Consider the following 49790-nt stretch of genomic DNA (forward strand, 5'->3'; position numbering starts at 1 on the left):
AATATCTGGTAGTGCAATCCGAAAAAATGAAAATAATATATTAGGTTTGAAATTAGTTGTCCAACAAAAGGGCAGTATCATAAGGTCTGTAAAAAGTGCTCAGGCGTTTATTCATACAAGATTTGCCTCTAGCGGAGGGACGGAGGTATATTTGGGTGAGTGGCATACGCATCCGGAGGACCACCCTATACCATCTAGGATCGATATTACTGATTTTAAGAAGACAATTCAGATCAGCAAGATTAACTCCGAAACGACTTTAATGATAATAGTAGGGAAAAAGGAATTTTACATCGGAGTTTACAAGTATACAATTCTTATTCAACAATATTCTCGACCAATTCTGAATATCACGAAATGAAACAAACAAAGAATCGAACCATTGTAAATATTTTACTCTCGGCCTTAGTTCTATTTGTAATTGTCTTTTTCCTTTTTTACGGAAAGTATGATTTATTTCGATTCCCTTTTGATGCCGGTGTATGGGGGACTGCATCTGATTGGGCGATGATTTTCGTGACTGCTATAACAGCAGTTTTTATTTATAGAACATTTCAAGCACAAATCGAGGTTTTTCGATTGCAAGAGAGGATTACCAAGTATGAGAGTTTCAACTATACGGAAAAAATTAAACCCATATTTGAACTCATTATTACAAAGAGGGAAGTTGAGCAGGTGGGTAATAACATCGTTGTCAATTATGGTTTCAAGTTAACAAATACAACCTATCCTGCGGAGGGCGTGAAGATCACTGGAATTCTTTTCCCTTATCTTGATCCAGTTATGGAAGTTTTTTGGGAATTTGAGGATTTTACACGACACCCCCGTGATCCAATTGGGCCTATTGATAGAAAACTTGCAGCACTGCCTTTTAAAGATGGCAACTCAAATGAGCCACGTTTTTTTCTACATATTACGTTTAGTTTGAGTTACGAAGATAAAGATGGGAACGAGTATGGCCAAACCATCGAGGTCTATGATAACGAAACGGCTATTAAACGTATAACGCCCGGCCCAATTATCTGCAAATCTTAGTTAGGTATTTTGCTCGTAGATAGCTTTACAAAAGCTAAACCCGTATCTTTACCACCATGAATACCAAACTCCCTAAATTACCCGAGGAAAAACTCAAAGAAATCGAGGCCATCAAACAGGTCATTGTCGACTTCGTCGACCCTGATAAAATTATCCTGTACGGGAGCTACGCAAAGGGTAAGTATGTGGAACAGGTGTACATCCGTGATGGCATCAAGTATTTCTACATCAGCGACTACGATTTGATAGTGGTTACGGATAATACACAGGTAAAGGAATACGAGCTGGCCAATGAATTAGAGGCACGGATTAAAAGTCGTCCCGATATCAATTTTTTCATGTACGACATCAAATTCCTCAATCAGGAATTGAAGAACGGGAATTACTTTTTTGTACCCGTGTATTATGGTGGTGTCCTGCTATATGACAAGGGTGAGACAGCACTTGTGGAACCGGGACCGTTATCTATCGAACAAATCCGGAGGAACGCCCAAGCGTATTATGATTTTTGGATAGATAACAGTGTCGAATTTTTTGAGAGTGCCCAAGATAAATTGCAAAAATCAATAGAAGGCAAAACACGTAATGGTCTTACCCTTTGGTTCCTTTTCCAGACCATTGAATCACTGTATAGTACGATGCTACTCGTTTTTATGGGCATAAAACCTAAATTGCACAACCTGAACAAATACCGTAAATCTGTCAACGCACTTTCCGAGGAACTAAATGTTATTTTTCCTGATGTAAAGGATAGCCACGAACGGCGACTATTCGATTTGCTGAATCGGGCTTACATCGGCGGTAAATATAAAATGGATTTCGATGTATCGATTGCAGATTTGAAGGAGATCAATGAACGCCTCCGAAAAATGCTGGAAATTACCAAGCGCTTATGTTTAGAACGTATCGATAGTCTTAGGTAGTCTCATCATAATTGAAAGTAACCAATTCAGCCAACGTTACCTCCATTGCATCTGCCAAAGCCTTTAACGTAACTAATGAAGGAGAAGATAAGCCCTTTTCCATTTTATGGATATGACTGTGATCCACGCCGGAAAGTTGATCCAGCCGCCTAAGACTTATTTTTTTGCCTGACCTTACCTTTTTACCCTCTCTGATATCCTTCAAATGCTGGCCAAAGGCGATAGAAAATTTCCCTTCGTCGAACTCCATCAGCCAAAAGAGTATAAAAACATGAAAAAATTTGTAGTATAATTTGAATACAAAATATTCTTTATTATATTTGCCCATTACAATTATTGCTTGAATACTTACCTCATTCTTGAGCCCTAAAAAACACTGAAAATGAGGAAATATGAAAGCATCTTTAGTGTCACAAAGCATAAGTGCAGGCTCCCTTTTATCAAGCGGAGGCGGTTTTTTAGGACTCAGCAATGAGAGAAAGGGACCTGCATCTTATATTATTATAAACTTTCCTTTCTTTGTATCCATTTACAACGGGAGTCCCGTCTATGTACCTAATAGACTAACTGCCTATGAACTGTTATTCCCATTAAAACCCAAGAACCCAATTTAAAATATTTAAATCGCTGCCGAAGCACGCCGTCGGCGTTAGTAGTTTTCAAAATATTTCGCCTAACCATATCCATGCACAAATGAAGCAAAAATTACGCTTAGGGAATAGCTATGTCCAAATAATTCATAAATTTAGATACCTAAAAATACAATATTTCAGCCTACTGGCAGTCTCAACGATCATGTGTTTGGAAGCCCACGCACAGCCGGAGCGAAGCGAAGTCCCGACCACGGTCGGGAGCCCTGCTCACCGCTCCGCTGTGTCGTCGGGCAATGATTCCTTTACAGAGATAATCACCGCCAATGCAAAATCCCAATATGGCATACTGGGCATACACGAGGTAGGAGGGAAGATCTACCTGGAGATTCCCGACTCACTCCTTGGCCGCGATATCCTGACGATAAACCGCATAGCCAACGGATGGGCAGGCGATAAACCCTTCGACCCGTTCCTCAATTTCATCGGTTACAGTGGTGATCTCGCTAATGAAAGCCTGTTCCGGTTTGCCAGGGAATCCGATGATGCCATCGTCATATATCCGCTCGATTATTCAAGCAGGGTACAGGCAGATGATGGCACGTTGCGGTTGTCTGCCAATGCCGATGTTCTGCCCGTCCTCCACAGCTTTCCGGTACTGTGCCGCAACAGATCAGACGATGGATCACTGGTGGATGCCACGGAATTCTTGTCGGGGGACAATACCATTATGACCTTTTCCGGTTCGCTGCGTCGTAAATTTAAGGTAGGAGCCATGCAGCCGCAACATTCGGTGGTTTCGGAGCTAGAGGTAACCGATGGCCAGCTGATCACCAGCAGCATCAAAACCTATAGCTACAACAGCGAAACGGTACGGTTGGGCATGCATTCGGTCTGGTTTCTGTTGCCCGTCATTCCCTATGAAATTCGGCAGCCGGACCATCGGGTAGGGTATTATACACAATCAGCCACCGACTACAGTAATCCCTATACGCCGCAGCAAAGCCTGCGTATGGTGAAACGGTGGCGCATGGAACCGCGCCCCGAAGACCGGGAAGCGTATTTTCGGGGTGAGATGGTCGAACCGGCCAAACCACTGGTCATCTACATCGATCCGGCCATGCCGGAAGCATGGGTGCCCTACATGATACAGGGCATCAACGACTGGCAGCCCGCCCTGGAGCAGGCAGGCTTCAAAAACGCCATCCGTGGTGAGCGGGTGCCGCCCGGAATGGAAAGCCGGATGATGGGCGATGCGCGCTATCCGATGGTCTGCTATAAACCGAGCCGCGTAAGGAATGCAACGGCCGAACTCGTTACCGATCCCCGCAGTGGAGAGATACTCAACGCACACATCGCGTGGCATCACGGAGCCATGGCCAACATCATCCAATGGGGTGCGGTAATGGGGGCCATACACAGACCTGAACTGCGCGGGGATAATACGGATACGGCTTTCATGGGGACAATGATCCGCAAAATCATAGCGCATGAGGTGGGCCATGTCCTGGGGCTGGTACATAATTTCGGAGCATCATCCACGGTACAGGTAGAAAACCTCCGTAACTCCGGCTGGCTGGCTACAAACCCTATCAGCCCATCCATCATGGATTACGTTCGTGTCAATTACGTAGCGCAGCCCGAAGATAGCGTGTCCCTGCCGGGATTGATTCCCCGCATCGGGCCGTATGACCGATGGGCCATTGAATGGGGATATCGGATTCATCCGCCGCATGATGGGATAAAGACCTCAATCCTTCTCGAAGAATGGACAAGCAAAAAACTGCATGACCCAAACCTGTGGTATGGCGATGAGGATCGGGTAGACGATCCGCGATGCCAAGCCGAGGATCTCGGGGATGATCCGGTTGTTGCCGCTACTTACGGAATGGCTAATCTGGAACGACTGGCGGACAGCCTTTCTGATTGGAACAGAGGTAAGGGGCATTCCCATTTGCGGTATACCTACTTATTCGACCAATATGCCAACTATGTGAAGCATGCGGCTGTCGCGCTCAATGGCGATGAGGAAAGATGCCGGGCCGCGTTGGCGTTTTTAAATAGGTACTTTTTCACGTATCCGCCCTGGTTTCCGGCGTCCGACCCACAGCGGGTTCTCCCGTCAGAGTTGGAAGGTGCGATGACAAGGCTCATGCGTGAAATAATTCCGCTGCTTCTCGCCCGTACCGCCGGGCGCCCGGATGGTCCTTTTGCTTTTGACATGCAGGATATGCTGTTCGCAAGCGACTCCGGGCCGGCTGCTGCTGCCGCCTTTAGGCGGGGGATGCAGGTAGCCTACACCGAAACACTGACCGGCATGCTTTCCGATAAAGCGGCTGCGGAGTTTCCCACACTGACCCATGAGGCCCGGCTTAGGCTGTCAATGGCAGCGGATGATTTACTTCAGTGGCTGTCGGATGAGCTGGACGTTACCACTGACTTACTACAGAAAACACATTTATCCGCATTAATCCATCAATTAACCAACAAATTAAATTAGCTTATGAACCACTTTTTATCTGCTTTATTATGCAGCGTGGTGCTGTTGTCTCACCATCCCTCGCGCGGCCAGACGTTCTATGACCCGTCTCCGCTAACGGTGCGCATCGGCGAGGCACTCCCGGAATCTTTCTACGATGAGATACATCATGCGGTCGATACCTCCACCGGAAAGGATACGGCCGTCAAACTTTCCGACTACCGGGATAAATTGATCATCCTTGATTTCTGGGCGAACTGGTGCAAACCGTGTATCGGTTCCCTGATAAAACTGGATAGTATAAGCCGGAAATTGGACGACGATCGTTTCGTCGTTTTGGCGGTCACCCAACAGCCCAGGGAGATGATCGAACCCGTACTGGATCGTTTCCATTGGGAGCTGCTTTCCATTGTTTCGGATACGATGTTATCGCAGATTTTTCCCCACGCGGGGTTGCCGCACCAGGTATGGATAAAGGACGGGAAAGTGTTTGCCGTTCCCAAGTGGCACTTCGCCACGGCAGAGAATATCCTGAAAACATTGAGTGGCGAACGCCCGTATATGCTCTCCAATATCCAGGATCTGGCGCTGGATCCCCTGCGGCCGATGTTCAAGGGTACGAATGGGGCAACCGGGCTCTGGTTTGAGCATAAGTATGCCCGCATAGCACGCAACGTGCCGGATTACCGCGTGGAAAGCGTGAAATACGTATTGAAGGGAGATACCACGATCCTGTATTGCAACGCGCAGCCTATCGAGCAGCTTTTCTATCAGGCGTACGAAAAGCAGATTTTTCCGCACCTGGGCTGGGAGGACGGCCAGGGATTGATCTGGCAGATCAGCGACAGCCTGCGGGAGAAACTTTTCGGGAACCGGCCGCAGCTGCTGGCTAGCAATACACCGCAGGACGACTCGGCTTACCTGGCTTGGCGCGATGCGAACCTATACGGCTACGAACTGCGCTATCCGGAAAGGCTTGCGGAAAAGGAGGCCCGGTATTTCATGCAGCAGGATCTGAATGCTTTCTTTGGAACATACCTGGGGCTTAATGCCAAAATTGGCCCCGGACCTAAGCACCGGTACGGCGTGCTCTGCCTATTGGGTACAAAAGCGGAAGCACTGCATCTATTGACCAAAGGCTTGGATGAAGATAGAAAGGCCGATACATCCGAATACCATTTTAAGAATGCACGGTACCACACGCAGTTTGTTTTATCCATGGTGGGGGTGGCGGCCTGGCATGCCAAGGATGGAGGCTTTACAGCTCCGGTGGTAGACAGCACCGGCATAGATGGGAATACGGTTGTCAGCATCCATTTTCCCAAGGCAATGAGAACCGGTTGGACGCTGGCCCGGATTAACCGGGAATTGAAGCGTTACGGCATGTATATCCGGCCGGAAGAGCGGAACGTACCCGTGGTTTATATTACGGAACGAAAGGGTATAAAAGATTTATTGTCAACCTACTAGTGTGAAATCATGAAGAAATATATTTTTAGTTGCCTGTTTATTTGGCTGGTATGCAGCTTTTACTGCGTGGTTGCGCAGCCGCTTTTGGTGGGGCATGTCAGCTCCGATTCCGGTGAGGCCTTACCGGGAGCATCCATTCGCCTTCAGCGCAGCGGGGAGGTCATTCCCGTTGATGCCGGGGGAAATTTCAGGCTCCGGTTGCCTGATGCCGCCGATACGCTGTTGGTTACCCATATAGGGTTTAAGGCGCAGAAAGTGCCGGTCGGGCCTGCGGCGGCAGGCGTGCTGAATATCCGGTTATTGGCCGATGCCAATACCCTGCAGGAAGTGGAAGTGAATACCGGATATTATTCGGTACCCAAAGAACGTGCAACAGGCTCATTTACGCACGTGGGTAGCGACCTGCTCAATCGCAGCGTTGGGCTCAATATCCTCGATCGCTTGGAAGGGGTAACCAACGGCTTGCTTTTCGACCGCCGGAACCTGACAGGAGAAAATGTGGGTGGCGCACCGGACCTGCGTGTTCGTGGGCTCAGTACAATCGAAGCAAACTCTGCACCGTTGATCATTGTCGATAAGTTTCCGTATGAAGGAGATATCTCGGCCATCAACCCGAATGATATCGCTTCAATCACCGTGCTGAAAGATGCTGCCGCGGCCAGCATATGGGGAGCAAGGGCGGGAAATGGCGTTATCGTCATTACAACCAAGCAGGGGCATTACGACCAGCCGGCCCGGGTTTCGTTCAATAGCAACGTCAACGTCACCGCCAAACCCGATCTGTTCTACAATCAGGGGTTCCTCCCGCCAGCCACGGTGATGGAAATACAGAAAGATCTTTTCGAACGCGGAGCATATGCTGAGAGCGACCGCACCCGTATACCGCTTTATGCCGAATTGTTGATTGAACGGCGGGACGGTATGATTGGCGATGATGAATTCGAAAGGCGGCAGTCTGCCATGGAGCAACATGACATCCGAAGGGACTGGCTGAATTACCTGGCGAGAACAGGGGTTACGCAGCAATACTTCGCAAGTGTGCAGGGCGGGGGCGGCAACGTTAATTACTCCATCTCGGCGGGGTACGACAACGAACAGGGAAGTCTCGTTGGGAATGGCCGTAGCCGCATGAGCCTGGGGATACAGAATAACTTCAAGGTGAACCGTAAAATATCGGTAAGCGGTTCGGTGTGGTATACCAGTGACACGGAGCGAAATGATGGCATCCCTTTCAGTACCATCGGCAATGCACTTATCTATGAAAGCCTGAAAGATGAAAGCGGGCAACCGAGCCCTGTGAACACCCAGCGTTATCGATATGCTTATCATAAACAGGCAGAAGCTGCTGGCCTGCTGGACTGGATGTACAGGCCGCTTGATGAAGTAAATCTTACCGAAAGCACAAATAGAAGCAGAAACCTGCGCCTGAATGCGGGTATCCAGTATGCGCTTCTGCCCGGATTGGACCTACAGGCTAACTACCAATATACGCTGAGCAATGCCGGCAGCCAACGGATACTCGATAAGGATAGTTACGAGGCACGCGACCTGATAAATAGGCTGACTGATATGAACGGCAACCGCATCATTCCCTATGGAGGTATCCTCGAAATGGGCGCCCCTGTTGAAAGCAATAGTCATTCGGGCCGCGTTCAGGTCAATTACCGCCGCACATTCTCACAGGAGCATGAGCTAACCATGCTGGCAGGTGCAGAGATCAGGCAGTTTTTGTCTGTAAGCGGCTCTGGAATGCGGCAGTACAATTACAACCCGGATACATGGACCAGTAACAGTATTTTCGATTATTCAACCTATTATCCCACACGGCCCTCGGGCAGCATGAGAATTCTGTCGGGCACCAGTGCACCTAATAAGACCCTAAATCGCAACCTGTCTTATTTTGCCAATGCCAGCCATGTTTTTAGGGAAAAATACATCCTGAGCGGTAGTATACGATGGGATGGCAGCAACCTGTTGGGTGTAAAGACCAACCAGCGCGGGGTGGCCCTTTGGTCGATGGGCGGTAGTTGGGAGATCAGCAAAGAAGGCTTTTATCAATCCGGAATGGTTCCGTACTTGCGGCTGCGTGCCACCTATGGCAGTGCCGGGAATATTGATAAAACGCAGAGCTACTACCCAACGATCTACGCGGCTACCGATTATCTAAGCGGGTTGCCCATCGTAGGATTGACCAGCCCCGGAAATCCCTCACTGCGCTGGGAACAGGTCAATACGATCAATATGGCAGTGGACTGGCAAACAGGGGCACAGTTCGTGGATGGCAGCATAGAAGTGTATCGTAAAAACAGCAAGCACCTGCTCGGTGCCAACCTGATGGATCCCACGACCGGAATCATGGCCCATTCAGGGTATAAGATGAATTATGGCGACCTACGGACCGACGGGCTGGACCTCCAGGTAAATTTTCATCCTTTCCGAAGAAGAGTCACATGGGATGCATCCGTCCTTTTGAATTTCAGTCGTAACAAAATCACGTATTTAAATAGACCCGCGCCAGATTACGCTTCTAATTACGTAGATGGAAACATCCCCGAGATGGGCAAGTCTGTGGATGTGCTTTATGCGCTGCCATGGTATGGCCTTAGCCCGGAAAACGGGATGCCGATGGTATTTGTTGATGGCGACCTGTCTACACAGGATTCCGATTATGAACGGTACCTGCGCGAATTAAGCTACGGCGATCTAAGGGTTGCAGGGGTGGCGGTGCCGCCTGTTGCCGGTTCCCTCAGAAATTCGGTATCCTGGAAGGGGCTGACATTCGATGTGCTTGTAGCCTATAAATTCGGGCATGTTTTCCGACGGAACTCCATCGCGCCCGGGCAGGAATTCATGAGTCTGCCTATTTACCATACCGATTATTTCAGGCGTTGGCAAAATCCCGGAGACGAGCGGAAAACGAATGTTCCGGCCGCAGCCCCCAGCAATAACATTTCCAGATCGGAATATTACCTGGATTCCGAGGCGTTGGTGCTGAGCGGGGATGTAATCCGGTTGCAGGATATCAATATCAGCTATACATTTAATGCGGATAGACCGGTACGGCGGGCTTTCCGGAACGTAAAATGTTTTGTCTATGGGCGTAACCTGGGGATCCTGTGGCGGGCTAATAAGGAAGGCCTGGATCCCGATTATCCCGCTACGAATTACCCCGCACCGAAGTATTTTGCTATTGGAATTCAAACGACCTTTTAAACGAATTAAAAATGAAAAGAAAGCCGATTTTGATTTTCGTCAGCGTGCTCTTTCTTGCAGCTTGCGGACAGGAGTTTTTAGATGTGAAACCCGGGGTAAGACAGCGGACTCCCTCATCGTGGGAGGATTATCTCGGCCTTTTGGATAATACCAGTAACATGAACAGTTCTTCCCATGCGCTGGGCATGATTGGAGCTGACGAATACTTCATCACGCAAGACAGGTACGAAACCTTTCCTTCCGGGGTGTTTCATAACTATCAAAAAAGAGCATATACCTGGGAAGAACGGATATTTGAAGGAAATGAAACTTATTTTCTCGATTGGAATGGAGGATATAGCAATATACTTTGGGCCAACCTGGTGCTGGACGGTGTGAAATCGCTCCCTGTTGCAGAAGGGGAGCGTGAGCTGGCAGATATGGTCAAAGGAACCGCGCTGTTTCATCGGGCTTGGAACTTTTACTGCCTCGCCCAATTGTTCTGTCCTGTTTATGGCCAGGGAGATGCCAACACGCAACTGGGTCTGCCTCTCCGCCTTGAGGCGGACGTGACCGTCAACGTTAAGCGGTCTACATTAGAAGCAACCTACCAGCGTATCATCCGTGATTTGGAAGAAGCGGACCCGTTACTCCCAGAGGTTTCGTCCATCCAGTTCCGCCCGGGTAAGGCCGCAGTTTATGCCTTGTTGGCAAAGACGTACCTGCAGATGGGGGATTACAGGCTGGCGTACGATTATGCAGACCGATGCTTAGATTTGAAAAGGGAGTTGTTGGACTATAATCGGATCGACCTAATGTTGCCTGCTCCCTTTTCGCCCAACGGGCAGGATAATCCGGAAATTGTGTTTTTCGCCATCTGCCCCGGCAACACGACTTTCCGGCTATTGCTCACCAGTCATTATATGCAACCGGATACAAACCTTCTGAAACTTTATGGACCCGATGACCTGCGAAGCCGGGCGTTTTTCGAGAAAACGGCAACGGGCGAATTCCAATATAAAGGCAGCTACGATGGGTCAGGTATATACAATTATTTTACCGGACTGGCCATAGATGAAATGTATCTGATCAGAGCGGAATGCGCCGCAAGATTGGGGATGGTTGAGGAAGCCTTGAACGATCTGAATTTCCTACGGAAGCATCGTGTCGAAGCGGATGGGTACACCTTGTTGTCCCACAATGATCCGAAGATCATCCTAAGTTGGATTCTGGCGGAACGCAGGCGGGAACTGGTACTGCGAGGTACTCGATGGGAAGACTTACGACGATTAAATAAAGAGGCTGAGTTTGCCACAACCTTGGTAAGGCGTCTCGGAGAAACGGAAGTTAGGCTGGAACCCGGAAGCGTTCGATATGTATGGCCCCTGCCGGTGGAAGCCGTCAGCCTTGGAGGGTACGAGCAGAATGTACGCTAAAAAACAGGGGCGCTTCAATTGGAGTGCCCCTGTTTGAATTATCGGCTATCTATAGTCAGGGGGCTAGCCGAGCGTATACCGGTGTATTACCAGGGCCGGTATAGGTAGCGCCGAGGTCAAGGAAATCCTGTATGGACGGTGGATTTGCTGTTCCGATACGTTCCTTCAACTCCTCGTATGCCTCCGTGTCCTCAATCGATGACGTATTTAGCAAGACGGAGCAGATTTGCCCTGTATTGGTGGTCAGACAGTCACCGCTCGGAGTCGAGGTAGTGGGTTGTTGCGATACCTTCTGGTCTGAAGGCTGTGTTCCGGTCGCATTGACGGCGAACCACATGTTTCCACCCTGCACGAAATACATTGAACTAATTGTTTTGCTTGCTTGGAGCATGGCTACCGTACGAGCCAATTCCCAAGCCTCGGTGGACTGCTTGATTTCCAATTTATTAACGAAATCTTTCGTTTTCTCGTGAGCCACGCCAACCTGAATGGCCATGAAAAGTACTGCGCCCGACAGCACCCCCGTGATTATGTTTTTCATCTTTTTCATAATCGTAAAAGGCATTTGTTATACGGAAATGCTTACCGTTTTTGTGATAGAAATAATATTGGTTAGTCTGGTGTCGGTAGACTGGGCCGCGGATGCCCGGTATCTGGAGCGGAAACATCCGAAATGCTTTCTGTACGGCCCTGCGCCGGAACAGCGCGTCTCGGCAGTCGTGGACGGATACATGGATTACTCCCTTGCTATATCGTGTGTATTTGTTGGCTTCCCTTGCTGTCTTCATGAGAACAAAGGTAGGGCGGGATCAAGCGCTAAAAATTGTCAATGGCTTTGGAAATACTTGTCATTTATGGGCGGTTTCTTTAATGAAGTGCCCCGGTGTCTGCCCGGTGCTTTTCTTGAAATGTTTGCTGAACGTAGGTACGTCTGCCCAGCCAAGTTTCAGGGCGACGGCAGCAATGGATTCCCCGGCACGGAGCCGCTGCTTGGCTTCTTCTACGCGGCAGTAGCTGATGAATTGTGCAAATTTCTGCGCGTGAAACTTACGGTGAAGCTCGCGTATTCTTCGGGGCGTCGTGGCAAATACCTGCGCGGAAAGCTCGGCACTGGGTGGAGGCTGGCTGCCGTCCATGCTGGACACATAATCTGCTACCCAAAGCCGTACGGTGGCTACCAGTTGGCGGGCTCTGTGCCGGTCGGCCAGCTCGTCGCTATGTTCTTTTATCAACCTGACCATCGGCCCGTTGAGCGCATCATCGAGTGACATGCCACTGCGTGGGGGGGTGTTTAGTAAACGGTTAATCCAAAATAGAACGGATTCCGTGGAAGGGGTGGGACCCAGATAGCGGTATTCATGTGCCATTTCTTTCCTTGAACGGATCAGCTCTTCCATGGGGCTATTGCCCACTACCGGATAACGCGTCACCCAATCGCCCTTGGGTACCACCACAGCCAGTGCGAAATGCAACGTCTGGCCATCGGGCAGAATGTGGATGACACCGTTGCCCGGTGGGGCGTATACCTGCATATGGTGCCGGGCCAGCAGTGATAGGACGGGCCTGGTTTGGGACGATGCCAGGGGCATAAAATTTGAACTGCCGGTGAGCTGGTAAACGAGATGCAGGTCATATAGGTGGCTCTCAATGGGGATTTCCAGCCGCGAGCCATCCACAGGGGCGAAACGTGCTTCCAGCACAGCCACGAACACATCAAAAGCATCGTGCCACCGGTAGCTTAGCTGACAACCGTCACCCACGTAGTGAACAGTGGCATCGTCCGAGACGAATGGTAACGGATGGTTGGGCGCAAACGGCCATCTGCTCACCTGTGTGAGCGGCGTATCGGCTCGCTTAAAAAAGGGAGTAAAAGGGGTTTTCATTCCATGATTTGTCGGTTTGTATCAGCCCGACGCCGATCGCCGGGGGCTCCGCCGACTGGTTGGCCATCGGGCTGAAGGGTTAAACGGATAGGGTATCTCATACGGTCTGTGTTTTTTTCAATGTGGCTGTTCCATCGGTACGGCATCAAATTGTATACTACGCTGCTGTATGGCCATTGCCGCTGCCGTGTGCACGGGAATAACCGGAGAAAGGCCCAGGTGTCCGAGGAGATTGGCGAGCCGTTGTTCCAGGGTACCACCTACCACAGTGGCGGTAATTCCCGTATCGGAGTAAGCCTGCAGCAGCCGTTCTTCGGACGCATACCGGAACCTCTCAGAGGTTGGCCGGTGACCGTCTGCCACGAAGGGGAACTCCAGTGGCAGGTGGAAGAAACGGTCATAATGCGTCTGCGCATATGCCTTTACCACCGCTTCGAAACTGCGGATCTGGTGCCGGAAGAGTGTCCACTCCAACGGGTGGAGCAGTTTTTTCAGTTTCATGAGCCAGGGGCTTTCGGCAGGGTCTGCGCCCGTGAGCAACCGGGTACTACCATACAACCATTCCTGGAGGCTGCATCCGTCCGAGATAAAGCGATCCCCCAGTGCGGCTTCAGCACGGATACGTTCTTCGAACCGTTTCATGCCCAGCACCATCAGTTCGTGGAAGCGGCACTGACGAAGGGTCTTGCCCGGAAAGATCTCCGGCAGCAGTTCCCGCATGGTACGGGCGTGAGTGAGCGGGATGCCGCTGGCAATGCTGAGCGCCAGGGCGGTCGTGGTCTTACCGGTACAGTAGGTACCGCTGATGGCTATTCGCATATGTTTTGTGGCTTTAATCGGTGTGCAATGGTGAATTTTCCGGAAATGGTACCCAACTGGCTCTCAAGCTCCACGACCCGCCATAGGCCGCCGCCCATGGGCACCGTGTTGACGTCAAGGAAACGGATGCTGGCGCGGTAGCAATCTTTCCATACGGCCCGGTCATACCGGATAGACATCGTGCGCAGCCAGATATTGGTGCAGTCCTCGCGTGTCGTGTTTTCCAGTGTATAGAGCAGGATCTGCATCAGCTGGCCGGTCACGCTGAGCACATCGGTAGGGATGATTGCCGGCCGCGCCGAAAACAGGCCCTGCCGGTCGCCGCCATAGTAGTCCTGGCGGCTTATGTACGCTGAGCATGTTCTCGTGGAAGTGTCGCACTGCACATCGGCAATCGTATTCCGGCGCAGTTTATATCCGTGGTTGTACATTGTAGGCCGATTGAGCGGCCATACGGCCGCCGGATCGAACCGGCCCCACCGGCTATCCGGGTGGTCGGCCACCAAAGCCATTTCCACATCGCCCAGCCAGATTGTGATCGGACTGAGGATGCCGTTCGAGGCGCGGAATGTCCACTCCGGATTCCCGAGCTTACATCGGAAGGGAAGGCATGCCTGCGCTTCCAGTGCAACGCTTTTCCGGAGTTTCATCCGTACCTGCTGGAGCATTGACAGACTCACCTGCTCGGCATCCAGCTTGAAAAGGTATACCAACGTGTATTCGGTAAGCATGGAGGCGATGGCGGTATACTCAATGCTGCCGAGATGGGGTGGCCCATCCGGTCGGGGCGGGCCGTCATAGCGGATGGTGAGCGTGCCCGAAAGCTGATCGGCATCACACCGGAAGGAACTGACCTGCCAGTGGAAATGCCGGTAACCATTGGTAAAATAACGATTGCTGTCGCTGCCCAGGAAATCGGTTGCGTCTTGATAGGTGGTATTCATGGCTGTCCGTTTTTAATGAAATGCAATACTACCGAGGCCAGCGCTCATCGGGTAACGGCTGCCGCCGGATACCGGAATTTTTTTCCGGATTTCCCGAAAAAACGGACAGCAATCGGAGTGTTTTTCCGGAAAAGCCGTTAAAACCGCAGCAAGCCCCTGTTTTTTTGGGTTTTAAGTCAAAATTTGCTGCTTTGCCAGCTGTAACCGGAAATTTAAATGGCCAACGGGTTTTGGCTTTTATCAATTATGCATTACCTTTAAGTGTTTAACCAAACACATCCAATTATGCAAAACCAAAATCGACTGTTTGATTTAATCAGATCTGTGTCACCAAGCCACATGAACCTCGCCAATGAAATCAGTGAATTGCTGGAAATCAGCCTCACCGCAGCCTATGACCGCATGCGGTGCAGTGTGCCGCTCAAATTTGAAGAAGCATGCCTGCTGTGCCGCCGCTATGGTATCTCGCTGGATACGGCGGCAGTCCATGAAACTGACACCGTGTCCTTCCGGTATATGCCCCTCGCTGCGGAAGGACCTGAACGGTATCTGCGGTATATGAAGGGGCTGGAGGCCGCCATGGAACGTCTCTCCAAGGGTGAAAGCAAGGAACTGAAATTCGCCGCCGACGATATTCCGATATTCCATTTCATGCCCTATGCGGAACTGACCTATTTCAAGCTCTACGCCTGGAATCGCACGATGAACGACGTGAAGGGCAGCTATGAACGGTTTGTGCACTCGGCGGATCGGCCAGAATTGCGGGAAATATTCCGCAGAATCGCCTCGGCCTACCTTCAGGTGCCCACCATTGAAATCTGGACAGAGGAAACCCTCGATCCGGTACTCCAGCTGATGGCGCACTACCGCGATCTGGGGGATTTCAACACCGATACGCTCGCAAAGCTCTGTGGCCAGCTGCTGGACCTTATAGGCCGGATGGAGAAATGGGCTGCCGTGTCGGCAAAAGGAGATGATAGGGGCGTGCCTTATCATCTATACCTGTCTCCGGTTAACCTGGGGAACAGTATCATGCTGACGCAGTGCGATGGCGTGGAATCCGTACGGATGAAGTTATATACCATAAACAGCATCGCAACCTGCGACAGCAGGCTGTGCGGGGAAACGGGAAAATGGCTGGTTCAGACAATATCGAAGTCAACTCACCTGAGTGGTTCATCAGAGGTGCAACGTACGGTTTTTTTTAATTCAATGAAACAGAAGGTAACCGACTTGACCGCGTAAGCGTATTGATTTAATTTTATTTTTTTTAACCTGCCATTCCTTCCGGAGCAACCTGATTCCAAGCAGTGAAGCGGTCTGTATTCAGCTCATCACGGGTGTTTTTTTGATTTGGTATCGGTGGCCGGGCTCACCGTTTGGGTGGCTTTAACACATCTATGTTATGTTAAAGCACATCGAAAGCCTTGATGGACGATTGCAGTCCATCGAGGAAAACCTGCGTCCCATTGCAGCAGTGGCCATCAGTCTGATCAAAAGCGGCCTGCTGGAACAACTGGCTGAATACCTGCCGGAAATCGCAGCCTTCATCCGCCGGAGTTTTCCGAAGGATGAACCTAAAATGCACCTGCCCGAAGTATTGAAATATCTGGGCTTCAGTGAACGGACGTACTATCGCCGGATAGCGGATGGTAAGCTCACTCCCCGAAAGTGGGAAGGGCCGGATTTCTTTTACCCCAGCGATTTGGAAGAAGAACGCAAAGAGAGCAAGCGTCGCGGACGGATCTGACCTTCGTGGCACATCCATCCGGGATTAGGTATGGATGGGTTCGCCCTGCTTTCGGCTGCGGTTCGGCCAGCTGCCGAAGGTTACCCGAACAGTTCCCGAACAGTTCCCGAACAATTCCCGAATGATTCTCGAACAATTCTCGAACAACTCCCGAACGGTTGTCGAACAACTGTCGAAGAAGTGGCAGTGATTGGCAGCGATTTGTGCCAATTACTGCCAATCACTGCCAAAAGTTTCCGGGGCGGGCTCCCCGGGCTACGTTTGTACCCAGAAAGCGGAAATACCGGTATAAAAATGCTTTCAGGAGTAACAAACAGAATTTTTAACGCTTAATTTTTTCAATTATGGCAATTTTCAAAAAAGGGATCAACGGTGCATTTTCAGGCACCATTGGCAGCACGGTGGGCAGCAGCTGGCGCGAAATCAATTACATGCGCAGCTTGCCCAAACCGAGCAAGAAGCCGGCTACACCGGCGCAGCTGGCACAGCGGGCAAAGTTCGCGCTGGCGGTGTCCTTCCTCCAACCGATGAAGTGGATACTCAACCTGGGCTTCAAGGACAAGCAGCGCGGCAGCAACACGGGGTACAACCGCGGGCTCCAGTTGTTCATCACGCAGGCCATCACGGGTGATTATCCCGACTACGGGATCGACTTCGAAAAGGTATCCGTGAGCCAGGGCAATATGGACAAGCTCGTGGGGCTTACATTGGCCTCGGATGCTCCAAACACCCTGTCATTGGGATGGATGGATCTCAGTGAAGAATCGATTGAACCCGATGAGGTGAAGGGATCGTACTATGACGACCAGGTGTTCGTCTTGCTGTACAACCGCACGGAACAGCTGTTTACCACCAACCGCACGGCCATCAGGCAGGACGAAGCGCTGCAGCTGGAACTCCCGGCAATTTTCGCCGGCCATGAATTTCACGTGTGGACGTTCGTGCGCCATCGCGAACGTACACGGCAGTCCATCAGCCAGTATGCCGGTACGGTAGTATTGGCAGGTGCAGAGGAGGAGCCCGAGTTTTAGCCTGCTGCGCGCCAACTGGATCTCCTCCGCTTCGCAGGGATCTCCTAGGTTGCCTTCGCAGCAGACGTAAAACCGGAAGGGGAGAGGGGATATAAGGGCGATGGGAAGGACCTTAGGAAGTCCAAAAGAAACCTAGTGGCGTGAGCGTAGCGAGCGTTACAGTTTCGTTGGGTTTCCTAAGTGATTTTAAACACATCTATTATGAAAATCAAAAAATGAAAAAAAACCAAGATACAGTCGGGCTACCCGAAGCGGGCAAGCCGACAATCTACGAACGGATCAAGGAAGGACTCGCCGTGGCGAGCCAACTGGTCATCGCCTCACCGCTGAAACTGCCGCCCAAGGTAGTAGCCGTGGCCAAATACCTGGCGCTCGCGTTGGGCGTACTGGAAGCGGTGGAAGGCGCAGCAAAGGATGGGAGGGAAGGCGATGAAGAATAGCCAGCAACTCGGCATCGGTACCACAGGTGGTACGCTGCTGAGCATTGTCGGCCAGTTGGGTGTGCACGATATGCTGCGTACGGCGCTGCTTGCCGCCATCGGTGCCGTAGTGAGTTTCACGGTGACGTGGCTGCTGCAACGCCTGTGGCGGCGCGGCCGTTAAGGCGCAGATATTTCCTTCAAACCTGAAGAGGCTGCCAGTGGGCGGCCTCTTCAGTATCCGGATAAGAGCAGCTTTCATACGAATCGTAAACGAATGCTGCCGAATGTAAGGAGAGAGAATATAGATTGATCGAGTTCGATAAACTGTTTCAACGGTTTCATCATCTGGGTAGTGTCCAACTGCAAAAAGGGCCAAACAAACCGATATCATTCCTGTTGATTAGTTACGGAGCACGAATTCAAACTTTAAATAACTCCACTATGGCAATTGTAAAAGTAATTGAGGTAATAGCCTCGTCAGATTCCAGTTTTGACGATGCAGTTCGTAACGCGGTGAAAGAAGTATCCGCTACGGTAGACAACATCGATTCGGTGTATGTGAAAGATTTCAAGGTGCATGTAAAAGAGGGCGAAATAACCTCCTATGGGGCTATTTGCAAAGTAGCTTTCCGGGTAGAACGTGAAGGAACCTCAGGATAGTTAGGGATTTTCCCTCTGGGGTACCTTAATATCCGCACGTTGTTCAGGCGTCAGTTTTTTGAAGGCTGCATAGGTGTCCATGATATAAAGACGCAAATCTGCATCACTGGCTGTGGAAAGAAAATCTACAGTGGGCCGGTATTTTGTCATATACAGTTCAAGGTCTTCACCTTCCAGTGGTGTGAGCGACGTGATGATTTCCGGAGTGAAACGTGCATCGATTTTCCGGCGTTCCTGTTCGGCTAGTAGCCGTTTATGGCGTAGTCTTGCTTGCCGCCCCTCCTTACTGAACCATCGCGAAGGCGATACGCGTACCCCTCCCCGTTGTTGAGAAGTCTCTGTAAACTGGCCTTCTTCTTCCGCCCGTTTGATCTCGGCGGCCAACCGGCTGTCTGTCATTGCCTGTATTTGTACTTCGTCAATCTGGATGGTACTGCCATCCGATGTCAGGTACACCCGTTTGATGTCAAACTCGACGACAACCAAGGTATCTGTACGATATCCGGGATATTCGAACTGAAGGCGCTGGTTCCGTTTTACCGGAATGCTGAATTGACCGTCGGTACGGCTCTTCACTAATGCACCCGTAGCTAGGTTCTTGATTTCAACAGAGGGCAAGGGTTCGCCGCTTTCCAGTTCCAGTACATAGCCGGTTAATGTGGTGTCCTGCTGGATAACACTGCCAGAGTGGGCCATGCTTGGGATTGCGTAACTAGAAAATAAGAAGGTCACCGCAATAACATGCAGTGCTTTGAATAAAAATCTGACGTAACAGGTGGCTATAAACTTCGAACACTGCATGTTATCACGATAAGTTGGTTATGTTATTTTGCCGGGGCTTCCCAGCGGTTATTTTCCGGGTTATGGTCGGGATAGACCTTGTCAGGATCCAACTGTACGGCAATCACTTCCTCCGTTGATGGATACCTGAACGTCCAGGAGCTGTTGCGCTCCCATATTTCTACCGGTAACCGGACCCGGTGAGTATCTCCACTTTTCGTAGTGATGTCTACCACGACCGGCATCGGAAGTTTTTCCAGGTTGTCAACCGTGATCAGTACGCCGTTTGCGGGATCGTTGCCTTCGTAAGCTACCCTTCTCACCGCTTGGTCAAACCGCCAGTTATATTTGAACCATCCACGCCAGAACCAGTTGAGGTTTTCGCCGGCCACATTTTCAATGGTCCGGAAAAAATCATCGGGTGTGGGATGTTTGTATGCCCAACGGTCTATATAGGCTTTGAAAGCACGGTCGAAGCGCTCGGGCCCCAGAATTTCGTTACGGAGCAGGGTGAGGCCGAACCCGGGTTTTACATAGGCAAGCGTCCCGATATTGCGCTCCTGCATGCTCTGTGGGGTGCTCATAATGGGCTCCAAATCGGGCCGTGTCAGTGCCTGCGCCAGGCGATTGGCATCGCCCATGGGGCGGTAATATTCGCCTCCATTGAACGCTTCGGTAGATAGGTCGTTGATAAAGGTGTTGAATCCCTCATCCATCCACGCATGAAACCGTTCGTTGCTACCTACGATCATGGGAAACCAGATATGCCCGAATTCGTGGTCAGTTACACCCCATAGGCCTGCGGCTTTTGACTTATAGCTACAAAATACAATTCCGGGGTATTCCATTCCACCGAGATTGGCAGCCACGTTGACAGCTGCGGGATACGGGTATTCCATCAATAACTTCGAGTAGAATTCGATGGATGCCTTCGTATATTCCGTCGAGCGCTCCCATGCATTGCCGCCATTGCTTTCAACCGGATAAGCAGATAGCGCCAGGGAAGATTTCCCACTCGGTAAATTGATCTTAGCACCGTCGATAATAAATGCGGGCGACGATGCCCAGGCTACATCGTGTGCTTTTTCAAGCCGGAATTTCCAGGTCAGTTCTTTTTTACCCTGCGGACGCGAGCTGGCCTGGGTTACTTCCTCTGCCGATCGGATGATGACCGTTTTATCACTCTTTTTGGCTTGCTCCAACCGTTTCAGCTGTTCGGGTGTATATACTTCCTGGGGGTTTAACAGTTCACCTCCCAACACGACGATGTGATTGGCTGGTGCCGTGATGTCCACCTCATAGTTGCCGTATTCGAGGTAAAATTCACCCGGCCCGGTATAAGGTACCACGTTCCACCCCAGGATGTCATCGTATACAGCCACCCGCGGGAACCACTGTGCAATGGCGAAAATTTCCCCGTTCTGCGTTTTCAACACACCGGTACGGTCTGCCCCGTAGGTGGGCACAATGTAAGAATAATCGATGCTGATCGTCGTTTTTCCACCGTTGGGTTTTAAGGGTTCAGGCAAAAATACCTGCATGCGGGTGTCCGTAATCAGGTGTTCGGCATCCTTGCCGCTGCTGAGCTTGACGGACTTAATATCGTAGCCGCCGTCGAAATCCGACTGCGCATCGCCGTAGCGGCTTTTGGTGAGCGGAACAATCTGGTGGCCGCGCCCTTCCTGTGAAAACATATTTTGATCCAACTGGAGCCAGATGAAGTCAAGTTCGTCGGGACTGTTGTTGGTATACTCCAGGGTTACGGTACCGCTGATTTCATGGGTTTGGTCGTTCAGCTTTGCAGCGATTTTGTAATCGACAGCATTTTGCCAGTATTTGGGGCCTGGCATGCCGCTGGCCGACCGGTATTCGTTGCCGTTGTTGGTGTAAAAGAACGGGTTGAATGCTTCCTGGTAATTGTAATTGCTCTTCGTGATTTGTGAAAACAGTGTTTCCGGTACAAGCCCTAAAAGTAGTAAAAGGCCGCAGAAACTGATTACTGATTTATTCATGTGCTATTGGTTTGATTTGTTGCCTATTTTAACTTAGCTGCATATTCGTTTTCATCGAACCCTAAAATAATTCCCTTGGGGCTTTCAATGACGGGACGCTTGATTACACTGGTCTTCGCCTGCATCAATCGATTGGCTGATGCCGCATCCACTACCGCATGCTGCTCTTCCGGAGAAAGCTGCCGCCACGTGGTACCCCGTTTATTGACCAACGGCTCCCAACCGGTTTGGTTTTCCCAGGTCCGCAATTTTTCATCAGATACCCCTTCCTTTTTGAAATCGTGAAAGGTATAGTCGATACCTTCTTTCGTTAACCAGTCCAGTGCTTTTTTTACCGTATTGCAATTCTTGATTCCGTAAACGTGCATAACTAACTATTTTTGAAGCAAGCAAACTTACTATAAATATAGACAACAACTAAATAACGATTATGTTAATTTCCGTTAAAAGGACCCCCTGACATACCGTTGTCAACCCGGTAGCTTATATTTGTACTATAAATTCAGTGAAGATGGAAGCGCATACGACAAACTACAAAGACACATTCATTGCGGTAGCAGATGACTGTCCTACAGCGGTAGGCGAAATCCCGCCGGTAAAAGGAGATAAAAAGTCAGTGGCAAATATCCAGTTTGAGCTGGTCAGTAAAAATCCATACCGATTTACATCGGATGATGTACTGTTTCAGGTATATGCCGAGCGCAACGAGTTGACCGAAGGTGAACTGGAGCGGGGGAGGAAACTTTTCTTTTCCAAAGGGCAGCCCTGTTTTAGAGCCTCTCCGCTTACCAAACGATACGGTTGGGGTGTCCACAGCGACAGCAAGGGTAAAATTGCCATTTACGGACGCGAAACAGACGAATATGCACGGTTTGTAAATAGCGGTGATGTAAAGGTTGTGAAAGCCATGAAGTCCAGTAGATAGTTTCGTGCGAAATCCCTATCTTCGTACCGATGGATAATTTTATTGTTTCGGCTCGTAAATACCGGCCTGCCACGTTTGATACGGTGGTGGGACAACAGCATATTACCGTTACCCTTAAAAACGCCATTAAAAACAACCAGCTTGCCCAGGCGTTTTTATTCTGCGGTCCGCGGGGTGTCGGAAAAACCACCTGTGCACGGATTCTGGCAAAGACCATTAACTGTGAACACCTGCGGGACGACGTCGAGGCCTGTGGCGAATGCGATAGTTGCAAATCCTTCCAAAACGGAAATTCCTTCAGCATCCACGAACTGGATGCAGCTTCGAACAATTCGGTGGATGACATCCGCAACCTGATTGATCAGGTACGTATCCCGCCACAAACCGGAAAGTATAAAATATACATCATTGATGAGGTGCACATGCTCTCGCAGCAGGCCTTCAACGCTTTTCTGAAGACGTTGGAAGAACCGCCTTCCTATGCAATATTCATTCTGGCTACTACCGAAAAACATAAAATACTGCCCACCATCCTTTCGCGGTGTCAGATTTTTGATTTCAACCGTATCAAGGTAGCGGATATGGCCAACCACCTGGCTTCCATCGCGGAAAAGGAAGGGATCTCCCACGATGCGGATGGGCTTCATATGATTGCACAGAAAGCCGATGGGGGATTGCGGGATGCGCTGTCCATGTTTGACCAGATTGTCAGCTTCTCCAATAAACAGGTTACGTACCAAGCGGTTATCGATAACCTGAACATCCTTGACTACGAATATTACTTCCGCCTTACCGACGCTATTCTCAAAGAAGATGCTTCATCCGCTTTGCTCATCCTGGATGAAATATTGGCCCATGGATTTGAGGGAAGCCATTTCATCGGTGGATTGAGTTCCCATTTCAGGGATTTACTGGTGGCCAAGGAACCTGCCACCTTAAAACTGTTGGATACCAGCGACACCATCCGCCAGCGGTATTTGCAGCAATCAACCGAAGTTTCATCGGGTGTACTGCTGTCGGCACTCAATATTGCCAATCAGTGCGAAATCAACTACCGGACCAGCAAGAATCAACGCCTGCAGGTGGAATTGGCCTTGTTGAAAATGTGCCATCTCGCCGCTGCCATCCAATTGGCAAAAAACGGTGTAACCACATTTCCGGAAAGGGAAGCTGCAGAAAAAAAAAAGCCTCATGAACCCGTAGGTGGGGAGGCTGATCAGCAACCCACGTCGGCGGCCACAACGCAGATGCCGGCACGGGAGCCTGTCGTCCAGACGCCGCCGGCAACCCAGGCAACCCCCGACCCCCCATCACCGGTCCCTGATCACCGATCACCGATCACCCACCACCGATCCCCGGTCCCCGATCCCCAACCACGCTCGTGGGGGCAGGTGAAACTTGGCAATATCATTCCCGATCTGAATAAAGTATTCGAGGAGAGGCAGGAAGTTGCAGAAGCGGATGAACCCGAATTGCTGAGCGGAGAAGCAAGGGAGCCGTTTAACCACGATCAACTATTGAAAGAGTGGCATGCCGTTGCCGATAAGCTGAAAGCAGAAAATAAAATCAACCTCTTTACGCTGATGACGGCCAACGCACCCCAACTGTTGGCTGACTTCAAGGTAGGAGTTACGGTAGAGAATCCCATCCAGCAGGATTTGCTGAACCTCTCCAAGATCGATATACTCAATGAACTGCGGGTAAAGCTGCGGAATTTTACGATTGACCTAGTGCCGATAGAAGTTGCGAATGACGTGGTGCGGAAACCTTACACCGCACAGGAAAAATACCAGGCGATGGTGGCCAAGAACCCTGCACTCGATGTCTTAAGGAAGACCTTCAACCTCGGGCTGGAGTAGTTTCTCTTAACGCCGTTCCCCGATCTGCTGCCGCCACATGGCGTAATAGAGCCCCTTCGCGGCTACCAGTTCGTCGTGGGTGCCTGTCTCCGCAATTTTGCCCTTTTCAAGTACAATGATACGATCTGCATGCATGATCGTTGATAGGCGGTGGGCAATCAGCACGGTAATCTGTTCGCGTTCACCCGATATTGCTCTGACGGTTTCGGTGATGGCTTCTTCGGTCAGTGAATCCAGCGCGCTGGTGGCCTCGTCGAAGATCAGCAAACGCGGGTTCCGTATCAAGGCACGGGCAATGGAAATGCGCTGTTTCTCTCCGCCGGATAGCTTCAGCCCTCCTTCGCCCAATACGGTATGGATGCCCTTCTCGCTACGGGCCAGTAACTGCGTGCAACTGGCCTTCTGCAATGCACTGCGTATCTCTTCGTCGGTGGCATCCGGTTTCACGAAAAGCAGGTTGTCCTTGATGGTACCTGCAAATAGTTGGGTGTCCTGGGTTACAAAGCCGATCTGCCGGCGCATCTCGTTAAATCGCACCTCCTCAGCGGGGATGTCGTTAAACAAAATCCGGCCGGAAACGGGGCGGTACAGTCCCACCAGCAGTTTAACCAGCGTTGATTTTCCTGAGCCCGATGGGCCTACAAATGCGATGGTTTCACCCGTTTTGGCGGAAAACGAAATGTCGTCAATGGCGTTTTGCGACGCCGTTTTATGGCGGAACACCACGTGGTCGAAAAAGATTTCCTCCAAGGGGCCGATGGGGATCGGATCCTCGGGCCTGCGCTCGATGGGTTTTTCCATCAGGTTGTCAAACAACTGGATGGAAGCCTCGGCCTCCCGGTATTGGACAATGATGTTGCCAATGTCCTGCAGGGGCATAAAAATGGAGGTGGAAATGAACTGCATCGTAATCAGCTCACCGGGGGTCAGTACCTCCCGGAAAATGAGCCACAGGAGGGTGAACAGGATGGATTGCCGCAGCAGATTGAGCGTGGTGCCCTGGAGAAACGAAAGAAAGCGCACCCGTCTTGTCTTGGTCATCTCCAGGTCGTAGATGGTCTGTGTGTGCACACGCATCCGGCGGATTTCGGGAAACGTGAGCCCCAGACTTTTGACCAGTTCGATGTTGCGCAATGATTCGGTGATGATCCCCGACATACGTGTGGTCTCGCGATTGATGCTCCGCTGGGTGGTCTTGATTTTGCGGCTCAGCATGCCCGTAATGGTACCGATGACCACAAATCCAATCAAGAAAATAGGAATCAACGCCCAATGTTTGGTAACGGCATACCAGATGAGAAAGCCAAAACCGACCAGCGATGAAAATACGATGTTGATGGCCGAACCGATAAAACGTTCTGTATCGGTACGTACCTTTTGCAAAACGGCGAGTGTTTCGCCGCTGCGCTGCTCCTCAAACTCCTGGAACGACAGGCGAAGGGTCTGTCTCAGTCCGTCGTTGAAAATCTGCATACCGAACCGTTGCACGGCCAGCCGCATCACATATTCCTGGAATGAGCGGCTCAGCCGGGCCAGCAGTGCGATGGCAATGGCGACAGCCAACCAGAACAACACACCTCTGACCAGTTCCTGCTCACTACGCCCACCCATATTGTTGGCATAATCGTCGATGATTTTCCCGAAAATGATCGGATCGATCATGGACAGCAATTGCGCAACCGCAGCCAGCAACAGGGCAATGTAAATGTAGTTACGCTGTGGCTTCAGGTATTTCCACAGGATTTTCATGCTCAGGCCCTTTTCAGTTTTTTCTCACCCAACAGCCATGCGGCTTTCCGTGGCGGCTCCAGTTTGATGCTCGGCGATCCTTCGGCATGCTTGCGGATGTGCTCCACAACCTCGTCCACCGAATCGGTAAAGAGCAGCAGGTCCATGTCTTCCGGGCTGATGGTTTCCTCTTCCATCATCCGCTGTACGTGGGCGATGATCTCTTTGTGAAAGCCTACCCCCATCACCACAATCGGGAACCGCTCAATCTTGCCCGTTTGTATGAGCGTCAGCGTTTCGAAAAATTCATCCAGCGTGCCAAAGCCGCCCGGTAGGACGATAAAAGCGAAGGAGTATTTCCGCAGCAGCTCTTTGCGGACAAAAAAGTATTCCATGGTGACAAACCGGTCGAGGTAAGGGTTGTGTGCCTGCTCGTGGGGTAACACAATGTTACATCCCACGGAAAGCGCCCCGGCTTCTTTGGCCCCCCGGTTGGCCGCTTCCATGATACCCGGTCCGCCGCCCGTCATAATAGCAAACCCCAACTTTCCGATTTCCCGCGATACGCTGCGTGCCAATTCATAATAGGGATGATCTTCTTTGAAACGTGCGGAACCGAATACCGTGACACAGGGGCCGATAAAGTGCATGCCGCGGAAACCTTTGAGAAACTGCATGACCACGCCGCCAACATATTTGAGCTCTTTCCATCGGGTGCGGGCGCCCTCCATGAATTTCTTTTCCTCCTTGATAAACGGATTACTCATGGGGTTAGGACTTTTGATGATTTACCAATTCGATCGCTTCCTGCAGGATCCGCCGCTTTTTACGCGGTGCGCAATGCAGCGTGTCGAGCTGTGTCTCATCCTCGACAATGTCCTTTACCAGGATACAGCCTTGTTTCAGGAGCGTATCTTTTTCGCTTTTCGTAACCGTTGTAAGGCACGTTATGGGGTACAAACCCGCATTGTCAACGCGGCGTTTGATATTGCTGTCTGCCGGATAATCCCAAGACAGGAGGTTTAAACCGTAATATTGGGCAAAATGGATGGAATCAGTGGTCATGTAGGCATTGGTGACCAGCCAGCCCGCGGTAAATTCAGTGGGTTTACCGAAAAAGGAAAACTTGCGCCCTGCGAAATCCTTTACCCTGGAGAGAAAATACATGGGAGTGGTGACCGTGATTTTGGCATCCTCCGTATTCCTGAATTTGCATTCCACAAGCAGCAACTCGTCGTCCTTCTGAGCCACGACATCGACTTCGTGGGTTACGGCGTTGCCTACCAGCAACTGGCCTGTCAGGGTTTGATAGTGCGCGTGGCCAAACAGTTTGGCTACCCACTGTTCGAAAAAATAACCGGCCGGTCCCAAATCCCGCAGGGCACGTTTCAGGCTGTATCGGGCGGCAAAAGAATCAGCTTCTCGTTTTAATAATCGGAAGGCAAGTTTGTAGAGGTCCCGGGTACTGATCCCGTCGTAAACCATGGGTTTCATCGTGTCCCACACCTCGTCGACCACATCCGGTGAGGCGCCCGATTTGGATAAGGAACCTTTCAAACGGTTTACATCAAACTCAACAAGCTCACCGGAGTATTTTTTTACTTGCATACGTTGGGTGTCTTTTGAGGACCCCAATATGCATATTTTTGGGCAGATACCAAGGGAATTTTGAAAAGCCCTGTCCTAATGGGGCTCCAACAAGCCGGGTAATTGGCTGAAGTCGGCAATTTCAGCGTCGGTAATGTCCAACTCATCAATTCCCCATTCTTCCCATCCCATCACATTCAGCCAGATGGTTTGGCATCCTACTGCTTTGGAGGGCAGGATATCCCGGTTGTATGAGTCGCCCACCGCCACACATTCTTCCGCAGCATAACCAAGGCGGCTCACACCCTTTTCGTAGATTTCCGTATTAAAATGCATGTTGGACATGCTGGACTCAACCACATCTGAAAAATATTTCCGGATACCGAATTCTGCAAGCACGGCATTCAGGTTCCCGTAAAAATTGGCTACCAACACCATGGGAAATGTACTGGACAAGCTCTCCAAAATGTTTTGGGTCTTACGGAGGGTCCGGACAGCCAGGTTGTTGCATTCCTGCGCAATGGTGCTGATGGCCGTATAATCCAATTGATAACCCTGATTGGTCAGGTAATGAAACTGCTGGGTAATCTTATGCACCAGTACATCAAGAAAAACGTGACTGGGTTGGATGATGGCTTCCGAGGCCAGCACATTTTCGGAATAGGCATAAGCCCGGTTAAATACCGATTTATCTAAACCGGCAACGTGTTTCTGGAATTTATGCCATAGAATGGCGCCCCAGTGCTGACCATTCGTGTCAATGGTACCTTCGTAATTTAATAAAATCCCTCTTGCTTGCATGATGCCAAATATTTACTGTTGGGTGATAGACTATTTGACTTTTTTAATTAATGAGTCAAAAGTAAGCATAATTTTGTGTCTGTATCGACGTTTCTAAGGTAGACGAGAATAATGACCAACAAATTACAATCTGAAAAAAATAATTATCAATATATTCCCTTAACTCGTTTTTCTGTAATTCCAGATGGCCCAACTGTTTAACACCACCGCAAAAGCCAACAAGGTGCCAAGGTGGGGAAGAATATCAGACCATCCGCTTCCTTTGAGGATGATCATGCGCATTACTTCCACCAAATAACTCACCGGGTTCAGCGCCGCAATCCATTTTGCCCACCCGGGCATGCTGTCTATCGACGTAAACAGACCGCCCATCAGGATAAAAATCGTCATAAAGAAAAACATGACGAACATGGCTTGCTGCTGGGTTTCAGTATACGTAGACACCAGCAGCCCAAACCCCAGTACCGCCAGCAGGTAGATCCAAACAAACCCATACATCGCCAATATATTCCCTTGCGGGAAAATGCCATAGATGATCCAGGAAACCACCAATCCCAATGTGAATACCACGTTTCCGAGTATCCAGAAGGGGATTAATTTCCCAAGAATGAAGTGGTGTTTCCGGATGGGGGTCACGTTGATCTGCTCAATCGTGCCAATTTCTTTTTCTTTTACGATATTCAGTGCCGAAAGGAATCCGCCCACCATGGTCAATAGGATCGCCAGAATACCCGGAACCATGAAAAATTGGTAGTTAAGTTGCGGATTGAACCGGTTTTTCGGGATCACCTCCACAGTGGGCAGTGGCTGCAAACGTGTAGGCGGTATCCATTCCATTCGGATGTCCTGATTGTAATCGCGTAGGATGGACGATAAATACGCGCCACCTAAACCGGCCTTGGTGCCGTTAATGGCATTCACCGCGATAAACAGTTGCTGTTCATTTTCACGGATTAAATTACGTTCGAATCCGCTCGGAATTTCCAGCGCCAAATCAGCCTTGTCTTGTTCAATAAGCCGATAGGCTTCGTGAAGGGAAGCATGGTACCCCTGCAGCCTGAAATAGCCGGAAGCGGTGATTTTCGAAATCAGCTCCCTTGAATAGGGCGAATGATCGTGATCCACCACCGACAGGTTGATGTTTTTAATCTCGAAATCCGCCGCAAGGGGCAAAATGATGAGCTGCATGATTGGCATCACCATGATCAATAACAGAATGGCCCGGTTCCGGAAGATTTGCCGGAATTCTTTTTCAAGTAGAAATCGGATGGTTCTCACTTTTTTTTAATTGAAAATTTTTTTTAGTTGACAATTGATAGTTGATTATCCATTATCCATTGTCCATTATCCATTATCCTTGGAATTAATTGATAGTTGATAATTGATAATTGACAGTTGATAACTATCCACTATCCATTATCCATTATCCTTGGAATTAATTGATAGTTGATAATTGATAATTGACAGTTGATAACTATCCACTATCCACTATCCATTATCCATTATCCATTATCCATTATCCATTGTCCATTATCCTTGGAATTAATTGATAGTTGATAATTGATAATTGACAGTTGATAACTATCCACTATCCACTATCCTTGGAATTAATTGATAGTTGATAATTGATAATTGACAGTTGATAACTATCCACTATCCACTATCCATTATCCATTATCCATTATCCATTATCCACTATCCATTGTCCACTATCCATTATCCATTATCCATTATCCATTGTCCATTGTCCATTATCCACTATTCCAAGCGTATCTTAAAACTCTTTAAACTGACTACAAAGAAGAACAGTGCAATCCCCAATAGGATAAGCGTTTCCTTCCATATACCCGCAAAGCCCACGCCTTTAATCATGATGGATTTCACAATGATATAAAACCATTTTGCCGGAACAACGTTCGAAAAGACCTGCAGTGCCAGGGGCATATTTTCGATGGGAAACATGAAGCCGCTGAACATCATCGTGGGAAGCAGCATACCCATCAGCGAGATAAGCATTGCAACCTGCTGTGATTTTGTTTTGATGGAAATGAAGATTCCCAATGTCAGGCTGGTAACGATAAAAAGTGTGCTTTCAGCAAAAAGGAGTACCCAACTGCCCGCTACGGGCAACTGCAAGACGAATACACTCATCAATACGATCGACAACACGTTGATGAGTGAAAGAATAAGATAAGGAACTGCCTTTGAGAGAATGACCCATATGGGCTTAAACGGAGAGACCAGTAGGATTTCCATGGTACCCGTTTCTTTTTCCCGCACGATGGAGATCGCAGTCATCATCACCGAAACCAGCATGAGTACCAGGGCCATTACCCCCGGTACAAAGTTGGGAGCCCCTTTCAATTGCGGATTATACAACATCCGTATCTGCGGGGTGATGCGATAGGGTAGGGCAGCGGTCTCATTGAGCTCGGTTTGGTAGTCCTGTATGATAGACGATACATAGCTGGTCAGTGTCGTTGCGTAGTTCGGATCGGAAGCATCGGCAATGACCTGGATCGGTGCGTGGTTCTGATGAAAAAGATCGTGTTGGAAGTTGACGGGGAAGATGACCGCCAACCTGATTTGGCCTTCTTTGAATGCGCTCTCCATCCGGTTTCTGTCCATCACCTCCTCGCGGATTTCGAAGTAGTTGCTGGCACCGATGCGTTCTGTAATGGACTTAGAGGCGTCGTCCCTGGCATGGTCAACAATGACAATGTGGGCATTTTTCACTTCGTTGGTGAGCGCAAAGCCGAAAATAAGGATCTGTGCCAGCGGCATACCAAAGAGGATGAGCAGCGTCCTGCGGTCACGCAATACGTGATAGAATTCCTTTTTTACGAATGTGGCAAACTGCTTCATTTAATTGATAATTGACAGTTGATAATTGATAGTTGATAATTGATAGTTCCTTGCATTATTGTACTTTTATAGAGTTTTACCTAAATGTCTGTTTATAAAAACCCAAATGAAGAAAAGTCTTGTCGCTGCAAAATCATATTCGTTTGCTTTAAATATTATTCGTTTGTACACGTTTTTGACCGCGGACCGGAAAGAATTTGTATTGTCAAAACAACTGCTTAGAAGCGGCACTGCTGTGGGCGCGTTGATTCGAGAGGCTGAACACGCCCAAAGTAAAAAGGACTTTCTGAGCAAAATGAATATTGCGTTGAAAGAAGCAAATGAAACCCAATATTGGTTAGAATTATTAAAAGATAGTGCATTCATAGGCGTTGACACCTTTGATGATATTTCCGCGCAATCAATAGAACTCGTAAAACTTTTAACCAGCATTGTTAAAACAACCAAATCAAACCTTGGAATTAATTGATAATTGATAATTGATAATTGATAATTGATAATTGATAATTGATAATTGATAATTGATAATTGATAATTGATAATTGATAATTGATAATTGATANTTGATAATTGATAATTGATAATTGATAATTGATAGTTCACTATCCACTATCCATTATCCACTATCCACTATCCACTATTCTTCGCTCCGCGTGCCAGTTGATAAAATACCCCATCCATAGAGGATTCATTCAGCTGTGTCTTTAATTCGCCGGGAGTTCCCAACGCAGCGATCCGACCGTCAACCATGATGGAAATCCGATTGCAGTATTCGGCTTCATCCATGTAATGGGTAGTGACAAATACCGTAATGCCGTTACTGGCTGCCTCGTAAATCATGGCCCAGAATTGCCTGCGCGTTACCGGGTCTACCCCGCCGGTAGGCTCATCGAGAAACACGATAGTGGGTTCATGCAGGATGGATACGGAAAACGCCAGTTTCTGTTTCCAGCCCAGCGGTAGTTCGCCAACCAGTTTCTTGGCCTCCGGCTGCAGTCCCAACCGCTCAATCAGCGCATCGCTTTTTAATTTGAGCTGCTGGTTGCCGAGGCCATATATTCCCCCGAAAAACCGAATATTTTCCAGTACGGTCAGGTCTTCGTATAACGAAAACTTCTGACTCATGTATCCGATGTTCCGTTTGATCTCTTCGGTCTGACGGTATACATCGAATCCCGCGATGCGGGCAGTTCCCGAGGAGGGGATCGATAGTCCACAGAGCATGCGCATGGCCGTTGTTTTTCCCGCACCGTTTGCGCCGAGAAATCCAAATATCTCTCCTTTGTAGACCTCAAAGCTAATTGCATCCGTGGCGACGAAATTGCCAAAACGTTTGGTTAATTTTTCCGCTTTGATGACCGGTTCGTTTGCGTTCATGTTGTCAGTAACTTAATGAAACAATCTTCAATGGTGGGTGTTATGGGCGTTACTTCAATGCCATCGAGCCCCGCTTGGGTCAGGATCCCCCTCAGCAACTCAGTCGGATTCCGGTCACCCATGCCCTGGCTATCAACGTGGATATATTCACCAAATAAATAATTAATAAAAGGTGGCGTATAGGTGGTCAATACCTGGCTAACACGTGGCATATCCCTGGCTTTGACAGCATACAACTGACCCGGATAAGCGGCTACGATCCCCTGGGGGGTGTCGATCGAAAGAATACGCCCCTGTTGGATTAGTGCGATACGGTCGCACAATGTCGCCTCATCCATGTAAGGAGTGGAAACGACAATGGTGATGCCCTGTTGCTTGAGCCGTTTCAGCATTTCCCAAAATTCTTTGCGCGAAACAGGGTCTACGCCCGTAGTAGGTTCATCCAGGAAAAGCACCGTAGGCTTATGGATCAATGCGCAGCAAAGTGCCAATTTCTGCTTCATACCACCCGATAATTTACCTGCTCTCCGTTTTTTGAAAGGCTCAATCTGCACGTAAATGTCTTCGATTAGGTGGTAATTTTCTTTCACCGTGGTATTGAATACGGTCGCAAAAAAGTGTAGGTTCTCTTCAATGCTGAGGTCGGGGTAGAGCGAAAAGCGCCCCGGCATATACCCCACGCTGCTGCGGATCTGACGGTAATCTGTTACGACGTCGTATCCCGCCACCGTGGCTGTGCCACTATCCGGCAGAAGGAGGGTGGTAAGGATCCGAAAGAGACTGCTCTTGCCCGCCCCGTCGGGACCGATCAGACCAAACAGCTCACCCTTCGCCACGGAAAAGGATACGTTGTTCACCGCTTTCACGACACCCTTGTTATAAGTTTTTGTGATGTTAGTTACAGTTACCATACTTCGCTTTTTATCCATTATCCATTATCCATTATCCACTATCTATTATCCACTATCCATTATCCACTATCCACTATCCACTATCCATTATCCACTATCCACTATCCACTATCCATTATCCATTATCCATTATCAATTATCCACTATCAATTATCCACTATCCACTATCCACTATCCACTATCAATTATCCACTATCCACTATCCATTAACCATTAAAACCTCACTTCCCCATACATGCCTATTTTCAGCAGTCCATCGTTTTTCACACGGATTTTCGTGGCGTATACCAGGTTCTCGCGTTCGTCTTTTGTCTGGATGGTTTTTGGTGTAAATTCGGCCTTGTCGCTGATCCACTCCACCGTACCGGGATATTCCCGGTATCCGCCCTTGGCGTCGTCTACCAATACCGTAACGGATTGATTCAGTTTGAGCTGGTCGAACTGCGGTCCGGTAACGTAGGCTCGCAGTAAGATCGAAGATAAATCTGCGATCTTGTACAGCGGTTTACCTACCGTAACGGTTTCATTGGCTTCCGCATACTTCACCAACACCGTGCCGTTGACGGGGTTTACAATGCGGCTCTTGGCCAGTTCATCTTCCAACTGTGCGATTTGCACTTCCAGCGGAGATGCCTCCTGCGTGAGACTCGATGAGGTGATTCCCAGGGACGACTGTTGTGCAGCTATCTGCTTTTTGATGACTGCCACCTGCGCGTTGGCATCGTCCAGTTGTTTCGGTGTTGCCGCATCGGATCGTACCAGGTTGGTGATGCGTTGCTGCTCGCGGACTGCCTGGCTCAACTGTTCCTGCAGCGCAGCGAGCTGTACGGATACGTTGGGGCGCTTGCTGAGTACAGCTTTGATCTGCGACTGGAGCTGCAGCTTCCGTAGGTAAAGTTGTGTGCTGTCTATATAACCGATGGCTTGACCTGCATGCAATTCTTGGCCCTCTTGAATATCCAGGGCTTTGATGACACCATTGGTTTCGGCCGAAATAAGGGTTTCCACGGCCTCAAAAGTCCCCGATGCATCGTAGGCATTTTCGTGATGGCTGCACGCCGCTAAGAGGAGGGGGATAACTGTCAGGATTTTTAAGCTGTTCATTTTTATGATCTTTTAGTAGGCTAATTTCCGTTTGTGTGTTGGATATCGTATTGAACCATCAGCCATTGCAACTCATGGAGAATTTTGGCCAGTTTGGCATTGTCTTCGGCATTGACCTCACGGAGGTAGTCGGCCGAGTTGATGACCCCGTTTTCCAGCTGGGCAAGGGAAGCTTCTTTCACCGAGCTCCGGAGCGCGATGATGCGATCGTCGGTTTCCAGCAACCGCTGATATTTGGCCGATTCGGTATTTTGTTGTCTCAGCGTCAGTTCGTTGTTGAACAGAAAACTTTCACGTTGCACGTCAACGGCTTTGGTTTTGATGTCCAGCAATGCTTTTTCTTTCTTCAACGTGTAAAAACCGCTGATGGGAATACTTAACCGGATACCTCCATAGTAATACGGATCGAACTCATTGCTCAACATGTTCAGGGCCGGACGGCCTATGCCCCCCTGTATGAAAAAGTTCAACTTGGGAAGATTTTTGGCAGTCAGCAGTTTACGGTCCACATCGATGCTGTTTTGTTGCAACGCATACCAATCCAGTTCGGGACGGTTGTTTTCAGAAGAAGAGGAAGGAGCCTGAGGTCTCTCCAATCGAACATTCGCATCCAAGGGTCTGTTAATAAACTGGCTGAGCATGTGTAAATATGCGCTGCGTGTAGCCTGTAGTTCTACGGTGCGTTGTTCCGATTTCAGTAATTCGGCCTCAAGCAAGCTGGCGTTGCTTTTCAGCGCCGTTCCATTGGTAATTGCTGCGTTGGTTTTATCCAGACCTGCTTGAATATCTTTTTTTGCCAACTCGTTTTGGCCCAACTGCCCATCCAGCAGTAGAATCCCAAAGAAAAGTTGGTTCACCCGCTCCCTGATTTTGTATAGTTCTACCTCCAGCGCTTGGGCTTCTACCTGTGCGTTCGCCTCGATAGCTTGTTTCTGAAGTTTGATGGAACCGCCGTCAAAAAGAGACTGATTTATTTCACCGTACAATTTATATTGATCTTTATCGAGGGTAGGTATGTCGATTCCGGGAACCTGAATGGGAATCTTCGTCACCTCAGATTGATACGTGGCCTGGCCGCTTATGTTAATCTGCGGTAGGTAGCCCTTGTTGGCCTGTTCAATCGCATACTGGGTACTTCGTGCGATGAGGTTGCGCTGTTTGATCAATGGATAATTTTCTTCGGCCAACGTCTGACTTTCCGCCAGGGTAAGCGTCGCATCTGGTAGCTGGGCTGTTGTGATGAGTGGGACCGAAATCCAAACACATATCGCCAATAGACGGGAATTAATCATTTTATTTATTGATTTGAATTAATCATTTGATTAATGTATGAATAAAAAAATTAGTTGGCTTCCAACATAGCCAGGAACCATGTTTTGATCCATGTTTTCCGTTCTTTCATCAGCGTAACGGCACGCTCCGGTTTAATCCCTGTGATCAATTGAAGGAGCGGCTTGCCGATAAAAGGAAAAATAATGAGACCGAGCATATTCAAAATGAAATGCAAAGGGTCGATGTCAGGACGTCTCTCTGCTAATTGCTTGAAAAATGCCGAATCGACAATTTTTGTTTTCGTCCGGACAAGGTTTGCAAACTTGTCTGGGTTATTTCGGATCTCGCCCAGTACAAACAAGGGAATATCCGGATTTGCAACCAGCGTATCAATATAATGCTCGGCTATCTGTTCCACTTTTTGTTCGATGGAGGTACGCTCATCCATAATAGTGGGCCCTATCTTGCCCAATAGAATCTGCATTTTTTCCAGAATGACGATTTCAAACAGCTTCTCCTTGCTACGGAAGTAATAGTTGAGCAGTGCAAGGTTGATGCCCGCTTCCTCCGCAATATCCCGTGTGCGTGTGGCAGCATAGCCCTTTTGCGTAAATACTTTGCGGGCTGCGTCCTTGATTTTTTCTTCCGTACTTAAATCAGCCTTTTTTGCTGTTTGTTTTGCCATGTCTCCCTATTGTTGGGGGCAAAGCTAAAGACGATTTTTGGTTTAACCAAATTTTTTAATCATTTGATTAAAATTTTATGGTTGAGATACCTTGGCAACTAATTCGAGCGCATGACCTGCCCAATCTTCTACGTTGAGAGCTGATCAATCGGTTTCCGTAAGTTAATACCCAACCGTTTGAATTGCGAAGGCGTTAAGCCGGTCACCTTTTTGAATTGTGCAGATAGATAAGCCACACTGCTATAACCCAGCTTATACGCAATTTCGCTTAGCGTCAGTTCGTTATAAGAAAGCAGCTCTTTTACTTTCTCCATCCGTTGCAGGATCACGTATTGTTCAATGGTAATTCCCTCTTTCTCCGAAAAAAGTTTGCTCAACTGGGAGTACTCCTTGTTCAAAGCGGTTTGTAGTACTTCGGTAAATACAAAGTGATTGTCTTCCTGTTGGTGTACATGTTCGATGACGATGGATTTAATTCTTTCAACCAGCTGTTGTTGCTGATCATCCAACAGCTCAAAACCGATGTCGCTTAATTTCTGCTGCAGATGCTGTTGTTGTTCCTGTGTCAAGGGTGCAGCAAGGATGACTTCGCCAAGCCTGACATCCAGAGGAACAATGTCCATGGAGGCAAATACCTGCGATACCGCCTGTATGCAACGCGGGCAGACCATGTTTTTGATGGCGATCTTCATATAACAAAAGTAACGAAACTGGGTGACACGTGAAATGACAACTTTTCCAAAAACCAAATGTTTATTGAATTGTTTATAAAGCAGCGAATGCAAAGGAATTGATTACGAAGTTAAACGATATGAACACCAAGACCAAAGAAATACTGGACGATGTAAAAGAGCGCCTTCGGGAAGCCAACGATCACCGTAACATTGCTAATTCAGAGCGGATATTGTCGGTAGCGGCCGGTGCCTTTGTGCTTTACACCGGAATTACCCGGATGTTTAAGACACCGCTGACTTCCCTCGCTGAGGTTACGCTGGGCAGTGCGCTGATTTTGCGGGGTGCAACCGGCTATTGTCCGGTGAAAGATTCGGTATGCCCGGGCCACGATGTCACGATTGTGGAACGGATTGTTGAGGAGTAGGGATAGTTTTGGCCAATCGGCATTTTTGCCGATATTGGTGGCTGAATATGGATCCCAACACCATCGTATCATCCGAAACAGGCACGCCTAATCGTGTCAAGCACATTTTTTCCGGTTCTGCATGGGGTATCCTGGCCAAGGTGCTCGATGCCCTTGCCAAGTTCGTTACCATCCCGATGCTGGTGGGCTTCTATGGCAAAGCCGACTATGGTTTGATTGCACTGGCGTTTTCACTCAACGCTTACTTACGGCTGATGGATTTGGGATTTAATGTGGGTGCCGTGCGGTATTTCTCCATGTGGACGGCTGCATCCGAATGGGATAAAATCGGAAAAGTATCCCGGTCAAGTATGGTCTTCTATGGGGTAGTCGGATTGCTCAATGCGATCATCTTCCTTTTCATGTCTGCATACGGCCCCCAATTGTTCAACCTAACCGCCGCCCAGGAGCCGCTTTACCGGCAAATCATGTACATTCTTGCTTTTTCAACCGTGCTCAACTGGCTGTCCAGTGTGGTCATCCAACTGCTGAGTGCCAAGGATGAATTGGGATATGTAAACCGGGTAACGGTACTGAGCAGTATACTGAATTTCGTCGTCGCGTTGTTGGCTATTCAGCTCAGATGGCCGCTGATTCCCTATTTTATCGCTTATACACTGACCACGCTCATCCCCCTTCCGTTTTACATCGCACGGCTGCGGGTGTTTCCCCTATCCCGGACTGCCTTACTGTTGCCCCGGTGGGATGGAAGTGCTTTCCGTGAAATATTGAATTACAGTTTGGCCATATTCTTAATGGGATTGTTCCAGCTGACGGCAAACAACCTGCGGCCGCTGTTGCTGGGCAAATTTGCCGATGGCATGGAGGTGCTTACCGATTACCGGGTTATTCAGACCATCGCCATGCTCATCGTAGCCTTCGGGGGCGTATTTATGCAGGTTCTGCTGCCTTCTTCGGCAAAGGCCTATGCCGAAGGAAACCAGCAACGGATCGAGCGGATGATATTTGAAGCAACGAAATACATTTCCATCTTCTTGGTGTTTATTGTGTTCGTGCTGATCCTGAATGCCGACGAGATCCTTCGCCTGTACATGGGAGCCGGATACAGCAAGCTATCGTTGTGGTTGTCGCTTTGGTTACTCACGGTGTTGCTTTCCATGCACAATACACCGGTGGCAAGCTTGGTGCTTTCTACCGGAAAAACCAGGTTTCTCGTATACTCATCGGCCATCGCATGTGTGGTTTCACTGCCCATTACAATCGTCTTTGCTCCCAGTTTGCAGGTGGGAGCAGCCGTAGTGGGTTATTTAGTGTATATAGTACTTCAGATCGGTTTTTTTTACATTTATTACATACCAAAGGTGCTGAAACTGGATGGGTTCCGGTTGTTTACGCGGGCTTTCCTGCCGGCAGCGTTTGGTGGGGTGTTGACGCTGTTCATTAGCCGGTATGTCCTGCATTTACTTCCGGTTGCCGGTGGATATGGCATGGTTATCGCCGGATCGGCTATATTTGGAATCCTATACATGTTATATCTGTTGATCTTTGTGGTGAGGCCGGTTGATATCCGTTACCTAACCGATACACTCATGGGGAAAGGAAGGGGCAATGCTTAAATTTTCGGTCTGTATCCCGGCATACAAAAGCCGTTTCCTGGCTGAGTGCATCCAGAGCATCCTTGCGCAGTCGTTTGGCGATTTTGAACTGATTGTGTTGAATGACTGTTCACCGGAACCGGTGAAACAGATTGTCATGGGGTTTGACGATGCCCGCATCCGGTATTATGAAAACGAACATAACGTCGGCGCGATCCGGCTTACCGACAATTGGAATAAATGCCTTGCACTGGCGCAAGGGGAATACGTGGTTATCATGGGCGACGATGACCGCTTGGAGCCGGATTACCTGGAGGAGTTTACGCGATTGATGCACGACTATCCGGATTTGGAGGTGTACCATTGCCGGAGTGTGGTGATTGACGACCGGGGCCGGCCCCTTCGACTGACGCCCGCCTGTCCATCCTACGAACGGGTATGCGATCACATCTGGCATCGCCTGAACCAATGGCGTTCCCAGTACATATCCGATTTTGTATACCGTACGGCTACCTTGCGTAGCCGGGGGGGATTTTACCCGCTGCCCCTCGCCTGGGGGTCGGACGATGTTACGGCTTACCTCGCCGGTGCTGAAAAAGGCATCGCCCATACCGCCAAGCCTGTATTCAACTACCGGAGCAACGACCTTTCCATCACGTCTTCCGGCAACGATTTGGAAAAAATGAAAGCCAATATGCAATATGCGCAATGGCTGCACGATTTTTTGGAAAATCACGTGCCCGATAAAACGGACAAGGTGGTTTACGACACGTTATTGGGACAACAGGAACAACTGATGCTACGGCGGAAACGGTATACCATGGCATTGTCCATGCGTTCGGATCGGATCGCCAAATTTTGGATGTGGTATAACCACCGCAGAGAGTTTGGGCTTCGCCTCGTGGATATCGTGGCATCCGCCGTTAAATCGAGGGGATTACGAAGAAATTTGTTGAATTAGCAGACCCCATGGACATCATTTTCAATCCGCCTGTCAACGAGGAAAATCAATACATTCAGTTGTTGGTTGGGGAGCTTCGCGCGAGGGGATACCGCATCCATCCGTTGGATACGATTTTTTCGAGCCGGAAGCATTTTAAGTCCATTAACGTAGTTCACCTCAATTGGTTTGAAAATGTCGACGACAGCAGTTTTTTTGTGGCGTTACGGAGCTTTATGCGCAAGCTGTTGGTATTGAGTGTAATTCATTGGAGTGGAAAGCGCTTGGTTTGGACTTTACACAATCGGGTGTCTCACGAAAAGGGATTGGCTTTTTTCAGCCGGACGCTCACCCGGCTGTTGGTGCGCTGGTCGCATCGCATTGTCATCCACAGCCGGCAGTCCGAAGAAATCCTTGCGGCCTATGGTGCGGAGACATTGAAGAAAGCGGTGTATGTTCCACATCCCCACTTTATCGGCGTGTATGGGGACGTGTGTCCAGCGCTCCCGCACGGCAACGAAAGACTGGAACTGCTCTTCACTGGAATGGTGAAACCGTATAAAAACCTGGAGCTTCTCGTCGATGTGGTCAGCACATTCGGTGACCGCGTGCGGCTGACGATTGCCGGGAAAGCGTTGGACGATGCCTATCAAAAAGAAATCTCCGACCGTGCTCAACGTGCGCGTAATGTAGTCTGGTTGCCTTATTTCGTTCCCGATGGGGAAGTGGCCGCATTGCTTGCCGGGGCCGATGTGATCGTTTTACCGTACGACCTGTCGAGCAGCCTCAATTCAGGAACCGCTATTCTCGCTTTTTCCTATAAAAAAACGGTAATTTGCCCTGAAATCGGTACAATTTCAGATTTGGGGTCGCATAGGGACGATACGTTTCATTACCGGTATCACACCGATGAACAGCACCGCGCTGCGTTGGCCGCACAAATTGAACGGGCGGTGGCGTTGAAGCAACGTGACCCCATTGCCCTGGGAACGAAGGGACACCGGCTATACGCATACGTGTCAGATCAACACAATGTACAAAAGGCCGGGGCAATTTTGGATAAGGTATATCAGCTATGAAGATTTTGTATATCAACGCATTGTATGATCCCTATATAGCAGGTGGTGCCGAGATTTCGCTAAAACTCATCGTAGAAGGTATGCAGGCCAGGGGCCACGAAGTTGTCGTACTGAGTATGGCACCCGAACCCGGCATGCGCGTCGATTGGGTGAATGGTGTAAAAGTGTACCGGGCCGGCCTCCGCAATGGGTACTGGCCATTTACCAACGACCGGCCGCTAAAGCTCCGCAGACTCTTATGGCACTTGCGTGATGCCTATAATTCCGCCATGGGCAGGTATGTGCGGGAAGTGCTCCAACAGGAAAAACCCTCCGTCGTATCGTGCCATAACCTCGTGGGATGGTCCATCGCTGCATGGGATGAAATCCATCGTGCCCGCATTCCGGTTGTGCAGGTATTGCACGACATGTACCTGTTAAGCCCGGATAGTACCTTATTCAACGAGGGGGGGAGGAGTCTGTTTCAGGAGTTGATGAGGCGGTTGCTGCGCCGGAGGCATATCCGCAAATCCCACACCGTGGGGGCGGTGGTGGGTATTAGCCGCAGCGTGCTGGAACGGTTTACCGTACAAGGCTATTTCAGGGATGTTCCCCAATATGTGGTACACAATGCGCGTGTTATCCCCGATGTGGGCAAACCGCATCTGCGGGAAGAAGGGCAGTCGCTGAAAGTGGGGTATATCGGCACGTTATCGGTTGCCAAGGGAGTAGCATGGCTCATTCGTCAATTTAAGGCATCAGGCATCGAAGGCGACCTGCGCATCGCCGGCGGTGGAAAGGAAGAAGATTTGGCCTATTTCCGGCAATTGGCCGGTGACGATAAACGCATCTGCTTCGTTGGCTATGTAAATTCAGGTGATTTCTATGCAACGATTGACGTGCTGGTCGTTCCCTCTATCTGGGAGGAACCGTTGGGGATGGTGGCCGTGGAGGGTTTGGCAAATAATTTGCCGGTTATTGCCAGCAACCGGGGCGGGCTGCGGGAAACCGTTGCCGAAGGGATTAACGGAATGCTTTGCGATCCGGACCGGCCTGATTCCCTTGGGGAGGTACTCGTTACGCTTTGGCGCGATGTGACACGTTATAACAGGCTGGCAGCAGGGGCGAGGTCCTCGGTGAGCGAATACCTCAGTGTGGAACGTATGGTAACGGAATATGAACATGTGCTACAAACCTTAACAACCGATCATGCGGATGCTTAACGCGGTAGCGGGTTATAAAACTACGTTTTGCGAGGTGTTATTTTGCCTTGCGTTGCTGGCAGTTTTCCTGCCTGTCAAGATCTATCCGTTTGTGTTTCTGCTGGCGTCTTTGGCTTACTTTTGGGATACCCCGGTTTTGCTCCGGCACTATTGGGTAGGATTTTTGGGTATATTTATAGGTTATGCATCGCTAACCTTCCTGATTCACCTGCCGGGTGACAAACGGGAGGTGACCAATTTCCTGAAATTGCCGATTAATTTTTGCTACTTGTATTTCGCAGTGGGATGGCTGGCCCAACGGGATAACACCCGGCTATTGCGATGGGTGGATAGTACATTGCACGTTGCGCTGGGGCTTACGTTATTGCAGTTGCTATTGTACCACCAGGCTGCTGGATTCCGATGGCTGGGAGGTGCGCCGAGTTCGGCACACGGCAGCGCGTTGTACCATCCTTCTCATTACTTCTGGGGGTTAGACGATAAAAATATGTTTGGTGCACGTATCGCATTGCTAGGGTTTGTCTATGTACTGCTGCCCATCGTACGTAGGCAAGCCCTGGTGTGGTGGCGGATCCTTTTGGTGGGGGTGTTGGCTTGGTTGTCGCTATCGCGTACCCCGATGGTGGCCCTGTTTCTCGGCGTTTTCTGCCTGCTTTGGGCGGGCACAACTTTCCGCTGGCGGGTGGTATTGGGTATAGGGGTGTTGCTGGCTATTCCGTTTTTGGCCGAAAAGGTGATCCGGATAGACAGTATCCTGGCGTCCAACGATGGAATGGGAGTCCGGCTGGTGTATTGGAAGGCGTTCTTTCAGCATTTCACGGCCATTTCTCCATTGGGCAACGGGTTCATGAGCGGAGGCGATTTCCTCCGTCGCTATGCGGATTTTTACCACGGCGAACCGCACATCCATAATACGTTTTTTACCTGTTACCTTGAGTTTGGTATCGTTGGATTGACGTCTTACGTATTATTTCTGTTTTATTTCTACCGGTTCTGTATGGAGAAGCAGAAAAACCGCCCCTTTTTGTGGGTGGCCTTCCTGCCGTTGCTGGCCATTCTATTGATTTTATACTCAGGTTACGACAACGATGTTATTTTATACTTGGTGTTGGTATTTTTGCTGGGTAGCAGCTACCGGGTAGGCACGGAACGTCTGCGGTGGAGGGTTGGGGCATGAGCTTACGTGTATTGATTGACGGCAGATGGGCGGGCGATACCGGTATTGGCAAACTGTACCGTGAGGTGATGGAGCGGATACCTGCCGGTATCTCACCGGCTTTTATACAAAGCAACATGGGGCTTGGCAACCTGCTGACGCCGTGGATGCTAGCCCGTGAGATCCGGAGCAGCGACGCCGAGGTATTTTACAGTCCCTCGTTTATGCCGCCGCTGCGCAGCCGCATCCCGTTTGTGTTCACGATCCACGATTTGATGCACCTGTTTTATTATACACCCTGGCATCGTCTGTATTACCAGCAGGTGATTGCCCGCTTGGCGGCGAAGGCGCAGCAGATCATTACTGTGTCGCATTTCAGCAAAAAGCAATTGGTTGAACTGCTCGGAATCGACGAACGGCTGGTTACGGTCGTTTATAACGGAGTGGATGAAATATACCGGCGGAATACCGAGGCCTTTCGGTCGGAAGCACCTTATTTTCTGTATGTGGGCAACCGGCGCAAGAACAAAAACATTCCGGCCATGCTTACCGCCTTCGCGCACGCAGCCATCCCAATGGATTTTATGTTTTTCCTTTCGGGGCACGGTGACGAAACGTTGTGTACACGGATCGCACAACTGGGCATCGAAAAACGGGTCCGCTTTTTGGGGCGGATCCCTGAAGCGGAGTTGCCGAAGCTTTATAAGGGTGCATATGCTACCCTCTTTGTGTCGCTGATGGAAGGCTTTGGCTTGCCGGTCATCGAATCCATGGCCTCCGGTACGCCGGTGCTGACATCGACCGCCGGCCCACTGCCGGAGGTAGCAGGTGATGCCGCGCTATGTGTGGATCCGCATAGCGTGGAGGCGATCCAAGCAGGCATCGAAGCGTTGGTAAACGACAGCGACGGCTACCGTGATTTTCAGCAGAAAGGAACGCAGCGGTCTGCACAATTTACGTGGGACCGCACCGCGGCGGATACATGGAACGTGATCATGGATAAACACCTGAAGCAATGAAGTGGACTGATTTATGTGGAATTACGTGTATAGTAACAGGCTTGATGGTCCTTGCCTGTAATGGGGGCGGAGCAGATCGGCAAGCCGAAAACGAGGTTGCGGATGCGGGACGGCGCATCAATGTGAAGGATTACGGTGCTTTAGGGGACGGAAAGACCGACGATAGCCGTTTCATACAGGCGGCGCTGGACAGTGCATCGGTAGGGGATACGGTATACCTGCCCAAAGGAACCTACCTGGTGCGCACCATTCGTTTGGTACCCAATGTTCATTTGGTATCCGATGGCTTGCTAAAGCAGCCCAAGGAACTGTCGGCGCACTTCGCCATCGAAAAACAACATTCGGATGCCCCTCTTTTCCGCGCGCACCGGATATCCAACGTATACCTTTCCTTCCGGGCGGAAACGGCCAACGAAGCCATCTATGCATCGCAATGCAGCAACATCACCATCGCCGACAGCCACCTGACGGGCGACTCCCTGAATAACCGTTCGTTTCCGGCTGTATTGTGGTATAGCTGTACAGCTTCCCGGGTGACGGGTTCCACCATCACCCGGTATGGGAGTGCCCGGGAATCCCCGAAAACGTACCATCCGGGTACAGCGGTACGGGTGTTGTCGGGTCAGGGCATCACCATTTCCGGCAACCGGATTCATCACAACGGTGAAAACGGGATTTTTATTCACGATAGTGGAGATGTGGAAATCGACGGAAATTCCATCCACCACAACGGGATGAGTGGCATTCAGATAGCCTTTAATACCGCCGAGCGGGTAACGAATTACCGGATCACCAACAATAGGCTGGAACACAATGCTGCCGATGCGTTGGACATCAATAACCGGGCGCATGGGCGGGTAGTGGCCATTCATGCACTCGTAGCGGGTAACTACAGCAACGGTAACGGTTTCGTGAAGGGGGAATCTACCCCGGATGGTTCCGGCATCGGTACACTGATCGGTATCTCGGGCGTGACGCTCAGTGGAAATCGGGCCTTTGGCAATAACCGGCCTGCACTGTATATCGAAGGTTGCGGGGAGATTACGGCCAACCGGAATGTCACCGATGGTGCGTTTGAATTGGTTGGGCAGTGGGAACGCATACGGATGGAGGGAAACTCCTTTCAGACTTTGCGGCTATTGGCCAACGCCAACGGGCAGTTGCTGGATATCAGGCACAGCCGGATTGGCAGTATCATGCTGCCCAACGCGATTCGTATCGACTCGTTGGATCTCATAGAAAATGAGATCAACAGTGGCCCCGTCAACGTCAATATGGAAGGACATCTGAAGTTTGAGGGCAACCGCCTGCGAAGCGGACACGAAGCTGGGGCCTTGCTATTGGTGAAGACGAAGAGCGCTTCGCTGCTCGGAAACCATATCCTCAACGCAAAAAATGCCGCGATTACGGTGAGGAAAACGGCCCTCAATGTACGTATAGATAGTAATTTTGTAACATCCGGCGGTACCTGGATCCATGATTTCCAGCCACCGAATATCAAAATAAATAATAACCGGGTGCAGGAGCACGCAAAAATGGACGGGCAGCAATGAAGGTAAACCTTTATATACCCACATTGAATGGAGGCCGTCGCTTTGCGGAGTTACTGCAAGCGTTGGCCCACCAAACCGTTCCCATAGCACAACGTATCGTAGTCGATTCCGGTTCCACGGACGGCACGGTGGAAGCAGCGCGGACCCACGGATTTGAGGTGATGGGGCTGGGCGGTACCGGATTTGACCATGGGGGTACCCGACAATTGGCCGTCGATACCCATCCAGCGGCAGACATCTATATTTTTCTTACCCAGGACGCCATTCCGGCCGATGAATCGGCGCTTGCAAACATCGTCCGGGCATTTGACGATCCGCAAATTGGGATGGCCTATGGCCGGCAGCTTCCCCACAAAGGAGCCACGGTTATGGAGGCACATGCACGGCTGTTCAATTATCCTCCGCAAAGTCAGGTTCGAAGCCTGGCAGACGCAGCTACCTATGGCATTAAGACGATTTCCTGCTCCAATTCATTTGCCGCCTATCGCCGGAGTGCTTTGGCGTCTGTGGGAGGCTTTCCGCGGGGCACCATCATGGGCGAGGATGTCATTGTTGCCGGTAAGCTGTTGCTGGATGGATGGAAAATGGCCTATGTGGGCGATGCCTGCGTTTACCATTCGCATGCCTACAGTATTCGTGAAGAATTTGAACGTTATTTTGACATTGGCGTATTTCATAGCGATAACCGATGGATTTTTGATTCGTTCGGCAAGGCCGACAGTGAAGGGTTTCGGTATGCCAAGTCGGAGATCCGGTTTGTAGCCCGCCGTAAACCCTGGGTGCTTCCCAAAGTCTGCTGTTCGTTTGTAGCCAAATGGTTGGGATATAAACTGGGGTTGTCCTACCGGTCGCTGCCGATCCGGCTGCGTAAAGCCTTTTCGATGTATAAGCCATACTGGGGGTGATATCACCCGGCCGAAACCCTAATCTGTGGATTTTTTCCCCACTTCTCAGGTAGTCTTTTTGCCCCTTATTTCCCTAAAATCGCTGTAGGACGCATAATGACCGCTTTTTTCTAATATGGCACTTAATTGGTATTTACATCCGTGTTGATTAAGTGTGAATATCATGATAAGAGAAACTCAAATACAGCAGGTTGCTTATAACGTTGATAACAGTTTATACGAATTAATTACCTATCAACCGCCTTTTCGTATCGATCTGCAAGCGGTAAAACGGAAATTGCTGGTTTATCAGGAAACGATTTTCCTCAAGCGTGTGTTCGATATCGTATTTTCGGCATTGGTGATCGTTGCCGGTCTGCCCGTTTATGCATTGTTAGCGCTGATTACCAAAATCACGTCACCCGGCCCCGTGTTCTACCGGCAGGAACGCATCGGTAAAGACCAAAAGCCGTTTTACATCTATAAATTCCGCAGCATGCGTGTGGATGCCGAACAGGCCGGTCCGCAATTGGCATCGGATGACGATCCCCGCATTACCAAATGGGGGAAATTCATGCGTAAGACACACCTTGACGAACTGCCCCAGTTCTGGAATGTTTTAAAAGGCGATATGGCCATTGTGGGACCCCGGCCGGAGCGTAGGCATTTTATCGATGAGATTAAGGAGCGCAAACCCGAGTATATGCAGCTTTTCCGCCTGAAGCCCGGTATTACATCCATTGGACAGGTATATTATGGATACGCCGAAAATGTCAATCAGATGTGCGAACGGGTGAACTACGATCTGGATTATCTGTCGACCATGAGCTTAAAGACCGATTTAGATATTATCTTGCAGACTGTTAAGGTGATGGCCCAAGGCAAGGGAAAATAGTAAAAAGCGGTTGTAACAATCGGCTGGCATTGGCGTCTTCAAGAAATGAGTCGAACAGCCGTGAGCGCAACACCTTTCAGCCGCTATCAGGTTTTGGTAGTGGTTATTTTAGCCCTTACCCAATTTACCGTCATCCTTGATTTTATGATTATGTCTCCTTTGGGAGACATTTTGATGAAGTCGATGCGATTAACCCCTTCGGAATTTGGTTTAGCAGTATCCGCCTATGCATTTAGCGCCGGTCTATCGGGTTTCCTTACTGCCGGTTTCTCGGATAAATTTGACCGAAAGAAGCTATTGTTATTTTTCTACATAGGTTTCATTGTCGGTACGATATTATGTGGCATTGCCCACACCTACCTCTTTTTGGTAGCGGCGCGTATCATCACCGGATTGTTTGGTGGGGTTATCGGCTCCATATCCATGGCCATCGTGGCCGATCTATTCGAATTGCAGCAACGCGGCCGTGTAATGAGCTTTGTACAAATGGCGTTCGGTGCCAGTCAGGTGCTGGGTATTCCCATAGGCCTGTATATAGCTAACGGATGGGGTTGGGAAGCCCCATTTTTAATGGTGGCGGTGCTCAGTATACTCATTACCGGAGTAATTACATTTTACCTGAAACCGGTCAACGCACATTTGGGAGTTAAGAACGAAAAATCGGCATTTGGCCATCTGTTGCATACCCTGGGCCAGCGTCACTACCGCATCGGGTTTGCCGCTACGGCTTTGCTTTCCGTAGGTGGATTTATGATGATGCCTTTTGGCAGTGCATTTGCCATCAATAACCTGCACATCACCGAATACCAGCTACCCATTTTATTTATGGTTTCGGGATTGAGTACCCTGGTCATCATGCCTTTTATCGGTCGGTTCAGTGATCGCATGGACAAGTATAAATTATTCGTCATTGCCTCACTTTGGCTGATGGTGATGTGTATTTGGTATACGAACCTTTCCATTACTCCGTTGTGGGCAGCCATTGCACTCAATGTCCTGCTTATGGCAGGAGTGACCAGCCGTATGGTACCTTCTTCCGCACTCGTGAGTGCTGTGCCCGAGTTGAAAGACCGGGGTGCATTTATGAGCATCAATGCCTCTTTGCAGCAGTTGGCCGGGGGAATAGCAGCGGCACTGGCTGGTAAAATCGTGGTTCAGCAAACCAATTTCAGTCCGCTTGAACATTACGATGTAATTGGATATGTGGTCGTAGCCATCTCGGTGGTTGGCCTGCTGATGATGTATCGGGTAGATCGGCTGGTGAAAGCGCGGATAGCAGCGAAGTTATAAAAAATTCTATTCCAACACTTTTGCATAAGCCCAAAAGTGAGCATTGGGAATGATATTGACGTGCAAATCATAAAGAGATGGATTGGAAAGTATTGTACACGGAAGCCCGGTACCAAAGGCGGTAGCCCGGGCATTGGAGATATTTCACGCTGAACAAAGTACCCCCGAAGTAGACGAATTGGCGTTGCTGCTGGTATTGGTGAAGGATTATGAAGACAAGCATGTGCACCTACCAAACGTAGACCCCATTGAGGCTGTCAAACTAAAATGGCAGAACGAGGGATGCAGGCCAAAGATCTGGAGCCAAGCATATAACTCAACTGCGGGTAGTGCGGATTCTTACCGCGTTGAATTTAATTTTTGAATACTTCGATATACATCGCTAGCGGAGGTTGTGCTAAGATACTGAATTTCCAAATAATATTCAATAACCAACACATGATTGAGACACCATCTGTAAGCGGTAATTAAGAGTGCAGAGTTTTTGGCAATTAGGAATACACAGTTTTCGGCAACAATGAATGCAGAACAATGGCAA

General features: G+C 49.6%; 48 protein-coding genes. 28 read left to right on the forward strand and 20 right to left on the reverse strand.

Annotation, left to right across the window (positions count from 1 at the left end; all coding sequences use genetic code 11):
- The 3 genes from IEX60_RS22845 to IEX60_RS22855 form a co-directional block, all read left to right on the forward strand.
- On the forward strand, positions 1-361 hold a 361-nt coding region (locus IEX60_RS22845), incomplete at its 5' end, for a Mov34/MPN/PAD-1 family protein (RefSeq protein ID WP_188753719.1).
- Complete coding sequence (locus tag IEX60_RS22850) at positions 358-1035, forward strand: hypothetical protein (RefSeq protein ID WP_188753720.1); 678 nt, start codon at positions 358-360, stop codon at positions 1033-1035. The genes IEX60_RS22845 and IEX60_RS22850, both read left to right, overlap by 4 nt.
- Before the next feature lie 56 nt (positions 1036-1091).
- Positions 1092-1958 carry a nucleotidyltransferase domain-containing protein gene (locus IEX60_RS22855; RefSeq protein ID WP_188753721.1) on the forward strand — a complete coding sequence of 289 codons (867 nt, stop codon included), beginning with the start codon at positions 1092-1094 and terminating at the stop codon, positions 1956-1958.
- Here the strand turns inward: IEX60_RS22855 and IEX60_RS22860 are convergent.
- On the reverse strand, positions 1951-2208 hold the full coding sequence (locus IEX60_RS22860) for a helix-turn-helix domain-containing protein (RefSeq protein WP_188753722.1): 258 nt from the start codon (positions 2206-2208) through the stop codon (positions 1951-1953). The two genes, IEX60_RS22855 and IEX60_RS22860, sit on opposite strands and share 8 nt — an antisense overlap.
- Positions 2209-2651: 443 nt before the next feature.
- Here IEX60_RS22860 and IEX60_RS22865 point away from each other — a divergent pair, with 443 nt between their 5' ends.
- Genes IEX60_RS22865 through IEX60_RS22880 form a run of 4 tightly spaced genes read left to right on the forward strand, consistent with a single transcriptional unit; the run spans position 2652 to position 11125 of the window.
- Positions 2652-5048 carry a zinc-dependent metalloprotease gene (locus IEX60_RS22865; protein WP_188753723.1) on the forward strand — a complete coding sequence of 799 codons (2397 nt, stop codon included), beginning with the start codon at positions 2652-2654 and terminating at the stop codon, positions 5046-5048.
- A gap of 3 nt (positions 5049-5051) precedes the next feature.
- On the forward strand, positions 5052-6497 hold the full coding sequence (locus IEX60_RS22870) for a TlpA family protein disulfide reductase (protein WP_188753724.1): 1446 nt from the start codon (positions 5052-5054) through the stop codon (positions 6495-6497).
- Between the two features lie 9 nt (positions 6498-6506).
- Entirely contained in the window at positions 6507-9710 is a 3204-nt protein-coding gene (locus tag IEX60_RS22875; RefSeq protein WP_188753725.1) for a SusC/RagA family TonB-linked outer membrane protein, read from the forward strand.
- Between the two features lie 11 nt (positions 9711-9721).
- Positions 9722-11125 carry a RagB/SusD family nutrient uptake outer membrane protein gene (locus tag IEX60_RS22880; protein ID WP_188753726.1) on the forward strand — a complete coding sequence of 468 codons (1404 nt, stop codon included), beginning with the start codon at positions 9722-9724 and terminating at the stop codon, positions 11123-11125.
- Between the two features lie 55 nt (positions 11126-11180).
- On the opposite strand, the gene IEX60_RS22885 is transcribed toward IEX60_RS22880, so the two are convergent.
- The 4 genes from IEX60_RS22885 to IEX60_RS22900 all read right to left on the reverse strand — a co-directional run bounded on the left by IEX60_RS22885 (position 11181) and on the right by IEX60_RS22900 (position 14771).
- On the reverse strand, positions 11181-11666 hold the full coding sequence (locus IEX60_RS22885; RefSeq protein WP_188753727.1) for a hypothetical protein: 486 nt from the start codon (positions 11664-11666) through the stop codon (positions 11181-11183).
- A 307-nt stretch (positions 11667-11973) separates the two neighbouring features.
- Positions 11974-13008 (reverse strand): AraC family transcriptional regulator, encoded by a 1035-nt coding sequence (locus tag IEX60_RS22890; RefSeq protein ID WP_188753728.1) that lies wholly within the window; start codon positions 13006-13008, stop codon positions 11974-11976.
- A 117-nt stretch (positions 13009-13125) separates the two neighbouring features.
- The gene (locus IEX60_RS22895; RefSeq protein WP_188753729.1) at positions 13126-13827 is read right to left on the reverse strand and encodes an ATP/GTP-binding protein; all 702 of its coding nucleotides are present in this window, start codon (positions 13825-13827) and stop codon (positions 13126-13128) included.
- Positions 13818-14771 (reverse strand): AvrD family protein, encoded by a 954-nt coding sequence (locus tag IEX60_RS22900; RefSeq protein ID WP_188753730.1) that lies wholly within the window; start codon positions 14769-14771, stop codon positions 13818-13820. The genes IEX60_RS22895 and IEX60_RS22900 overlap by 10 nt, the downstream gene beginning before the upstream one ends.
- A 285-nt stretch (positions 14772-15056) precedes the next feature.
- Here IEX60_RS22900 and IEX60_RS22905 point away from each other — a divergent pair, with 285 nt between their 5' ends.
- The 6 genes from IEX60_RS22905 to IEX60_RS22930 all read left to right on the forward strand — a co-directional run bounded on the left by IEX60_RS22905 (position 15057) and on the right by IEX60_RS22930 (position 18634).
- Positions 15057-16016: a hypothetical protein gene (locus IEX60_RS22905; protein ID WP_188753731.1), complete on the forward strand. Its 960-nt coding sequence runs from the start codon at positions 15057-15059 to the stop codon at positions 16014-16016.
- A gap of 160 nt (positions 16017-16176) precedes the next feature.
- The gene (locus tag IEX60_RS22910) at positions 16177-16521 is read left to right on the forward strand and encodes a DNA-binding protein (RefSeq protein WP_188753732.1); all 345 of its coding nucleotides are present in this window, start codon (positions 16177-16179) and stop codon (positions 16519-16521) included.
- Between the two features lie 344 nt (positions 16522-16865).
- Positions 16866-17552 carry a DUF6266 family protein gene (locus tag IEX60_RS22915; protein ID WP_188753733.1) on the forward strand — a complete coding sequence of 229 codons (687 nt, stop codon included), beginning with the start codon at positions 16866-16868 and terminating at the stop codon, positions 17550-17552.
- A 215-nt stretch (positions 17553-17767) separates the two neighbouring features.
- Entirely contained in the window at positions 17768-17992 is a 225-nt protein-coding gene (locus IEX60_RS22920; protein ID WP_188753734.1) for a hypothetical protein, read from the forward strand.
- The gene (locus tag IEX60_RS22925) at positions 17982-18155 is read left to right on the forward strand and encodes a hypothetical protein (protein WP_188753766.1); all 174 of its coding nucleotides are present in this window, start codon (positions 17982-17984) and stop codon (positions 18153-18155) included. The genes IEX60_RS22920 and IEX60_RS22925 overlap by 11 nt, the downstream gene beginning before the upstream one ends.
- 260 nt (positions 18156-18415) lie before the next feature.
- A complete protein-coding gene (locus tag IEX60_RS22930; RefSeq protein ID WP_188753735.1) occupies positions 18416-18634 on the forward strand; it encodes a dodecin family protein in 219 nt (72 codons plus the stop codon).
- On the opposite strand, the gene IEX60_RS22935 is transcribed toward IEX60_RS22930, so the two are convergent.
- The 3 genes from IEX60_RS22935 to IEX60_RS22945 all read right to left on the reverse strand — a co-directional run bounded on the left by IEX60_RS22935 (position 18635) and on the right by IEX60_RS22945 (position 21794).
- Positions 18635-19330 carry a peptidase associated/transthyretin-like domain-containing protein gene (locus IEX60_RS22935; RefSeq protein ID WP_188753736.1) on the reverse strand — a complete coding sequence of 232 codons (696 nt, stop codon included), beginning with the start codon at positions 19328-19330 and terminating at the stop codon, positions 18635-18637.
- Between the two features lie 128 nt (positions 19331-19458).
- Positions 19459-21426 carry a M1 family metallopeptidase gene (locus tag IEX60_RS22940; RefSeq protein WP_188753737.1) on the reverse strand — a complete coding sequence of 656 codons (1968 nt, stop codon included), beginning with the start codon at positions 21424-21426 and terminating at the stop codon, positions 19459-19461.
- A gap of 23 nt (positions 21427-21449) precedes the next feature.
- Positions 21450-21794 carry an ArsC family reductase gene (locus IEX60_RS22945; protein WP_188753738.1) on the reverse strand — a complete coding sequence of 115 codons (345 nt, stop codon included), beginning with the start codon at positions 21792-21794 and terminating at the stop codon, positions 21450-21452.
- A gap of 143 nt (positions 21795-21937) precedes the next feature.
- Here IEX60_RS22945 and IEX60_RS22950 point away from each other — a divergent pair, with 143 nt between their 5' ends.
- Both IEX60_RS22950 and IEX60_RS22955 read left to right on the forward strand, forming a co-directional pair.
- Positions 21938-22351, forward strand: a complete 414-nt coding sequence (locus tag IEX60_RS22950; protein WP_188753739.1) for a DUF6157 family protein — start codon at positions 21938-21940, stop codon at positions 22349-22351.
- Between the two features lie 29 nt (positions 22352-22380).
- Positions 22381-24210 carry a DNA polymerase III subunit gamma/tau gene (locus tag IEX60_RS22955; RefSeq protein ID WP_188753740.1) on the forward strand — a complete coding sequence of 610 codons (1830 nt, stop codon included), beginning with the start codon at positions 22381-22383 and terminating at the stop codon, positions 24208-24210.
- Between the two features lie 6 nt (positions 24211-24216).
- Here IEX60_RS22955 and IEX60_RS22960 read toward each other — a convergent pair whose 3' ends face one another.
- The 6 genes from IEX60_RS22960 to IEX60_RS22985 form a co-directional block, all read right to left on the reverse strand.
- Positions 24217-25959 carry an ABC transporter ATP-binding protein gene (locus IEX60_RS22960; RefSeq protein WP_188753741.1) on the reverse strand — a complete coding sequence of 581 codons (1743 nt, stop codon included), beginning with the start codon at positions 25957-25959 and terminating at the stop codon, positions 24217-24219.
- A 2-nt stretch (positions 25960-25961) separates the two neighbouring features.
- A complete protein-coding gene (locus IEX60_RS22965) occupies positions 25962-26705 on the reverse strand; it encodes an LOG family protein (RefSeq protein ID WP_188753742.1) in 744 nt (247 codons plus the stop codon).
- A 4-nt stretch (positions 26706-26709) separates the two neighbouring features.
- On the reverse strand, positions 26710-27546 hold the full coding sequence (locus tag IEX60_RS22970; RefSeq protein ID WP_188753743.1) for a restriction endonuclease: 837 nt from the start codon (positions 27544-27546) through the stop codon (positions 26710-26712).
- 75 nt (positions 27547-27621) lie between these two features.
- Positions 27622-28326, reverse strand: coding sequence for an HAD family hydrolase (locus IEX60_RS22975; protein WP_188753744.1), 705 nt, complete (start codon positions 28324-28326; stop codon positions 27622-27624).
- Between the two features lie 159 nt (positions 28327-28485).
- Entirely contained in the window at positions 28486-29604 is a 1119-nt protein-coding gene (locus IEX60_RS22980) for an ABC transporter permease (protein ID WP_188753745.1), read from the reverse strand.
- Between the two features lie 480 nt (positions 29605-30084).
- Positions 30085-31191: an ABC transporter permease gene (locus IEX60_RS22985; RefSeq protein WP_188753746.1), complete on the reverse strand. Its 1107-nt coding sequence runs from the start codon at positions 31189-31191 to the stop codon at positions 30085-30087.
- 106 nt (positions 31192-31297) lie between these two features.
- Between IEX60_RS22985 and IEX60_RS22990 the strand changes: the two genes are divergently transcribed.
- Entirely contained in the window at positions 31298-31660 is a 363-nt protein-coding gene (locus IEX60_RS22990) for a four helix bundle protein (protein WP_188753747.1), read from the forward strand.
- A 161-nt stretch (positions 31661-31821) separates the two neighbouring features.
- Here the strand turns inward: IEX60_RS22990 and IEX60_RS22995 are convergent, their stop codons facing one another.
- The 6 genes from IEX60_RS22995 to IEX60_RS23020 form a co-directional block, all read right to left on the reverse strand.
- Positions 31822-32568, reverse strand: a complete 747-nt coding sequence (locus tag IEX60_RS22995; protein ID WP_188753748.1) for an ABC transporter ATP-binding protein — start codon at positions 32566-32568, stop codon at positions 31822-31824.
- Positions 32565-33479: an ABC transporter ATP-binding protein gene (locus IEX60_RS23000; protein WP_188753749.1), complete on the reverse strand. Its 915-nt coding sequence runs from the start codon at positions 33477-33479 to the stop codon at positions 32565-32567. The genes IEX60_RS22995 and IEX60_RS23000 overlap by 4 nt, the downstream gene beginning before the upstream one ends.
- Positions 33480-33692: 213 nt before the next feature.
- On the reverse strand, positions 33693-34583 hold the full coding sequence (locus tag IEX60_RS23005; RefSeq protein ID WP_188753750.1) for an HlyD family secretion protein: 891 nt from the start codon (positions 34581-34583) through the stop codon (positions 33693-33695).
- A 20-nt stretch (positions 34584-34603) separates the two neighbouring features.
- Complete coding sequence (locus IEX60_RS23010) at positions 34604-35875, reverse strand: TolC family protein (RefSeq protein ID WP_188753751.1); 1272 nt, start codon at positions 35873-35875, stop codon at positions 34604-34606.
- A 50-nt stretch (positions 35876-35925) separates the two neighbouring features.
- A complete protein-coding gene (locus tag IEX60_RS23015) occupies positions 35926-36540 on the reverse strand; it encodes a TetR/AcrR family transcriptional regulator (RefSeq protein WP_188753752.1) in 615 nt (204 codons plus the stop codon).
- A 128-nt stretch (positions 36541-36668) separates the two neighbouring features.
- Positions 36669-37232: a helix-turn-helix domain-containing protein gene (locus IEX60_RS23020; protein ID WP_188753753.1), complete on the reverse strand. Its 564-nt coding sequence runs from the start codon at positions 37230-37232 to the stop codon at positions 36669-36671.
- A gap of 119 nt (positions 37233-37351) precedes the next feature.
- Here IEX60_RS23020 and IEX60_RS23025 point away from each other — a divergent pair, with 119 nt between their 5' ends.
- From IEX60_RS23025 to IEX60_RS23080, 12 genes are all read left to right on the forward strand, one after another.
- Positions 37352-37639 carry a YgaP family membrane protein gene (locus tag IEX60_RS23025; protein WP_188753754.1) on the forward strand — a complete coding sequence of 96 codons (288 nt, stop codon included), beginning with the start codon at positions 37352-37354 and terminating at the stop codon, positions 37637-37639.
- Between the two features lie 47 nt (positions 37640-37686).
- Positions 37687-39255, forward strand: a complete 1569-nt coding sequence (locus IEX60_RS23030) for an oligosaccharide flippase family protein (RefSeq protein WP_188753755.1) — start codon at positions 37687-37689, stop codon at positions 39253-39255.
- On the forward strand, positions 39248-40195 hold the full coding sequence (locus tag IEX60_RS23035; RefSeq protein ID WP_188753756.1) for a glycosyltransferase family 2 protein: 948 nt from the start codon (positions 39248-39250) through the stop codon (positions 40193-40195). The genes IEX60_RS23030 and IEX60_RS23035 overlap by 8 nt, the downstream gene beginning before the upstream one ends.
- 8 nt (positions 40196-40203) lie before the next feature.
- Positions 40204-41253, forward strand: coding sequence for a glycosyltransferase family 4 protein (locus IEX60_RS23040; protein WP_188753757.1), 1050 nt, complete (start codon positions 40204-40206; stop codon positions 41251-41253).
- Entirely contained in the window at positions 41250-42455 is a 1206-nt protein-coding gene (locus tag IEX60_RS23045) for a glycosyltransferase family 4 protein (RefSeq protein ID WP_188753758.1), read from the forward strand. The genes IEX60_RS23040 and IEX60_RS23045 overlap by 4 nt, the downstream gene beginning before the upstream one ends.
- Positions 42442-43632 carry an O-antigen ligase family protein gene (locus IEX60_RS23050; protein WP_229717744.1) on the forward strand — a complete coding sequence of 397 codons (1191 nt, stop codon included), beginning with the start codon at positions 42442-42444 and terminating at the stop codon, positions 43630-43632. Before IEX60_RS23045 ends, IEX60_RS23050 begins: the two co-directional genes overlap by 14 nt.
- The gene (locus IEX60_RS23055; RefSeq protein WP_188753759.1) at positions 43629-44630 is read left to right on the forward strand and encodes a glycosyltransferase family 4 protein; all 1002 of its coding nucleotides are present in this window, start codon (positions 43629-43631) and stop codon (positions 44628-44630) included. The genes IEX60_RS23050 and IEX60_RS23055 overlap by 4 nt, the downstream gene beginning before the upstream one ends.
- The gene (locus IEX60_RS23060) at positions 44627-46183 is read left to right on the forward strand and encodes a right-handed parallel beta-helix repeat-containing protein (RefSeq protein ID WP_188753760.1); all 1557 of its coding nucleotides are present in this window, start codon (positions 44627-44629) and stop codon (positions 46181-46183) included. Before IEX60_RS23055 ends, IEX60_RS23060 begins: the two co-directional genes overlap by 4 nt.
- The gene (locus IEX60_RS23065; RefSeq protein ID WP_188753761.1) at positions 46180-47088 is read left to right on the forward strand and encodes a glycosyltransferase family 2 protein; all 909 of its coding nucleotides are present in this window, start codon (positions 46180-46182) and stop codon (positions 47086-47088) included. The genes IEX60_RS23060 and IEX60_RS23065 overlap by 4 nt, the downstream gene beginning before the upstream one ends.
- A 163-nt stretch (positions 47089-47251) precedes the next feature.
- Complete coding sequence (locus IEX60_RS23070) at positions 47252-47962, forward strand: sugar transferase (RefSeq protein WP_188753762.1); 711 nt, start codon at positions 47252-47254, stop codon at positions 47960-47962.
- 45 nt (positions 47963-48007) lie between these two features.
- The gene (locus tag IEX60_RS23075; protein WP_188753763.1) at positions 48008-49252 is read left to right on the forward strand and encodes an MFS transporter; all 1245 of its coding nucleotides are present in this window, start codon (positions 48008-48010) and stop codon (positions 49250-49252) included.
- An 82-nt stretch (positions 49253-49334) separates the two neighbouring features.
- Positions 49335-49616: a hypothetical protein gene (locus IEX60_RS23080; protein ID WP_188753764.1), complete on the forward strand. Its 282-nt coding sequence runs from the start codon at positions 49335-49337 to the stop codon at positions 49614-49616.
- Positions 49617-49790: the final 174 nt, after the last annotated feature.

The sequence above is a fragment of the Parapedobacter defluvii genome (genome assembly GCF_014642075.1).
Classification (GTDB): domain Bacteria; phylum Bacteroidota; class Bacteroidia; order Sphingobacteriales; family Sphingobacteriaceae; genus Parapedobacter; species Parapedobacter defluvii.

Excerpts from the sequence above, each read along its gene's own strand:
- IEX60_RS22850 (WP_188753720.1), top strand. The coding sequence starts at position 358 with ATGAAACAAACAAAGAATCGAACCATTGTAAATATTTTACTCTCGGCC.
- IEX60_RS22855 (WP_188753721.1), top strand. The coding sequence starts at position 1,092 with ATGAATACCAAACTCCCTAAATTACCCGAGGAAAAACTCAAAGAAATC.
- IEX60_RS22860 (WP_188753722.1), bottom strand. The coding sequence starts at position 2,208 with ATGGAGTTCGACGAAGGGAAATTTTCTATCGCCTTTGGCCAGCATTTG.
- IEX60_RS22865 (WP_188753723.1), top strand. The coding sequence starts at position 2,652 with ATGAAGCAAAAATTACGCTTAGGGAATAGCTATGTCCAAATAATTCAT.
- IEX60_RS22870 (WP_188753724.1), top strand. The coding sequence starts at position 5,052 with ATGAACCACTTTTTATCTGCTTTATTATGCAGCGTGGTGCTGTTGTCT.
- IEX60_RS22875 (WP_188753725.1), top strand. The coding sequence starts at position 6,507 with ATGAAGAAATATATTTTTAGTTGCCTGTTTATTTGGCTGGTATGCAGC.
- IEX60_RS22880 (WP_188753726.1), top strand. The coding sequence starts at position 9,722 with ATGAAAAGAAAGCCGATTTTGATTTTCGTCAGCGTGCTCTTTCTTGCA.
- IEX60_RS22885 (WP_188753727.1), bottom strand. The coding sequence starts at position 11,666 with ATGAAAAACATAATCACGGGGGTGCTGTCGGGCGCAGTACTTTTCATG.
- IEX60_RS22890 (WP_188753728.1), bottom strand. The coding sequence starts at position 13,008 with ATGAAAACCCCTTTTACTCCCTTTTTTAAGCGAGCCGATACGCCGCTC.
- IEX60_RS22895 (WP_188753729.1), bottom strand. The coding sequence starts at position 13,827 with ATGCGAATAGCCATCAGCGGTACCTACTGTACCGGTAAGACCACGACC.
- IEX60_RS22900 (WP_188753730.1), bottom strand. The coding sequence starts at position 14,771 with ATGAATACCACCTATCAAGACGCAACCGATTTCCTGGGCAGCGACAGC.
- IEX60_RS22905 (WP_188753731.1), top strand. The coding sequence starts at position 15,057 with ATGCAAAACCAAAATCGACTGTTTGATTTAATCAGATCTGTGTCACCA.
- IEX60_RS22910 (WP_188753732.1), top strand. The coding sequence starts at position 16,177 with ATGTTAAAGCACATCGAAAGCCTTGATGGACGATTGCAGTCCATCGAG.
- IEX60_RS22915 (WP_188753733.1), top strand. The coding sequence starts at position 16,866 with ATGGCAATTTTCAAAAAAGGGATCAACGGTGCATTTTCAGGCACCATT.
- IEX60_RS22920 (WP_188753734.1), top strand. The coding sequence starts at position 17,768 with ATGAAAAAAAACCAAGATACAGTCGGGCTACCCGAAGCGGGCAAGCCG.
- IEX60_RS22925 (WP_188753766.1), top strand. The coding sequence starts at position 17,982 with ATGAAGAATAGCCAGCAACTCGGCATCGGTACCACAGGTGGTACGCTG.
- IEX60_RS22930 (WP_188753735.1), top strand. The coding sequence starts at position 18,416 with ATGGCAATTGTAAAAGTAATTGAGGTAATAGCCTCGTCAGATTCCAGT.
- IEX60_RS22935 (WP_188753736.1), bottom strand. The coding sequence starts at position 19,330 with ATGGCCCACTCTGGCAGTGTTATCCAGCAGGACACCACATTAACCGGC.
- IEX60_RS22940 (WP_188753737.1), bottom strand. The coding sequence starts at position 21,426 with ATGAATAAATCAGTAATCAGTTTCTGCGGCCTTTTACTACTTTTAGGG.
- IEX60_RS22945 (WP_188753738.1), bottom strand. The coding sequence starts at position 21,794 with ATGCACGTTTACGGAATCAAGAATTGCAATACGGTAAAAAAAGCACTG.
- IEX60_RS22950 (WP_188753739.1), top strand. The coding sequence starts at position 21,938 with ATGGAAGCGCATACGACAAACTACAAAGACACATTCATTGCGGTAGCA.
- IEX60_RS22955 (WP_188753740.1), top strand. The coding sequence starts at position 22,381 with ATGGATAATTTTATTGTTTCGGCTCGTAAATACCGGCCTGCCACGTTT.
- IEX60_RS22960 (WP_188753741.1), bottom strand. The coding sequence starts at position 25,959 with ATGAAAATCCTGTGGAAATACCTGAAGCCACAGCGTAACTACATTTAC.
- IEX60_RS22965 (WP_188753742.1), bottom strand. The coding sequence starts at position 26,705 with ATGAGTAATCCGTTTATCAAGGAGGAAAAGAAATTCATGGAGGGCGCC.
- IEX60_RS22970 (WP_188753743.1), bottom strand. The coding sequence starts at position 27,546 with ATGCAAGTAAAAAAATACTCCGGTGAGCTTGTTGAGTTTGATGTAAAC.
- IEX60_RS22975 (WP_188753744.1), bottom strand. The coding sequence starts at position 28,326 with ATGCAAGCAAGAGGGATTTTATTAAATTACGAAGGTACCATTGACACG.
- IEX60_RS22985 (WP_188753746.1), bottom strand. The coding sequence starts at position 31,191 with ATGAAGCAGTTTGCCACATTCGTAAAAAAGGAATTCTATCACGTATTG.
- IEX60_RS22990 (WP_188753747.1), top strand. The coding sequence starts at position 31,298 with ATGAAGAAAAGTCTTGTCGCTGCAAAATCATATTCGTTTGCTTTAAAT.
- IEX60_RS22995 (WP_188753748.1), bottom strand. The coding sequence starts at position 32,568 with ATGAACGCAAACGAACCGGTCATCAAAGCGGAAAAATTAACCAAACGT.
- IEX60_RS23000 (WP_188753749.1), bottom strand. The coding sequence starts at position 33,479 with ATGGTAACTGTAACTAACATCACAAAAACTTATAACAAGGGTGTCGTG.
- IEX60_RS23005 (WP_188753750.1), bottom strand. The coding sequence starts at position 34,583 with ATGAACAGCTTAAAAATCCTGACAGTTATCCCCCTCCTCTTAGCGGCG.
- IEX60_RS23010 (WP_188753751.1), bottom strand. The coding sequence starts at position 35,875 with ATGATTAATTCCCGTCTATTGGCGATATGTGTTTGGATTTCGGTCCCA.
- IEX60_RS23015 (WP_188753752.1), bottom strand. The coding sequence starts at position 36,540 with ATGGCAAAACAAACAGCAAAAAAGGCTGATTTAAGTACGGAAGAAAAA.
- IEX60_RS23020 (WP_188753753.1), bottom strand. The coding sequence starts at position 37,232 with ATGAAGATCGCCATCAAAAACATGGTCTGCCCGCGTTGCATACAGGCG.
- IEX60_RS23025 (WP_188753754.1), top strand. The coding sequence starts at position 37,352 with ATGAACACCAAGACCAAAGAAATACTGGACGATGTAAAAGAGCGCCTT.
- IEX60_RS23030 (WP_188753755.1), top strand. The coding sequence starts at position 37,687 with ATGGATCCCAACACCATCGTATCATCCGAAACAGGCACGCCTAATCGT.
- IEX60_RS23035 (WP_188753756.1), top strand. The coding sequence starts at position 39,248 with ATGCTTAAATTTTCGGTCTGTATCCCGGCATACAAAAGCCGTTTCCTG.
- IEX60_RS23040 (WP_188753757.1), top strand. The coding sequence starts at position 40,204 with ATGGACATCATTTTCAATCCGCCTGTCAACGAGGAAAATCAATACATT.
- IEX60_RS23045 (WP_188753758.1), top strand. The coding sequence starts at position 41,250 with ATGAAGATTTTGTATATCAACGCATTGTATGATCCCTATATAGCAGGT.
- IEX60_RS23050 (WP_229717744.1), top strand. The coding sequence starts at position 42,442 with ATGCGGATGCTTAACGCGGTAGCGGGTTATAAAACTACGTTTTGCGAG.
- IEX60_RS23055 (WP_188753759.1), top strand. The coding sequence starts at position 43,629 with ATGAGCTTACGTGTATTGATTGACGGCAGATGGGCGGGCGATACCGGT.
- IEX60_RS23060 (WP_188753760.1), top strand. The coding sequence starts at position 44,627 with ATGAAGTGGACTGATTTATGTGGAATTACGTGTATAGTAACAGGCTTG.
- IEX60_RS23065 (WP_188753761.1), top strand. The coding sequence starts at position 46,180 with ATGAAGGTAAACCTTTATATACCCACATTGAATGGAGGCCGTCGCTTT.
- IEX60_RS23070 (WP_188753762.1), top strand. The coding sequence starts at position 47,252 with ATGATAAGAGAAACTCAAATACAGCAGGTTGCTTATAACGTTGATAAC.
- IEX60_RS23075 (WP_188753763.1), top strand. The coding sequence starts at position 48,008 with ATGAGTCGAACAGCCGTGAGCGCAACACCTTTCAGCCGCTATCAGGTT.